Below are 51,826 nucleotides of genomic sequence, written 5' to 3' on the forward strand. Positions count from 1 at the left end.
CAGTACCGCTAGTAATAACAACAGCCTGTGGCTAAATTCGATATAAAGTGGACTAAACAACAGCAAGGCTGAAGCTAATAAGTTCAGCCATAACAGCGGTAAACGGGCGTTGCTGAGCATGGCGTGGGTGGCCAGGCTTAAAAATGCCAGACAAGCACCTACCGCCAGATAAAAAATGGCCTGATTTACTTCCGGATATTCCGGCCACAATAACGCAAAACCTGCGCCATTTAACACAGCGATGACCAGGCTGAAAAATACAAAAAAGCCAGCGAAGTAACCATAAAGCAAAGTTTTAATGTTCAGATATAACAACAGGTTATAGGCAGCCATTAACAGCAGCAGCCCCAGCATTAAACCATCAAACAGGTTGGAGGTGAGTTGCAGTTGATAATAACGATCCGGTTGCCACAACTGAAAATCAGCACGGATCAAAGTGCCGTCCTGTACTTTGATCAGAATATCCAGTTCCTGTTCGGCTTTAAATAACAAAGGCACGGCAAAGGTACGGCTTTTGATTTGTCGTTCGCTAAAAGGCAGGCTGGTGCCGGCGCGGTTGAGTTTTTTCAGTTCATGGTTTTGCCGGTCAAAACTATAAAATTCCACCAGATTGGCTGACGGGAAGTTGTAATCAAGAATAAGTTGCTGCTGACGTTGCCCCAGGTATTGCAGCCGGGTGAAAAACCACACCACTTTATTTTGTGCTTTAAAACTGAAATCGGCTGAAGGTACAGGGCTGAATGCATGGTGATGCTCGGGTTCAAAGACGATGTCTTCGATGGTGACGTTTGCTTCTGTCACCTGATAATGTAAATGCGGATGCAGCGGCAGTCTTTTTAACTGTTCGTCCAGTTTGAGTATGTCAGCGGGAAAAGCCAATACCAGAGTGGGGAACCACAGGATCAGAAGCAGCCACCACCTTGTCACCACGTGCATTCCTCCATTGAGTTTGTTCTAAGCCTCTGATTATGCTTAAGAGCTTCTGAGCAGGCTTGCCAAGTCTGACAGTAGCACAGCCGCTGTTGCGTTGTCAGCATCTACCCAGCAACTATCACTATAGTGTTCATAATGCAGCGCAAAAGCGGCATTGTGGAAATAAAAACGAATGTGCAACCAGTCCAGCCCTTGTTCGGCCTGAAGTTGGCTCAGCTGTGAGAATGATTTGAGCCAGCCGCTGAAAAACGGCAATAACAACTCTGGTGTCGGCAACTGTTGTTGTGGTTGTAATAACAAGAGTTCTGCCGATTCTTCTATGAAAAACTGCATCAGCTATCCAGATATTCTGCAATTAAATCAAGGAAATCATCACCATAACGGCTTAATTTGGTTTGACCAACACCGCTGATGGCTAAAAACTCAGTCTGGCTTTGTGGCATTTGTTGTGACATTTCAATCAGGGTGGCGTCGCTGAATACCACAAAAGGCGCCACATCATCACGCTCGGCAATTTGTTTACGCAAAGCTCTGAGTTTGCTGAATAAAACGCGGTCATAATCTTGTTTTTGCTGCACTTTACCGGCTTTGCTGCTGCTTTTGGCTGGTGCAAGGCGCGGCACCGCCAACGCCAGACTGCTTTCGCCCCTGAGCACAGGGCGGGCGGCAGGCAACAGTTTGAGTACTGAATGTTGGGTGATGTCCTGTTGCAACAAACCATAATGGATCAACTGGCGGAATACCGACAACCAATAGTCGTGGCTTTGCTCTTTGCCAATGCCAAAAGTAGAAAGTTTATCCTGACCCAGCTCCAGAATACGTTGATTCTGACTGCCTCTGAGCACATCAATCACATGGTGCATACCAAAACTCTGGCCGACCCGGTACACACAAGAAAGTGCTTTTTGTGCCAGCACAGTGCCGTCGAATTTTTTTGGTGGGTCGAGACAAATATCACAGTTGCCACACGCTGTTTGATTGGCTTCACCAAAATAATTCAGCAATACCAGCCGGCGACAGGTTTGTGCTTCGGCAAAAGCGGCCATAGCGTTAAAACGCTGCATAGTCACTTCGGCTCTGGCCTGATTTTCTTCAGCCATGATCCAGCTACGCATCCGGCTGATATCTGCAGGGTCTACCAGCATCACGGCTTCAGCGGCAACACCATCGCGGCCGGCCCGGCCGGTTTCCTGATAATAAGCTTCAATAGTACGGGGTAAATCGTAATGCACCACAAAACGGATATTGGGTTTATTCACCCCCATGCCAAAAGCCACAGTGGCCACTATCAGCTGCAAATGGTCACGTTTAAATTCGTCCTGCACTCTCATGCGTTGTTCGTTGCTTAAACCGGCATGATAAGCACCCACCGCAAAACCTTTGTTTTTCAGCTGCTCATACAGTTCATCTACTTTTTTGCGTGACGAACAATAGATAATACCGCTTTGATTTTCCTGCGTTTTTAACAGTGCAACCAATTGCTCAAAAGGGCGGAATTTTTCCTGCACCGTATAACGGATATTGGGTCTGTCAAAGCTGCTGATGCTGGTATACGGCTGCACTAATTTCAGCTGAGTACGGATATCCTGCTGCGTGGCAGGGTCGGCCGTTGCGGTCAGCGCCATTAAAGGCACCTGCGGAAAATGTTGTTTCAGCTGAGATAACGCTATGTAGTCGGGGCGAAAATCGTGGCCCCACTGCGACACACAATGGGCTTCGTCTATGGCAAATAAACTCACACCCACTTGCGACAGCCGCTGCAAAAACTGCGGTTGTAATAAACGTTCAGGTGCCACATACAACAGTTTTAACTGCTGAAAATGCAACTTCTGCAGTACATCGTCAGCCTGCTCGCGGCTTAAACTGCTGTTGATAAAATCGGCCGCTATGCCCATGGCCTGCAGACTATCGACCTGATCTTTCATCAAAGACATCAAAGGCGACACCACCACAGTGACACAAGGCAACAGCAAAGCCGGCAGCTGGTAACACATTGATTTACCGCCACCTGTTGGCATCAGCACAAAACTGTCCTGACCGGACAAAGCAGCACCAATAACCTCGGTCTGGCCAGGGCGGAATTCACTGTAGCCAAAATATTGTTTTAAGGTGTTGTGCAGTAAGTCGGTCAAGAAGCTATCCAAAGCGGAAAATGAAGCGGGCATTGTAATCAAAAGCGGCCTGACTGTCTGCTGTTGATGCAGCTTTGTCGCTGTCCTTTACATCTGGTCAGTCGCGTTTTATCTTGACTGCTCTTACCAGTTTCTTGCCAATATTTGGAGTTGTGCCATGTCGGCTGACGCTTTGTTGCCTTTTATCGCCGAAGTTTTTGACCAAATGCCTTTTAACCGTTTGTTGGGTTTAAAAGTCACGGGTTTTTCTGCAGATTTCGCCGAGGTACGTTTTGCTTTTAAACCTGAACTGGTGGGGAATCCGGTGCAACAAATTTTGCATGGTGGTGTGATTGCTTCGGTGCTCGACACTGTTGGCGGCATTATGGCTATTTCCAGCGCACTCAAACGCCTCGGACAAGTGGAACACGAAGTGTTGGTGGCAAAAATGGGCAAAATGAGCACCATTGATATGCGCAGTGATTATTTAAGACCGGGCCGCGGTCTGGAGTTTATTGCCACTGCTCAGGTGATCCGTTCTGGTAATAAAGTTTGTGTTTGCCGCATGGAGCTGCATAACGAACAAGGGGTGCATATTGCCCTTGGCACCGGCACTTATCTTGTAGGTTAAGATGCTATACACTGACGCCCTTTTCCAGCACCGGCACCTTGCCGGGTTCAGCGCCGGGGGCGCTTGTTATGCAGTTAAACCGCGAACAGAAAATTGGTGGCATTTTTGCTGCCAGTGCTTACACCTTGTGGGGCATAGCGCCACTTTATTTTAAAAACATCGATTTTGTTCCCGCGCTGGAAATTCTGCTGCACCGTATTGTCTGGTCGTTTTTATTGCTCGCCGTTATTTTAACTGTGATGAAACAATGGTCTTCGGTACAGGCGGTGTTTCAAAAACCAAAACTACTTGCCGCTATGCTGGGCACAGCTTTATTGCTGGCCGGTAACTGGGGTTTGTTTATCTGGGCGGTTAATAACGAACATATGCTGGAAGCCAGCCTGGGTTATTACATCAATCCGTTATTAAATATTCTGCTGGGCATGCTGTTTTTAGGCGAAAGGTTACGCAAATTACAATGGGCAGCAGTAGCGCTGGCGCTGACCGGCGTGCTTATTCAGCTGGCTTATTTTGGCTCTTTGCCCTGGGTGGCTTTGGTACTGGCCAGCAGTTTTGCACTTTATGGTTTATTCCGTAAAAAGCTGGCGGTAGAAGCGCTGAGTGGTTTATTTGTGGAGTCGTTATTATTAATGCCGCTGGCGCTGCTGTACTGGTGGCAGTTTGCCGATTCAACTTCTGCCAATATGCTGCAAAACAGTTTTAGCCTGAACTTATGGCTGGTGGCTGCCGGTGTGGTTACTACTGTGCCGCTTTTATGTTTTATTGCCGCCGCAAGGCGCTTACAACTGTCCACTATGGGCTTTTTCCAATATATAGGCCCAAGTTTTATGTTTGTGTTTGGTGTGTTTTTATATAACGAACCGCTGGACCCAAGCAAACTGGTGACTTTTGCCTTTATCTGGACCGCACTTTTAGTGTATTCCATGGACGCCGCCTGGCATATCAATAAAGGCCGCAAAGCGACTGTATAAGACAGTCGGCCCGTGTTGCGGATGTTGTCGGGAACAGTTGGGCCTTTGCATGCAGCTGTTTTTATAGTCGGAGAGCTCAGATGAAGTTATATATTGCCCTTGATATTTCAGACGATGATGTTGGCCTGAGCGAAGTGGCTGAACAATGTGGTTTTGATATACGTCATAGCGCTGTGCTGGACTTAACAGCACCAGTGGTGGCGCATTATCATGAAATCTATTGCCTGATGTTTGAACTGACGCTGAAAGAACCAGTTGTTGATGCTGGCATTTTGCTGGCTGAGCTGGAGCTGGTGTTGTCGCATCCTTCGGTGTCGACGGTGCGTAAACTGGGGCTGGAAATCTAAGTCAGTCTCAGGCTGTCAGACTCACAGCCAAAACCTAAAACCGTCCTTTATGCTTGTGGTTACAGTTGATAACTGAGCCAAACGTTGATCAGTGCGCCTGGCGTTTTTTAGCTGAACTCCGGGTTTAAGCCTGTGCATAAATATCTCTATAACCCAGCCAGCGGCGAATAAGCCCTTCAGCCGCCGTTTTGTCCAGTTGCCATAAACGTTGCGCCGCCTGCTGTGCCGCCGGGATCAGCAGCGCGTCGCGGCTTAAATCGGCAATACGATAACTGGCAAGGCCGGTCTGGCGGGTACCGAGTAATTCACCAGGGCCACGGATTTCCAAATCACGTTGCGCTATGACAAAACCGTCGTTACTTTCCCGAAGCACTGCTAATCTCGCTTGTGCTGTACCCGATAAAGGGGCGTGGTACAACAACAGGCAATGTGAAGCCACAGAACCACGGCCCACCCGGCCACGCAGCTGATGCAATTGCGCCAGGCCAAGCCGCTCCGGGTTTTCAATAATCATCAGACTGGCGTTGGGCACATCAACTCCCACTTCAATCACAGTAGTGGCCACCAATAAATGAATGTCACCTGCGGCAAAAGCCTGCATCACAGCTTGTTTTTCGCTGCTTTTTAACCGGCCATGCACTAAACCAATGCGTAAGTCCGGTAAAGCTGCTGCCAGTTCAGCCGCGGTATTTTCAGCTGCCTGGCACTGCAATACATCAGATTCATCAATCAGGGTGCAGACCCAATAAGCCTGCCGGCCTTGTTGTTTCACCACTTGTTCAACACGGCTGACCACTTCAGCACGGCGGCTGTCGGGCAATACCACAGTGGTGACAGGAGTACGGCCTGGCGGTAATTCGTCGATGACTGAAGTGTCTAAATCGGCATAAGCTGTCATGGCCAAAGTGCGTGGAATAGGGGTGGCTGTCATCACCAGCTGATGTGGATACAAACCACTCTGGCTGCCTTTTTCTCTGAGCTCCAGCCGCTGATGTACCCCAAATCTGTGTTGTTCATCGATGATCACCAGCGCCAGCCTGGCAAACTGCACCTGCTGCTGAAACAGCGCATGAGTGCCTATCACCAGCTGTGCTGTGCCATTCGCCATAGCGGCAAGTTCGGCATCACGGGCTTTGCCTTTGGTTTTGCCTCCCAGCCAGGCCACCTGAATACCTAAAGGTTCAAACCAACGGCGAAAAGTACCGGCATGTTGTTCGGCCAATAACTCAGTGGGCGCCATTAACGCCACCTGGGCACCGGCGGCAATCACAGGTAAAGCGGCTAAGGCCGCCACCAGAGTTTTGCCTGAGCCTACATCCCCTTGCACCAGCCGCAGCATAGGTTCGTTTTTGCCAAGGTCGTGCAGAATATCCGCTACTACTCTTTGCTGCGCCGCTGTTGGGTGAAAAGCCAAAGTGGCTAAAAAAGCCGGTGTTATTTTTGTATCAGCTGCAAAAGCAAGGGCTTGTTGGCTGCGGCACTGACTGCGTAGCTGCAACATACTCAGCTGCTGTGCCACCAGCTCTTCAAAAATCAGCCGTTGTTGCGCCGGATGTTGGCCTGCTTCTAACAGCTGCAACGAAGCGTCCGGTGGCGGCCGGTGTAAATAGGAAAGGGCCTGGGTTAAAGACCAGGCCTGAGGCGGCAATACCGGTGCTAAAAACTCTTCCGGGTGGCAACGCCTGAGCTCAATCAATGCCTGATCGGTCAGGTTACGCCAGCTGGCCTGTTTTAAACCTTCAGTGGTGGGGTAAACCGGGGTCAGGGTTTCCGCTACTTCCAGCGGGCCTTGGTCTTTGACCACTTTATATTCGGGGTGCAGCATTTCTACACCACGCATACCTCTTTTGACTTCACCAAAACAACGCAGCCTGACACCTGGTGTGACAGCATTTTTTTGCGCCGCGCTAAAGTGAAAAAACCGCAAAGTGATACTGCCAGTGCCATCTTGCAACACCACCACCCAACTGCGTCTTTTGCCAAAAGTGATGTCGCTGCTGACGACTTCACCTTGCACTGACACTTGTTGTGCCGGCCATAAATCTTTGATGGCACAAATACGGGTGCGGTCTTCATAACGCAGCGGCAGATGGAATAATAAATCCTGCACCGAAACTATACCCAGTTTGGCCAGCAGCTCTGCTGTTTTGGCGCCGACACCTTTGACTTCGGCGATGGCCAGATTTGCCAGTAAAGTTCGTTGCAAAATCAATGTCCTGACAGGAAGATACCAAAACGCATCATACCGAATTGTGTTTAAAAGCGCATTGCTTCGCTGTGTTAGCTTTTTGTCCGGATGTTACAACAGGTTTTTTTGTTTGTGTCTGACTTACAGTCACACTGTGTTAGTCCGGATAAAAGTGCGTTTGTTTTTGCGCTACCATCAGCTGTAATTGCTGGCTGATTTGATGATGCAAAACAAAATGAGGACTGGTGCGCGACAATGCCAGATGGTTATGTTGGCTTTTATCTTTGGGTAATTGCCAGTTATTCAGGCCGAGTTTGTGTTGTAACCGTGGGTTGTTTTTTAGTGCATTTAAGGTGATTTGTTGTGGCCCTGCGACCAGATCCACATCGCCATAATGCAGTAACGCCAGAGCCTGCTCCAGATCTGCGGCTTTTTTTATTTTGGCTTGTTGCTGCGCAACAATAGTTAAAAAATGCCTGCTGTAATGTCTTGTGGTATCAATAGCAATGGTTAAGCCTGCTAAGTCACTGTTTTTTCTTATTTTATTGGCATCTGCTTTGCGGCTGAATAAAGTTTCGGCGCGGGCTTCGTCAAAGGGCAATAACAACATAAAAGGTTCACGGGATTCAGACCACAACAAACCTGTCATTAAGTCTGTTTTGCCTTGTTGCATCAGTTTCAGACAACGGGCAACCGGGGTTGGCGGGCTGAATTTCAGGGTAAAACCACTTTGTCTGGCCAGTTGTTGCATCATGTCCACAACCGGACCTGTAGGTTGTTGGTGTGGTAAATAATTCTGGCGCGGCGGCAGATGGTCAAGGCACCATTCAAGTTCAGGTTGTTGGGCCAACAACAAGGCTGGCCACCACAACAATAAACTGCAAAGCAGCATGTTTAACAGGCCAGGGGAAAAAGGGTAAAGCATATTTCAGCTCCTGTTGGCTGAGCCAGCACAGTTCTGATACTAAGGGCTTTGCAGCGGTTCGCGGCCACTCACCAGATATTGTTGTTCAGTATTACCGTCCGGCAATTGATAAAGCCGGTCAACGGTGCCGTCCTCTTTCATTAATGCCACTGCCTGCTCTATCTGGTCTTTTAAATACAAGTGCTTACTTTTTCTGGATAAGCCAATGTTGATATATCTGGGCTGGCCAAACTTGAAAGTTAAGGCCGCTTTTCGAAACTGGAAATGCAAAGATGGGGTATTGCGGATCACTTCAAGTGAACTTTGGGTTGGCACTATCAGGCCATCTACCCGGCCTTTACGTAATAATTCAAACCCTGCTTCAATGCTATCTACTTCAATATGCTGTTCTTTTTGGTTTTTAATCAGCGCCATTAAGGTAGGGTTGTAAATATAGTTACGTACTGTCACCAGGATCAGCGGGCTGAGTTGGCTGATTTGATCAATTAAACGCAAATCGTTTTTGCGCAAATATAAAGATTCGGGAATGGTTTCGTTATAAGGAAACAAATACATCAGTCTGGCACGTTCTTCAGTGAAGTTCAGATTGATCATTAAATCGGCTTCACCTGTGCCCATCTGGCGGAAACAACGTGCTATCGGCGTTTCCGGGCTGTAGCTGAGTTCAAAACCTACTCTGCGGGCCAGTTCCTGCATCACAACAACAGAAGGACCTGTTGGTAAACCCCGTCCTTTAAACTCATGAAACCGTGGGAAATGATCAAGGCACCAGTGCAACACCGGTTTTTTAACCACAGGCTCAGCCACAGCGCTTTGCAGCAACTGTGATATGAGCAAAAACAAAACCAACGTAGTTTTTTGCATCAAATTCTGTCCTGCCGGCACTGCCTCTGCGCAGTGCCTGTGTTGTCAGTGTTGCAGCGAACCAGCAGCAAGGCAGACTAGCTTTAGTTGGTCGATGGCACTTCCATAACACCATCAATTTCAATTTGGGCACCACGGGGTAAAGCACTAACCTGCACTGCAGCACGTGCTGGGTAAGGTGCAGTAAAATGCCGGGCCATAATTTCATTCACTGTGGCAAATTTGCTTAAGTCAGTCAGGAAAATATTTACTTTAACCATATCGTTCATACTGCCACCGGCAGCCTGACAAACGGCACTCAGGTTCTGAAACACTTGCTCTGCCTGCTCGGCAAAATCTTCCGATACCATTTGCATCACGCCAGGCACCAGCGGAATTTGGCCGGATAAATACACTGTGGTACCAATTTTGACGGCCTGGCTGTAAGTGCCAATGGCTGCAGGGGCTTTATCGGTACTGATGATCACTTTTGACATAAGAGTTATTTCCTTCGATAAACTTTCAGCACATCCGGAGTCACCCGGATTTTGCGCATTACATTGGCCAGATGCACCCGGTCGCGGACCGACAAGGTGATTTTAATCACATAGTCACCGGTGTCGCGATCGTCAGTGGATAAGTCCTGAATATTAGAGTCCAGGCTGGCGATAACAGTGGTTAGTTTGGCCAGCATGCCTTGTTTGTTCACGATAAAGACGCGGATATCACAGAGAAATTGTTTGTCACCGGTTTTATCCCAGCGTACCGGAAAATATTTGCCCGGCTCTTTTTCCCAACCACGGATATTACGACACTCTGAGCGGTGCACGTTTAAACCTTTACCCGGCGATGCACTGGCTGCTATTGGGTCACCCGGAATGGGTCTGCAACATTTGGCAAAAGTGGTCAACATACCTTCAGAGCCAACAATAAAGGCTTTGGGCTTGGCAGGCAGCACTTCATCCACATTATTGCTTTCGTCAAATTCACCGAGCAACCTGCGGGCAACAGCGATAGGCAGCTGATTACCAAGGCCTATATCGATAAAAAGTTCATCCAGTGTTTTTTGTTTGCTGTTTTGCAGCACCTGTTCAATACGGTCTGCGGCAATAGATTCCAGCGGCACTTCACCCAAAGCTGAAGTCAGCAGCCTTTTACCCAGCGCAATGGCTTCGCTTTGTTCTTGTTTTTTAAGGAAATTGCGGATGCCCATAATGGCGCGGCTGGTGACAACATAGTTCAGCCAGTTGGCATTGGGTTTACCACCTGTGCTGGTGATAATTTCCACCGTCTGGCCGGTTTCCAGCGCTTTGGTCAGTGGGTAAGGTTTGCGATCAACCCGCACCCCAACACATTTATTGCCGATATCTGTATGGACGGCATAAGCAAAATCAACGGCATTGGCACCAATAGGCAACTCGACAATTTTGCCTTTGGGCGTAAACACATAAAGCTCGTCCGGATACAGTTCAGATTTAACGTTTTCGACAAACTCGTAGGTATTGCCAGCACTTTGCTGAATTTCCAGCAAACTTTGCATCCATCGTCTGGCACGGATTTGCGCTGTGGTATCCCCTTGTTCACCGGATTTTTTGTACATCCAGTGCGCGGCAATACCGTTGTCGGCCATTTCATCCATTTCGCGGGTGCGCATCTGGATTTCCACCGGAATACCATGAGGGCCAACCAAAGAGGTATGCAGCGACTGGTAACCGTTTTGTTTAGGGATGGCAATGTAATCTTTAAAACGGATTTCAATAGGTTTATACAGGTTATGCACCACACCCAGCACGCGGTAACAGGAGTCGACACTGTCGACCAAAACGCGAAACCCATAAATATCCATCACATCGTTAAACATCAGCTCTTTGCTTTTCATCTTGCGATAGATGCTGTACAGGTGTTTTTCACGGCCTGACACTTCGGCAGTGATGCCGGCGTTACGGATGCGGGATTCAATTTCAGTCTGAATTTTTTCAATCACTTCTCTTCTGTTACCGCGGGCTTGTTTCACCGCAGTTTCCAGCGCCCGGTAACGCATTGGGTATAAAGCACGAAAACCCCAGTTTTCCAGCTCATTTTTAATGTTGTGAATACCCAGGCGATTGGCGATAGGAGCGTATAGTTCAAGAGTTTCTTTGGCGATGCGGCGGCGTTTTTCTGGTTTTAACGCGCCTATGGTGCGCATGTTATGCGTGCGATCTGCAAGTTTAATCAGAATAACGCGGATGTCCTGCGTCATGGCCATAAACATTTTTTGCAGGTTGGTAACTTCAAACTCTTTGATATCTTTAAATTTAACTTTATCGAGTTTGGAAACGCCCTGTACCAGCTCGGCCACTGTTTCGCCAAAACGGGCGGCTAAATCTTCTCTGCTGTATTCAGTGTCTTCGATCACATCATGCAGCAAGGCCGCCATCAGGGTTTCGTGATCCATGCGCATATCGGCCAGAATACTGGTGACTGCAACAGGATGGGTAATATAAGGTTCACCACTGGAGCGGGTTTGTGGGGCATGTGCGTCCCGCGCCAGTACATAAGCCTGTTGCACCAGGGCAACCTGCTCAGCGGGCAAATACGCACTGATCTGTTGTTTCAGACCTTCAAATAAATACACTGCAATCAGCTCCATATCGGGAAATCACTTTGATTCCCGCTATCTGCATAAAATATACGTGGATTTTTCGGGCTTGCCAACGGGAGAACAGGGTTACAGGAAAAGAACGATGGGGGCGCTGACAAAACAACACCCCGGCATCATTGCCGCCGGGGCTGAACCTTCTGCCTGATGCAGAAGGTTTGGAGATATTACTGCTCGGTGCCGATGATAGCGGCAACAGCAGCCATTTCTGAAGCTTCTTGTTGCAGCTGGTCACGACGCTCTTGCTGATCAAGGATGGCGGCAGTGATAAAACCTTTTTCGATTTCTCTTAATGCAACAACTGTTGATTTATCGTTCTCGATATCAACCATTGCTTCTTTGCCTTCAACTGATAATTGGCGGGCGCGACGCGCTGCAACCAGGATCAGATCAAAACGGTTACCAATTTTATTTACTGCATCTTCAACTGTTACGCGAGCCATTTACCACTCCGGTATTCAAATTCTGACAAGACCGCATAGTCTACGCTATTTCGGTTAATTCGCCAACAGGTCCGTCAGCAAAGCCTGCTGCCGCTGTTGTTGTTTCTGCAAAGTTAAGCGGTGACTCAGAACCACATGCTGTAACTCGGCCAGGCATTGCTGGAAGTCGGCGTTCACCAGCACATAGTCGTATTCCACCACATGGCTGATTTCACTTTTTGCTTGTTGCATGCGTTTTTGGATCACTTCCTGAGCATCCTGACCGCGCTGATTCAGTCGTCGTTCCAGCTCAGCGACACTGGGTGGCAGAATAAAAATGCTGCGTACCGACGGCACCTGCTGTTTAATTTGCCTCGCACCTTGCCAATCAATATCCAGAAATACGTCACGGCCTTTTGCCAGCACTTGTTCAATAGCACGCCGGGACGTGCCGTAATAATTACCAAAAACTTCGGCCCATTCCAGAAATTCACCTTGTTCGATTAATGTTTTGAATTCATCAACTGAAATAAAATGGTAATGCACACCGTCACTTTCGCCGGGTCTGGGCGCACGGGTTGTGTGAGAAACACTTAATTGCATATCGTCGTGTTGACCCAATAACGCATGAATTAAACTGGATTTGCCAGCGCCGCTTGGGGCCGACAAAATAAACAGGTTGCCTGGTAGATGCTGCATAACGAAGCCTGAACTAAAGAGAAAGTTTGAATTTTACGTCTGTGCTGCCGATGCTGCAAACTTTTAACAACATAGGTTGGTGTTGTCAGTATCACGGCAGCTTGAGGCTGCTGCCAAGATTTTCGGACTGTTGAACCAGGGCTGATGTTGTCCTGAAAAATGCAACCTGACTGGTGACGGCTTTTTGCTTAAACACAACCACTGTTGCACCGGCAGTGGCGGTGATGTCGGAAGAAACAACACCGCCGGGAATAAGCAGGTTTAGCGGTTTTTGACGGTTGCTTTGATAGATAAGGTGAGTTTAAACCTGGCCATATGTTCATCACCATGCAATGAGGGGCAGGTGACATTGACACTGACAGTTTTGTTAACGCGTTGGCCGCTTTGTAGAGACTCATCAATCATAGTGTCGATCAAAGCACCATCATCACTGGTAAACCAAACTTCAGCTTCCGGGCGTTTTAAAAACTCGCCCTGTACGTCCTTAAAAGCAAAATTTGCATTCACGCCCCGGGCTTTGGCTTTACTGAACACTAAAAACGCACCCGCCAGATCGGCGCCAATGGCCAACGCACCAAAATAAATACTGCCCAGATGGTTTTTAGTGCGCCAGCCGTGAGGGATGCTGACAGTCAGGCTATGTTCACTGATATGACGGATTTTGGGCGAGCAAAAACCAATCAATGGTATATAACGCCAGCCGAACCACCAAAGTTCGCGGTTTGCCTGTTTTAAGTTGATTGCCATTCGCTTGCTTGTCTCCGCTCATGATGTTGCTCCGTTGCAACTGGTCGGAGCTTATCATTGCGTTCGCTGGTCAGACAAGATCTGACTGCGCAGTTGTTGCCACTGCTTTTCAAAGCGACGTTGTGCTTTTTGTCTGTTGTTCACACATTCAACAATTTGCGACGTTTGTTGTACACCATAACAGGATCTGGGTTCCTGATAATATTTCAGCCATTCCGCCAGTTGCCGGCCTTGATAAGGAGCTCTGACTTCAACGGCTGACGCAAAAAACTGGCGTGCCGACATTGGCGCGTCCGCAGCTATGTTGCTGACGTATTCATAAGGTCGTCTTTTAACAGGAAAAATGCGATTTTTGGTGCCCGGGGCAGGGCTGGTAATAGGTTTGACACAATGGTGATAAATCTGTTGTGACAGGCTTTGTTCAGCGGCTTTTAGTGCATCGGCATTTTTTAAACTAAAACCACGCCTTTGCGTGTCTCTGTTGCCATCCAGTTCTTTTTGCATCTGGTAACACTGTTTTTCACTGAACTGCTCTACTGCCGGTAAATTGGCAACAAACAACATAATTAACACCAATAAACCTGCTTGTCCTGCAATAAGTACTGCGGTTGATGTGTTCATCACAGCTCCTTGTGACTTTTTGGTGAAGAATGAGTAATAAAAATAGCTCATGCAGCTGTGTGTCTATACAGTTTTTATGCTGATGTGGTCGTGAAAACGCCTCATCATGAATAACAATCTGAACGTTAAAGAAAAATTCTGAGGTTTGCTGATGAGAAACTTTATTTGTCAGAAAAATATCAACTGCAGTTGCCGTTATTGGCTGATTCATTGGCCTTCTTGAAGGTAAATTCAGATGAAAACCGGCGGAACTAAACAGCTAAAATGACTGCTGCAGCAGTTCAATAAGGGGCTGCTTCTCTCAAGCAGGCAAAGCGCGACAGAGCTGTTGTAGCTGAGCCGCAAATGTTATTGAAGAAGTATGATAAAAAACAGGAATTAACTGCAAAGTTGCAGCAATTCCTGTAATTCGTATTCCAGATAGTCGGCCAGTGCCAGCCAATCCTGGCGTTGTTGGCAATCTAAACACTGACCCAGGATCTGTTGCAGCAGCTTGATATGTTGTGGTTGTGAAGATGGGAAAATAACGATCAGCGTATTGACCATTGTGGCCATATCCAAAGCCGCCTGGGTGTTTTTACCAAGACGAAATTGCAGCGCAAGCTGTCTGGCCTGGTTGCTGCAGTCTGTTAAGGTGTTCATCATCAGCTCAACCCCGGGTAATCAGTGGTGCCGTCAATAAAAGCACCAGCTTTGGATGTATTGTAAAAAGTTACAGCAGGATGCCGCCTGATATAACGTTCTAAACCAATCAGGTAAGTCATAAAGTTAGGCAGTGTGGGTACTTTTTCACCATAAAAATTCATCACCCACTCTGTTGCCTGTTGGTATGGAATGCCAATTTCACCGTCCTGCCAGCTGGCATGGGTTTTGTTGTGACTAAAAGCAAAATCAGCGCCAAAAAACACCACTTCAGTTGCGCCCATTTGTACAGCCAAATCTGTGGCCGGGTGGATCACACTGCCGTGCATAAACAACCTGGCTGCAGTGAGTTGGTTGCGAATGGTGGCAAACATCTGGCTTTCATTCATGGCGACATAACGTTTGCCCGGGAAACCAGTAAGAATTTCCGTGCTTGTCATCGGGAAATACACCAGTTTGCATTCAGATGGTAGTTGCGCTGTCGGCAAATGGCGATTATTGACCAGATAATCCACTGTCACCACTATATCCGGTACTATCTGTTTTGATAACAAAGCCTTAACTGCAGTATCTACACTTATAATCACCGGTGGAGTTGGTCGCTTGCGGCAGTTTTGCAGGAATTGATAATGTTGCTCCAGTGATGGGCCTGCTGCAATCACAAAGGCCTGTTGCCCGGTTTGCAGGCTCTGAAAGAGTTGTTGCACTTGGTTATCTTGTTGCCAATAGCGCCGGTTGTGTTGCAGGCGTGGTAGCAGAGGTTCAATAGTTGTAGCCAGTCGCCCGGAAACATTATTTATTTCAAGTTCGCTGCTCAAACGATGGCGGATTTTGCGGTTGTAATCACTGACCAACACCAGTTCGGATGGCAAAACCACATAAGGAGGCTGTAGTTCTTTATCATCGCCGGCCATGGCTAAATGCACCCTTGGGTCCTCTAACCAGCCTGTTTGATCCACGAGTTGCAGCACCAGTGAAAATACTGCTTCGTTCATTATTCTGATTTGTAACCCCATCAGGGATGGTTGGCGCAACAGTACCTGTTGCAGATCCCCAAGCCCTGTACCGTACAGTGTTACATATTGTTGCCCTTGAACCTGCGTCGCTTGTTGTTGTGCTTCCTGCTGACGATCGTGCCTGCTGGTAAGCTGAATACCATCAACAACTAAGGTTGAATCTTTACCTTCTGCCAGCGCGACCTCAAGTTGGCAAGGGTTGCTTGTCAGCTCATCGAGCCGCGAAGCCAATAATGGCCAGCGCTCTCTGATCACTTTTATGTTGTGTTGATAGCAGTCGTTCATCAGCTTTTTTCTCTTTGATCATGCCCGGTTGTCAGCCCGCATTTTGTCCGAGTGTATCAGTTTCTGCCCTTATTGCAGTGCGTAACAAGAACGCTTTTCAGCTAAAAAGTTTGCCGCGGCATTGGTTGCCTGCTGTTATTTTTTGCGAAACTGGCTGCATTATTTTTATTCATTTGAATAAATATCGGTTTAACTTATTGAATTTATGATGTTTTTAAGTGTGCTAAGTCTGTTTTAAGACAATTTCTAAAAAAAACTAAAAATTAATTTCAGTTTCTAAGCTGCGGCGTCGCTCTAAGTTTATGAGCATCATTTCAGGAGAACTCACAATGGCTTTATCAATTCAATCAAACGCAGCAGCAACCGTTATCCGCAATCAGTTAAATCGTACTAATGAAGGTTTAGGTGTTGCTTTAGAACGTTTAGGTTCAGGTTTTCGTATTAACTCAGCAAAAGATGATGCTGCAGGTTTACAAATCGCTACGCGTTTGAACGCTCAGCTTGTGGGTCAGGAAACTGCCATGAGCAACGCCGCCAACGCGAACTCGATGTTAAAAACCGCGGAAGGTGCTTTTGATGAAATGACCAATATTGGTTTCCGGATGAAAGAACTGGCAACCCAGGCCGCAAACGGTACCAACTCTACCAGTGAATACACTGCATTAAGCAATGAGTTTATTGCATTACAAGACGAATTAACCAACATCATGGCAAACACTGCTTATGGTGCAGGTACAAATCTGTTTGCTGCCGGTGGTAAATTTACTGCTGCAGTGACTTTCCAGATTGGTGCTTCAACTGCTGAAACCCTGGCTGTGGATATCAGCGCCGATATTACTGCTGTTGACGCCTCTGTAGCTGCATTTGCTGCTATTACTGACTTTGCAACAGCACAAACTGCAATGACGGCTGTAGACACCCTGTTAACAGATGTGGGTGCTGCCCGTGCTTCTCTCGGTTCTTATATGAACCGTTTGGACCACACTATCAATAACCTGAGCAACATGGCGGAAAACACTGATGCTGCAAAAGGTATGCTGATGGATGCCGACTTCGCGAAAGAAACATCTAATATGACTAAACAACAACTGCTGATGAACTCTGGTATTTCTGTATTAACTACAGCCAATACCACAACTCAAATGGTTGCTCAGCTGTTACGTTAATCATAAATCCGGGAGCCGGACCTTGGTTCGGCTCTTTGTTTTTTGCAGGAATACATTATGGCATTTTCCAGTATTGACCCCGCGTACCTCGCTCAGCAGTACACTCAAATTGAGCGGGCTGGCAAAGATGGTGTGTTAAAAGCACAACAAAACAGGTTTACAACCCTGCTGGCGTCTTATAAAAAACTGGAAACTTCGCTAGGCAGCATGAGAGATCTGCTGACAGGTTTTACCACTAATAACGAATTACTCAGCAATACCGCCACAACAAGTGTTGATACGGTATTGGGCGTAACGGCTGGCAGCACAGCTGTTGCCGGAAATTATGAAATTTTTGTACAACAGCTGGCACAGAACCATCAGCTGTCTCTGGCCTTTAACAGCGCCGACTTGTTACCGACAGATGGTCAGTTTGAACTCACTGTGGCAGGCGATTCTTTTGCGGTTGATTTATCAACTCTGGATGCCGGTTCTGATATCTCAGATTTGGCAACGGCTATCAATAATGCAGCTGACAACAGTGGTGTGCAGGCGACTGTGATGCGAAGCGGCGCCCAGTCTTATTTGTTGTTAACCAGCAAAGATTCCGGTGCGGCCAATACTATCAGCCTCAATTTTGTGCCTGGTGTTGATAATTCCGGTGCTGATATCACTGCTGCAGTTGCCGGGGCAACTGAGTTAAAAACCGCACAAGACGCCATTATTAAAGTCGGTGCGCAAAACCCAATTACAGTCACATCTGCATCCAATTCGCTGACCGATGTCATTGATGGTGTTACTCTTGATTTAAAACAAGCGCAGGCATTGGCTGACCAGCCAGTCAAAATTAGTATCCAGCAAGACCCCAAAGCTGTTGAAGAAAAACTGAAAAAATTTGTTGATAACTACAATGCTTTGGTGAAACAAATCAGTAGTGATGACGGTTTAAATACCGACAGTATGGCGCGCAGTATCAGCAATCAAATGCGGCAGTCATTCCAGCAATTGTATGATGGCACTCCGTTAACCTCTATTGGCATTAAGTTTGACAAGAATGGTGTGTTATCTATTGATTCTGCCAAAATGCAACAAGCCTTAGCAGATGACCCAGCCAAAATCGAAAAAATGTTGGTATCCGATACCGGCTTTTTCAGTGGCATGCAAGATCGGCTTGAACCCTATACTCAGCGTTTTGGTTTGATGACAGACAAACAAAAAACCTTGCAAGCCAGTCTGGATCTGGTCACAAAAAATCAAAAACGCCATGATTATTCGATGGATCTGGTCTACAAAAGGTATTTAGCGCAGTTTACACAAATGCAGGTCACGATAGCGCAGCTGGAAAGCTCGATGTCGAACTTCGGATAACAGAGGTTTTTTTATGTTGGATTTTGCACAAGGTTATCAGGCCTACCAGAACACCAGTGTGAATGTAAAAGCATCAGGCGCTGATATTCACAGTTTGGTTTTGATGTTGTTTGATGGTTTTCTCGATGAACTGGCCAGAGTTGAAGGCCATATCGAAGCTAAACGTTATGATAAAAAAGCTCAGGGTATTGAAAAACTGCTGAAAATTCTGGGCGGGTTAGACGCGTCGCTGGATCAGGAGAAAGGTGGTGAAGTTGCAGTGAATATGCACCTTTTGTATGAGTTCTGCGGTCAGGAAATTTTAAAAGCCAGCTTAAAAAACAGCGTTGAAATGTTAGCACCGGTGCGTGCAGTGATGACGGATTTGCAACAGGGCTGGCAAGGACTGTTAGCCCGGAGTTAGTTCAGCGTCAATTTTTCTCTTTGTATCAAATAGCCGGGCCTGCTGCCCGGCTTTTTTGTGTCTTTTTACCGGTCACACTTTTGCAAAATATCTCTGCTTTTGTTGGTGACAACAAACGACAACAAACGACAACAAACGACATCAGACTGCAGGACTGACAGCATTTGTTGGGGCAAGAGGACGCAGCATTGTGAACTTCTGTTGTGTTTGGGCTGTGATGAGGGGAAGCAACAGTCAGGGTTCCGCTATTGCGGAAGTTTTCCTTCCTCCTTTAAGCATTTTGTTCATTTAAATTTGTTTTATTTCATATGGTTATGTTGTGGAACGTTTATTGCTTCATCGGTAGATTCAATCCCATCAGGTGTACTCATGCCGCAACAGTCAAGCCGCTTAAATGGTCAAATCCAGCAGTTGCAGCAGTTGCTTGTACAAATGCAACAAGCAGTAGACGCTGCAAAATGGTTGCAGGTACAGGCATTTGACCGGCAAATAACTGCGCTGGTGCAGCAACTCAGTCAGCATGGGTCAGATGTGCGGATTAAAACAGAACTTGAGGCATTAAAACTGAATTATCAGCACATGATTCAGCAAGCTAAACAGCAACAACTGGAGCTGGAGCAAAAGATGAAAGAATTTAATGATAACAAGGCTGGTGTGTTGGCATATCAGCAAACGACACAGAGTCGAAGCTGATGTTGCCGCTTAGTGTGAACACTAAAGCTCCGTTGCCTGGCACAGCTACCAGTGCAAACCTTGTGTTGCCGGGGCAAGCTGAGCCAGTTGATGATCAGGCTGATCAATCAGGTCAGCAGTCATCGGCTTATGGTATGGATTTGACGCTGTTATTGCAGCAGCCTTATCCTGCTGATATTGCTGACCCATTACAGACACCGCTATTACCACAGAGTGCTGCGCCGGACCCGACAGATACTGAAGTATCCCAAATTGTTGAAAGTACAGGCCTTGCAGAGCTTGTTGCAACCGCCTTACCAGTCAGCCAATCAAAAGTTTCGCCCTTTGCTTACAGCCAGAGTCAGTCACTGCATATCAATAGTTTTGTGACTAATATGGCGGGCGCCAGCTTGTCGCCGCCGCCATCTTTAGCGGAAATTACCGAAAGTGACCTGGTAAAACCGCAGATTTCACCGCAGTTGCAGGCTTTTTTGGTGAATAGCACTAAGGCTGGCGGCGATGTTGCAAATTCTAATCCCGGTCTTTTGGCGACACAGTTGCAAAACGTTGCTCCATTGCCAGTGCAGGTAACAGCAACGGCTATCCCTGCACAACAAGGTCTGCTATCGCCATTGCCTGGTCCATCCCCAACGACTGAGCAGAGAGATCAGACACTGTTGGCAGCTGCGACCCGGTTGCAGCAACCAAAAGTTATGCCTGAAGTTTTCACTGCAACATCAGCTGGCAAAATCAGTTCCCCTTTGGCAGCTGCAGTGTTTTCGCAGCAACAGCCTATCGCATTTAATAGTCCTCAGTCAGCACCTGGTCTGGCGTTGCCTTTTTCCACTTTCCCGTCCGGTATTGAAGCAAATCCGGTAGTTGCACAGCAGTCCGTTGTATTGAGTCATAGCGGGCAAAATACCCAGCATCAATGGCAATCTGAACCTATGCCGGCCGATCCGGTCCGTTTTGGCCAAAGGTTGCTTTCTTTGCTGAGTGACAAGGTGGATGTGCAGCTTGGGCTGGGAGTCAACCGTGCGGTGATCAGATTAGATCCACCCGCTTTGGGCAGTATTGATCTGAGTATTCAGCTCGAAGGCGAGAAGTTAACAGTGCAGCTCAACAGTAGTAACGGTCAGCTAAAAGAAGCAATGCAGCAAGGGTTGGAGTTATTGCGCAGTAATCTGCAGCACAAACTGGGTGCGGATACCCAGATAGAACTCAGAATGGGGCCAGATAATCAGTCTCAGCAGCAGCGTGAACGTCAGCCGCAGTCGGGTGATGAAATTGCAGCTAATATTGCCGGTGTAGAGCAAGCAGAAAACCCGGATATTGCTTTGTCTGCAACAACGGGTTTAGTCAATCAACTGGTTTAATGCCTTAAGGCGTAAAGGAAAATACAGATGCAAAAATTGGTGTGGCTGCTTTTAACTTTGTTGGTTGGTGGTGCAGGTGGTGCCTATTATTGGTTTCAAACAAATTTTAATCAGCAAAAAGAAGAAGTGCTGAGTGTGCAGCCGTTATTTCATCCGATGGAAAAATTTGTCATGAGTGTGGCAAGCGACCCCAATTCCAGATATCTGGTGCTGGAATTGACTTTGGTCAGCCACAAAGCCAGTACCATTGAAGCTTTAAAAGAAGCAACGCCCTTGTTGCGTAACGTGCTGGTGGAACATTTTGCGACCACCAGTCATATGGAAGTGAAGGTTGCCATGCAGCAGGTGGCACAGGTGCAGCAAGAAATACTGGTGAAATTTAATAAAGCGCTGGAAGAAAACAAGTACGAACACCAATTAGATAAGGTGCTGATCACTAATATGTTTATTCAGTAAGGTGAAGCATGTTGGCAGAGCATCAATGGTCAGACGCAGAGCAACAATGTAGCGGCACTCAGGCGGTCAGCAATGAAAATGAGCTGCTGCAGAAGTACAGCATTCTGGTCAAGCGTGCTGCGGCGCATCTGCGCAGCTTATCGGGTCCTATGGTTGATAGCGACGACCTGCTGCAGGTTGGCTTATTAGGTTTGTTGTCTGCCATTCGTCGTTATGGGCGTGAACCTGATGAGTTTTTTGAAGCTTATGCTTTTAAAAGAGTGCGCGGTGCCATGCTTGATGAGTTCAGGCGCACCGACTGGCGGGCCAGGCAACAACGGCAGCAGGCTCATCAGTTTCGTGATGCCAGCCGGGAGTTAATGCGGCAGCTCGGCAGGGCGCCGACTCATGAAGAACTGAGTCTGCATCTGGGTATTGATAATGTCAGGCTGCATGAATTGATGTATCTGGATCAGGCCGAATCGATGGAGAGTCTGGATACGCTGCTGGAGCAACAACAGCACGCCGAATTGGGGGAAACCTCCTTGTCCGGGCTTGAACTGAAAATGTCACTTAAAAAAGCGATGGCTGACTTGCCGGAGCGCAACAAGTTGCTGTTGCACCTCTATTACAGCCATGAATTGAACATGAAAGAAATCGCGCTGGTGCTGGAGCTGACCGAGTCCAGAGTGTGTCAACTGCACAAGCAGTCCATCGAGATGCTGAACAAAAAACTGTCACAGTGGTAACAGAGTAGGGCTAAGGCAATGCAAAGAATAGTTGGATTGATAGTGGTGCTGGCTGCGGTGATCGGAGGTTTTATGATCGCCGGTGGTAACCCGGCAATGTTATGGCAACCCGCTGAATTTGTTGTTATTTTTGGTGCAGCTGTTGGAGCTTTAATTATTGGCAACAGCAAATATGTGCTCAAAGATATGCTGCAGCAGATTAAGGCACAGTTTGTGGCACAACCCGATCAGGCACAGTTATACAAAGAATTATTGTTGCTGATGTACCAGTTACTGGAAACCATTCGCAGCAAAGGTTTTCGTGAACTGGAAGATCATGTCGAAAACCCGGAAACCAGCTCTATTTTTATTTCTTACCCTGCAGTGCTGGCAAATCCGGATTTATTGATGTTTGTCTGCGACAACCTGCGTTTAATCAGTATGACAAAAAGTGCGCCACACGATTTAGATGCCACCCTGGAGCAGGAAATTATTCATATTGAAGATCAGCATCTTAAGCCGAGTCACTCTTTACATACCATTGCTGAGGCTATGCCTGGTTTTGGTATTTTGGCGGCGGTAGGTGGCATTATCATCACTATGCAACATCTGGACGGCCCGCTGACCAGCATTGGTTACCATGTGGCCGCAGCACTGGTGGGGACTTTTATTGGTATTTTCGGTTGTTATTGTTTGTTTGAACCATTAAGCACCGCTATGGAATCTCATGTGAAAAAGAAAGTTGCCGTACTGGAATGTGTAAGGGCCATGCTGGTGGCACACATGAAAGGTCATGTGGCTGTGATTGCGACTGATTGTGGTCGTAAATTGATCAATGAAGAAATTAAACCTTCTTTCACTGAAATGGAAAACTGGATTAATAACAAGGCGGCCTGATGAACGAAACAGCACCAGTCATTATCCGCCGTTCGGCGCGACGGGGGAACGGAGAAAAAAGCAGCGGTGCCTGGAAAGTCGCGTTTGCCGATTTTACCTTGGCCATGATGGCTTTTTTTATGGTGTTGTGGATCCTTGAAGTTTCTACCGTCAAAGAGCGGGTCAAAGTTGCGACTTTTATGCGGACCCAGTCGATTCTCGGTGGACACACCGACCCATTTGATACTGTGAACAGCCCTTATCCGGTCGACCTTGGCGGCACCCCGTCGCCGGTGCAGATGGAAGTATCCAACCATGAACCGCAGCAAACTTATGTTGCTGGCATGTCGGCTCACCTCGAAGTGCCGGAAGGTAAAAGGGAACCTGCAGCAGGTCAGGGAGATAAACTCAGTTCGCTGATTAGCGGGCAATATGATACGCCACCAGATTTAAGCATTCTGGCCCAGGCGTTTCGTGAATTTGCTGAAACAAACAAAGCAGACGCCAATCTGATGGTGGAGCAGATCCCTGCCGGCTTAAGAGTCATTATCCGCGACAGTGAAAACAGACAGATGTTTATGCGGGGTCAGGTGGAGATGACACCTTATTTTGAAGATCTGCTACTGAAGTTGGGCCCTGTATTTAGCAAAATTCAGAATAAGTTGTTGTTATCCGGCCATACCGATGGCACCAGCTTTAACAGCAGTCAGTACAGCAACTGGGAGCTTTCAGGTGACAGGGCGTTACAAGCCCGGCAGGTGCTGGCGGCTGGTGGTATGCCACCGGAGCGTATCGCTCAGGTCAGTGCTTTTGCTGAAACTATGTTACTGAATAAAACTGCGCCGGGAGCCAGCGAAAATCGTCGTATTGAATTATTGATCCTGACCAAAAAAGCAGAACAACAGTTGTTGGATATGTTCTCTTCCGAAAAAGAAAACAACGCACTGGATGAGGCGGCTGAAGCTGCCCGCAAAAACGAGCCTGTGCTCAGAACTAAATCTTAGGAATTTTATGCCGTATTTACGCCAGCAGGGTGGTCGTCAGTTTTATCGTTGGTATTTTTACGATCCGGCGCAGTCGCTGGAGCGCCAGACAAAAGGCATTTCGGTGCGTTTATTACGTGATTCTTTGTTTGGCGGCGAGATAGGTTTTGCCGTGGTCAAAGATATGAGTATTGGTGGTTGTGGTTTGTTGGTGCCGACTCTTGATAAGGTGCCAGATAAGTTTTGGGTGATGTATGACAATGATATTAAAGTAAAAGCTATGGTGAGATATCGCAAAAAGGTCAATGACAAGCTAGAGTTTCTTGGATTGCAATGGCTTGGCAAGGATTACGCCGTCAGGCTGCGATTATTGCGAAAATTACGTCGTATGGCTTTTATGCAGAAACATGATCATTTCCGTTTGGTGGCCAGTGCTTCCCAATAGCCTTGATACGCATACAGGTATGTAGAATCTGATGAGTAGTAACAAACCACAAGTTAATAAACTGCTGAAAGGTGAACAGGCGGCAGTGTTACAGCCTTATGCACTGACAGCACAACAACGGCATTTTGAAATGGCCAGTCAGGTTGCCCGCAGCAAACTGACCGATTATGGCAATGCGCTGCAGGTTGAACTGGGTCGGATGCTCAGAGACGTTGAGTTCAGTCTGGACGTGAATTTATGCAGCAGTGTTGGTCTGGAGCAGTGGCTGGCCGAACCCGGCGTGCTGCTGCTCGATTCAACCTTACCGCTGGAAAAAGATTTGGTCTGTTATATGTCGATCGATTTTCAGGCGGTACACAATATGGCCGACCTGTGCTTAGGCGGTCAGCTCGGTGAAGCACAATCTTTGATAGAAAAAGTTGAACTCAGCAGTTCCGAACTGCGCATCAGTTGCCGGTTGTTACAAAAGCAAACACAGGTGCTGATGCAATCTTTATTTAATCAACATCTGCCGATTTCAGCTTACGTCTATAAACAACAATTGCAGTTTGAGCCTTATGCGTACATGCCGTTTAAAGTACGTTTTATCCTCGACAATACAGTCGTCAGTTGGTTTATCTGGCTGCCTGTGGAGTTGTTTCTGGCCGACAGCGCCGGAGTCCCTCAATACGAACCACCATTACCACAAGGATCGTTGTTAACAGATTGGGAACGGGTGCCGGTGCAAGCTCATATTGAAATGGCACGTAAACAAGTCACTGTGCAGCAGCTGGAAGGATGGCTACAGGGCGCTGTGTTGCCACTGGAATTGTTTAGCGACATGCCGTTCAGGCTTGGCAAACAAACTTTGTTTTATGGTGTTGTCGCCGAAGAAGGCAACCAATTAATGTTCCAAATCAGCACTATTGCAGAGAGTAAATAATGAGCGAAACGCAAAACAACAACGCTAATCCGCTGGCCGATCTGGACATGCTGGAAATGGATGATCTGTTTGGAGAAAGCAAAGCGGCCAAATCTGTGTCTGGCGGCAATGGCATGTCCCGTTTTATGGATGTGCCGCTGACCGTCACATTGGAAGTGTCCAGTGCCGAGGTAACACTGGGAGAATTGTCCAAAGCCCAGGCCGGTGACGTACTGGCGCTGGAAAAAACCGTGGGTGAACCACTGGATGTAAAAGTAAACGGGGTGTTGTTTGCCAAAGCCGAAGTGGTGATGGTAAATGGCAAATATGGTCTGAAGTTTGTCAGCAGCAATAAAGAGCCCGTCGATAATGGCTAAAACAGTGGTTGCCGTTTTTACACTGCTACTGTTGTTGTTGCCTTTTGGTCTTTCTGCCGAAGATTTGACCTTGTTGTCGGTGAAAGACAGCGAAACCGGGCAAGATTACAGCGTGAAGCTGCAAATTGTATTGCTGATGACGGTGCTGAGCCTGTTGCCCGGTATTGTGCTGATGATGACCTCATTTACCCGCATTATTATTGTGCTTGCTATTTTGCGTCAGGCTCTTGGACTGGCACAAAGCCCGCCAAACCGTATTCTGATTAGCATAGCGCTGATGTTGAGTTTATTAATTATGCGTCCGGTTTGGCAGGATGTGTACCAGAATGCGGTCAAACCTTATCAGGCTGACGCCATGACGCTGGAACAGGCCATTGCCAGAGCAGAAATTCCGGTGCGGCAGTTTATGTTGGCTCAGGTACGGGAAAATGAACTGCATCAGGTGCTGAAAATTGCCAAAGAGCCAACCACCATGGCGGCAGCAGATGTGCCTTTTGATGTGTTGTTACCTGCTTTTGTGCTCAGTGAACTTACCACTGCCTTTCAGATTGGGTTTATGTTGTTTATCCCTTTTTTAATCATCGATCTGGTGGTTGCCAGCGTGCTGATGTCGATGGGGATGATGATGTTGTCGCCATTAATTATCAGCTTGCCGTTTAAGTTGATGATTTTTGTGTTGGCGGATGGCTGGTCTATGGTGGCAGGGACCTTGTCGGCCACTTTTGGGGCCGCACCATGAATACCGGGATGGCCATAGAGCTGGTGAGTAACGCCATTTTTATGATCATTGAAATATTGCTGGTGTTGATAGTGCCGGGTTTGTTGTTGGGTATAGTGGTCGCTATTTTTCAGGCGGCAACGTCGATTCAGGAACAAACTTTGACCTTCTTGCCGCGCATGTTGCTGACATTGCTGATGGTGGTTTTTGCCGGCCATTGGATGATTCAAAAGTTGCTGGATTATTTTGCCGCGCTTAGCCTGATGATCCCGGGAGCCATTGGGTGAATGCACTACTGAATCTGACCAGCGATCAGCTGATGGTCTGGTTTGGTACTGTCTGGTGGCCTTTTATCCGGCTGGCTGCTTTTTTCTGGGCGTTGCCTGTCTATGACAATCCGGCAGTTGCCCCCAGAGCCAGAGTGATTACGGCGCTGTTTCTGAGTTTTTTATTGTCGTCTTATGTTGAGGTGATACCGGTTGACCCTTTTTCGGTTGAAGGCGCTATTGTCACAGGCGAACAAATTATTTTTGCGCTGGTGATGGCTGCGGCAGTGCGGATGTTGTTTGATGTGTTGGCACTGGTTGGGCTGACTATTTCGATGCAAATGGGGTTATCTATGGCCATGATGATGGATCCCGGCAGTGGTGATCAGGTGTCAGTACTCAGCCAGCTGTTCTGGGTGATGACAGTGTTGTTGTTTTTTGCCTTTGACGGCCATTTAATTTCGTTGCAGCTGATGGTAGACAGTTTTAGTTTGTGGCCTGTGGGCAGCAGTTTGTACCAGGTTGATTTGGCGGCGCTTATTGCGCTGTTTGGCTGGATGCTTGGGGCGACATTAACTGTGGCTCTGCCTGCCATTATTGCCATGTTACTGGTGAATTTAACCTTTGGTGTTGCCAGTCGTTCTGCTCCCAGCATGAACCTGTTTTCGCTTGGTTTTCCGATGGCGCTGTTACTTGGTTTTGTCTGTGTTTATCTGACTTTGTATCAGATGGGAAGCCACTTCTTCAGCCTGGCTGAATATGTATTTATGCTGATGCGTCAGGCGATGGGTTAAGCATGTCAGAAAACACCGGTCAGACCAAATCGGAACAACCCACCGAACAACGGAAACGAAAATCCAGAAGGGAAGGCCAGGTTGCCCGCTCGAAAGAGCTTAATACAGCCCTGGTGATCCTGATGGGTAGTTCAGCCATGTTGTGGTTTGCCGATATGTTTATGGACTTATTCCTGCGTTTGGTAGAAAGCAGCTGGCAGCTGAATAAAGATTCGTTAAAACAGGATGATTTGATGACCGGTGCTTTAGCCAATGCAATATTGCAGATGCTGGCGGCCGGTTTACCATTTTTCTTTACCCTTTTTGTTGCCAGCTGGATAGGCGGCATTTTTCCGGGGGGCATGAATTTCTCCAGAAAATTATTGGGTCCAAAGTTCAGCAATATGAACCCCATTGCTGGTTTAGGCAGGATGTTTGGGTCTGAAAGTCTGGTTGAACTGGCCAAGTCGATAGTCAAAGTGCTGTTATTGGGTGGTTGTTTATGGGGTCTGATGAGCCATCTGGCGCAAAGGCTGATGTTTTTGCAACGGATGGACTTAACCATAGCAGCCAGAGAAGGGCTGGAGTTGGTGTCTTTCAGCCTGATGGTGATGGCAGTAGTGTTAATTCTGGTGGCTGTGATTGACGTTCCTTATCAGCAACATAAAGTCAGCAGCAAACTGAAAATGACCAAACAGGAAGTGAAAGACGAAAGAAAATCCACTGAAGGTAATCCGGAAATTAAAGGCCGGATCCGACAAATCCAATATCAGATAGCCAGCCGTCGGATTGATGACAAGGTGCCAACTGCAGATGTGATTATCACCAACCCTACTCATTATGCGGTGGCATTAAAATATTCAGAAAAAAAAGCCAAGGCACCTTATGTGGTCGCTAAAGGTGTTGATCAGATAGCCCTTCGGATCCGCGACGTTGCCAAGCAACATCAGCTGGAAATTCTCGAACTGCCGCCGCTGGCCAGAGCCATTTATTTTTCAACCAAAGTGGATCAGGAAGTGCCGCGTGGGTTGTATACCGCTGTTGCTTATGTGCTGACTTATGTGATGCAGCTTAAAGCGTATAAACAAGGCCGTGGCTACAAGCCGGCACCACTGCCTGAAATAACTATACCGGCCAGCCTGCTGAAGCAGGCCAATGAACGAGGAAATGCATTGTGAACTGGCGTACTTTGTCCCAACCTTATACCGCTATCCCTGTGTTGTTGCTGGCTGTGCTGGCCATGGTGGTATTGCCGTTACCAGGCTGGTTACTGGACATTCTGTTTACCTTTAACATTGTGTTATCCATCATTGTCTTGCTGGTGGCCGTCTCGGCGAAAAAACCTTTGGATTTTTCCGTATTTCCAACAGTGTTGCTGGTTGCAACCCTGATGCGGCTGACATTAAACGTAGCTTCCACCCGGGTGGTATTACTCAACGGCCATGAAGGCACTGATGTGGCGGGTCGGGTGATCCAGGCTTTTGGTGAAGTGGTGATAGGCGGCAACTATGTGGTGGGTATTGTCGTGTTTGTCATTCTGATGGTGGTGAATTTTGTTGTTATTACCAAAGGTGGCGAACGTATTTCCGAGGTATCTGCCCGTTTTACACTGGATGCGATGCCAGGTAAACAAATGGCGATTGACGCCGATCTGAACTCAGGACTGATTGGGCCTGAACAGGCGAAAGAGCGCAGGGAAGTGATTGCAAAAGAAGCGGACTTTTATGGTTCGATGGACGGTGCTTCCAAATTTGTTCGTGGTGATGCCATCGCCGGTCTGGTTATCCTGATTATCAACCTGTTGGGTGGTGTGGCTATAGGTGTGTTTATGCACAGCTTAAGCCTGAGTGAAGCCTTCCAGCTGTACGCGTTGCTGACGATAGGTGATGGTTTGGTTGCCCAGATCCCATCACTGCTGATGTCGGTTGCTGCTGCCATTATCGTCACAAGGATGAATGACGAAGGCGAAATGTCGGACGAAGTGGGCCGGCAGTTACTGGCTGCGCCTAGAGTGCTGCTAACCGCTGGTGCTGTGATGACGGTGTTGGGCCTGGTTCCCGGTATGCCTACGGCCGCATTTTTGAGTTTTGCTGCACCCTTGGTTTTTGCGGCCTGGCGCATGCAACAAAAAGTTGACCGCGCAAGTTATACAGAAGTTGAGGCCCTGACAGAAAAAATCAGCCAGGCGCCGGTACCGCTTGGTTGGGATGATATCCCTTATACTGACAGGCTATCGGTCGAACTTGGCTTCAGGCTGGTGTATCTGGCTGACAAAAACCAGGGAGAAACGCTGTTACAAACATTACGCGGGGTACGTAAAACCTTGTCGGAAGGGGCTGGTTTTCTGTTGCCTGAAGTCAGAGTGCGTGACAGCCTGAAACTGAATCCACAGGAATATCAGATTAAACTTGCTGGCATAGCTATTGGTGGCGGCCGGTTAAAACCGCAAAAACTACTGGCGCTGAACACTGGTGAAACTTACGGTCAGATGGACGGAGAAGTAGCGCGGGACCCAGCTTACGGCCTGGATGCGGTTTGGATAGAACCTGAAGAAAAAGCCAAGGCACTTAATCTGGGTTATTCGGTGGTTGATACTGCAACAGTCATCGCCACCCATGTTGGCAAAGTGGTGAAAGAAAATCTGTCCGAGTTATTTATGTTTGAAGATATCAAACAACTGAATAAAAGGCTGGCACAGGTGGCGCCAACACTGGCCGAAAATCTGGATAAAGTGCTCAGCGCCAATCTGCAGTTAAAAGTGTTCAGATTGTTGCTCAAAGAGCAGGTGACGCTCGCAGATGTGGTGACTATCGCCACTGCATTGGTGGACAGTGCCGAAATGACCAAAGATCCTATTTTGTTGGTGTCAGACGTACGTTGTGCTCTGCAAAGGGCGTTAGTACAACAAGTGTTGGGTGAACATGAAGAGCTGGCCGCTTTTAGTCTGGATGAAAAACTCGAACAAACCTTACAAAGTGCACTGAATCAGGCCATGCAGTCAGGTAAAGTTGCACTGGATAGTTTTCCGGTGGCACCTAACCTGCTCAGCCAGTTTCAACAGGCAATGCCTCAGGTGAAAGACAAGATGCAAAGGCTGGGTTATCAGCCTGTTCTGGTGGTGTTACCCCAGCTTCGGCCATTATTGGCCAGATACGCCAGAACTTTTACTCAGGGCACATTGGTGGTGTTATCTTATAATGAAATCCCGGAGACAGTACGGGTGAATATATTAGGGACTTTGGGCTGATGCGACCAAAATCAGGAAAACTTTAATTATTTACCTGTCATTTGTCGCTAAAAGTTGTAGATTCGACGCATTATTTAAAATAAATCCCTAGAGCATTACAAAAGGATCGTGTTATATTGCCAGCGTACTTCATCTAATTCTAATGATAAAAAGTTATTGAATTAGGGACAAATAAGTGCAAAATCTGGTGGCTTTAACCTCAATTGGTGACAAACAATAAGTTTTAACTAATTGAAATTTATGGTTAAAGAACAACCAGATTTTTTTAGCGATAATTTTTGCGGTTAAGCGCAGATTCAGATTCTACTGAATTTCAGGCGTTTTAATCAGGCTTAAAAATTAAAAGGCAAACTGTGCCGAAAGGTCAGGACGCAAAGCCACCGGTCTAAGGGATCTGCTAGGATCCTATCGATAGCGGGGTTGCATTAGTAAGCAGCATCTTTGAGGTTAACTGTCGGTTTTGTTATAAACCTGCTGTTGTACCTATCAAAGTGAGTTTGGTATCCATGATGTATGTTCTGGTACCGCTACTTGCTCCTGCGCGTTGCTTTTAATTTGTTATTGGTTTGTGTCCGGCATTCATTGCCCGTTGCAAGTGATAGTAATTTAAAGGACGGCAATATTGTGATTGAACTTCTGATGAGCCTTTGGCTCACGCCAGCCTTATCAAATGCTGACCAGCAGTATGTGCCTGCCGTGGACCAATCTCATTGGCAAATCAGTGGCGATCAGTTTTTATGCCGCATGTCACAACCACTCGGCTTGATGGCGACTTTGGCTTTTGCCAAAGAACCAGGCCGTCATATTGAAATGCAGCTGCAGCTCGACGCCACTCATCTGGAGTTGCAGGATGTACAGGGACAAGTGGTGACTGCAGGTTGGCAACCGGAACAACTTGCGCCTGCGGTGCGGTTTTCTCCCTCTTTCACGTCCACCAAACTCGCCCGTTTTACTGAACAAATTCCACTTATTATGCAACAGTTGCAACAGGGCTACTGGCTGAAACTGAGTCTCGATCTGCCGGATCAGGTGATTGATCTGACAGTGCCAAATCTGAAGTTTGAGCAGGCTTTGCAACAATTTCAGACTTGCATCGCCGGTTTATTGCCATTGCGCTGGGAACAGGCGCGGGAATATCAGCTGATTTATCCAAAAGGCGAAAGACTGGCTGATGCCGACAATATTGCTCACCTCCGTGTATTAGCCAGCTATATCCAACAAGACAAAAAAGTTCGGAAAGTTCTGATTGATGGTCACAGTGACGACGCAGCGACCAGTCTTGCCAACAGAGTTTTGTCTGAAGAACGAGCCGACGAAGTCGCGTCCCGCCTGATTGAATTTGGTGTGAATAAACAAAAAATAGAAATTCGTGCGCACGGTAACAGATATCCCCAGGCCGTTGGCTATGGTGGGCCTAAACACAACAGACGGGTGATGATCCGCCTGATCCGTACTCCAGCTTAAGGACAGACAGCACATGAACATGAAACAGTTATTGTGGATTGAACAATGCAAGCCGGTCGCGGAAGTGCAGCAATGTATCAAGACTGAAGGTTACCTGCTGCAATACGCTGCAGATTTAACCGGCTTGCTGAACTGCTGCAGCCATCAGCAGCCCGATATAGTGGCTCTGGCGACTGAACTGTCTGAAATTAGTATGCCGGATTTAGTGTTGTTACTGAAAAAGCGTTACCCGTCCTGTCAGATCATTGTGCTGGTGGATAAAACCCAGCATCAGTTGGCAGCACAAAGTCTGAATAACGGCGCCATAGATTATCTGTTAAAGCCTTTTAATACCAAACAGTTACAGAATATTTTACGCAATGTGGCTTCAATGAGTCTGGGTTTAAAAGAGCTGGTTGCTGTTTCTGCAGGTAGTCGTCAGGTGCTGCAGCTGGCTAATCGTGCCGCACAAACTGACGCAACAGTACTGCTGCACGGTGAGTCCGGCACCGGCAAAGAACGGCTGGCACGTTATATCCACAATGTATCACCGCGTCGTGACAAACCTTATGTAGCCGTCAACTGTGCCGCCATCCCTGAGCATATGCTCGAAGCCATGTTGTTCGGTTATAACAAAGGCGCTTTTACCGGTGCAGTCAGTCAGCAGATTGGTAAATTTGAAAGTGCCAATGGCGGCACTCTGGTGCTGGATGAAATTTCTGAGTTGCCGTTAGCACTGCAAGCCAAATTGCTGCGGGTGTTGCAGGAGCGGGAGCTGGAAAGGCTTGGCAGCAATCAGAAGATTAAGCTGGATCTTCGTATTATTACTGCCAGCAACAAAGACTTACGTTTATTGGTCGAACAAGGTTTATTCCGCCAGGACTTGTTTTACCGTCTCGATGTTCTGCCCCTCAGCTGGCCGGCTTTACGTGAACGTAGAGACGATATTATTCCGCTGGCTGAGTTTTTTATTCAAAAGTATGCCGATGGGAAATACCTGCTGAGCAAAGAAGCCAGACAGTTGCTGCTGCAATACAACTGGCCCGGCAATGTGCGTGAACTGGAAAATGTGGTGCAACGAGCCCTGGTGATGGCCCGTGGTATCGAAGTTCAGGCCATGGATCTGAATTTACCGGTGCAGTCAAAAGTGGCTGAGGTTGCGCCTTGCAATAATTTAAAACGCAGTAAAAAGAATGCCGAATTTGATTACATTCTTGGTGTACTGACCCAATGCAAAGGACATCGCGCCAAGGCAGCACAGGCGCTTGGTGTCAGCACCAGAGCCTTAAGATATAAGTTGGCTGCTATGCGTGAGCATGGTGTTGATATTGATGCAGTGGCCTGAGACTGAAAAGGACATCCTATGATTACTCCAATTGATACCCAACAGAGTTTACTCACTCAGTTTGCCGATCTGAAACAGATCGCCAGCAATGAAGTGATGGCACCGACAGCCGTCAATGACAGTGGTTTTGCCAGCGATTTTACCCAGGTGATCCGCGGCATTAATGCCGAACAAAATGCAGCTTCTGAGTTGATGGCGGCAGTGGATGCCGGTCGCAGCGATGATTTGGTCGGAGCTATGGTTGCCAGTCAGAAAGCTTCACTCAGTTTTGAGATGTTGTTGCAGATGCGCAACAAAGTGATGAACGGTGTTGATGACATTATGCGTATGTCGTTATAAGGCAGTAAACGATGAAAACTGAACTTGCAAAAGCACCTCCGGCAGCGACCGATAGCAGGATCCGCGAGCGTGTAATTAATATGTCTAATAAGATCAATTGGTTGCCTCAAGGTGATAAAAGCCTTGCTTCCATTGCATTATTGGCGACTCTGGTGGCAGCCACCATAGTGGTCATTCTCTGGACTTCTGCAAAAAACTATGTGCCTTTGTACGGCAGTCAGGAGCATTACGACAAAGCAGGTATCGTTGAAATCCTTGATAAAGAACAGTTTCCGTTTCGTATTGATACCGACAGCGGCAATATTATGGTGCCTCAGGACAGACTGGCCGACGCTCGTATCACTTTAGCGGCCCGTGGCATCAAAGCCGCTTTGCCGGAAGGCTTGTCGGCAATGAACGGCAAAGTGACAATGGGCACCAGCCAGTTTATGGAGTCGATGCAATATCAGCACGCTTTAGAAGGTGAGCTGGCCAGAACCATTATCACCATGGACGGCGTCCGTAATGCAAGGGTGCATCTGGCTATTCCAAAACGCAATTTGTTTGTTGGCCGGCAGGAAGAGAAATCCGCTGCTTCTGTGATGGTTGATCTGGCACCTGGCTATAACCTGAAACCTGAACAGGTGGAAGCTATTGTCAGTCTGGTTGCAGGCAGTATTCCGGGTCTGGACAGTCGTCAGGTGTCGGTGGTTGATCAACGCGGCAAGTTGGTTAGCGGTGACCTATTTGACAGCACCCCTGTTGGCAAAGAAACCGATAAAAAACTCGCTTTTATTGAAAAAGTGGAACGCAATATTGAAGAAAGAGCGTCCATTATGCTGCTGCCTATTGTCGGTGAAGGCAACTACCGTATTCAGGTATCGGCAGACGTGGATTTTAACGTGGTGGAAGAAACCCGCGAATCTCTGGACAAAGACACTGTATTGACGTCCGAAATGCAAAAAACTGACTCTATGCAGGATCAGCTCGCCATGGGTATTCCCGGTTCTCTGGCAAATCAGCCGCCGGTGCCCAATCCACAAGACCCAAATGCACAACCTGCCGACCCCAATGAGCGCACTTCACAACGTAATGAACTGAACAAAAAATATGACACTGGCAAAGCTGTGACTCACACCCGTTATGAGATTGGCCGTATTCGTAGTCAGAGTGTGTCTGTACTGGTGAATGATACGGCAGTAGCAGGTGCAGAAGCAAAAAGCTGGACACCGGAACAATTGGCGCAACTGGGCGAAATGGTCAAAACAGCCACTGGTTTTAATGCACAGCGGGGTGACCAGTTCCATATCAGCAGTTTCGGTTTTGTGAAATACGATCCTGCCGCTGAACTTGAAGCTATGGCCTGGTGGCAACTTCCTGAAGTCAAAGAGTATTCCCGTTATGTCGTCGGTGCGTTACTGGGACTGGCGCTGATTGTTTTTGGTGTACGTCCTTTGGTCAATCATTTGGTTAGCCGTAAAAACCGCGAGTTGACTCCGGCAAATGCTTATGGACCTGCACTGGCCGGTGCAGCAATGAGCGGTGCGCAAGCTGGTGCCACTGAACCTGCAGTGCTGGAAAACCCTGTTGCTGCGACAGGCCATGCCAGTTCTCATACTGCGCCAGGGCATGCACACCCAATTGATTTACCTCAGGTAGGTTCCGAATTTGCTGAACAAATCAGTCATTTACACTTGCTTGCCAACCGGGAATCAGATCGGGTTACGGCTGTTATTAAGTATTGGATAGAACGAGGAGTGGCCATTGAATCCGTCAAGAGCTGAACCAGCCAAGCAGATTTCTGACTTAGACAGGGCCGCCATTTTACTGCTGAGCATGGGCGAAGAAAACGCGGCCGGTATTATTAAAAAACTCAGTCGTAATGAAGTGCGGGCTTTGTCAGAACGTATGGCAAAAATTTCAAATTTCACTCAGGACCATGTCGCCCAGATCCTGATTGATTTTTTTGATTGTTACCGCAATGAAAGTGGTGTCAGCGGAGCCTCCAGAGTGTATCTGGAACGGGCTTTGGACAAAGCCGTTGGCCGCAAGCTGGCGCGTGGCATGCTGGACGATATATACGGTGGTGCTCTGGCGGACGATATCCGCAGGCTCGAGTGGGTGCCCGCTGATCTGCTTGTTCGTTTTATGGAGCAGGAACATATTCAGATGCAGGCGCTGATCCTGGCCTTTTTACCGGCAGAGCAGGCCAGTGCGGTGTTAAGTTTGTACCCATCACAAAAGCACGACGATATTTTGTACCGTATTGCCAATATGCGGGAAGTCAGCGAACACGTGATTGAAGACTTACGTTATACGCTGGAGCGTTGTATTGAATATGTGGGCGAACAAGTAGGCGCCAGAGTTAATGGTGTACAAAAAGTGGCGGATATTATGAACCGCTACAGCGGCAACAAAACCGAAGTGATGGCATTGCTGAAACAACATGACACCGCGATGGCTGAAGCTATTGAAGATAAAATGTACGATTTCTTCAGCTTAAGCCGCCAGACCGAAGATGTGATCAGCACCTTGTTAACCGATATTCCGGACGAATTGTGGGTCACTGCACTTAAAGGTGCAGATCAAGCGTTAACCGACAGTATTTTGTCAGTGTTGCCAAAACGACTGGCGGCAGTGTACCGGCAACAGATTGAAACGATGAAACCGCAACCGCTGCGTAAAGTGGAAGCTGCCCGGGCAGAAATTATGGCCATAGTAAAACAACGTATTGCTGCTGGCTGGACCGAATACAGGTTGTACCCTGAAGAAACGGTGGGTTAATTATGCAAAGCACGGCACAGGATCTTGAATTTCGTTTTCCGTCGTTGCAACGCCATGACGGTATTGTCGAATTTAAACACCCCAATGAACATTATTATCAACAGGGTTATGTGGCAGGTATTGCCGCCGCACAACAGCAAGCTTATGAAAGGGGTTTGTTGCAGGGGCAGCAAAATGCCACTGCCGCGCTGGATGCTGAACTAAAAGCCGTCCGGACTGACGCGGCAAAAGCACAACAAGCTGCTCTGGATCTGTTAAGCCAGCAGTTTCAGCAACAACTACGGCTAAACGACGCGCAACTGGCGCAGGAAATTCTGTTGTTAGTGCAAAGCCTGGCGTCGCTGGTGATTGAGGCAGAACTCAAATTGCAACCCGCTTTATTACATCAGGCGATAGACAGCTTGCTGCCTGAATTAGGCAAAACGGATGTGATTGATTCAATTCAGATTTCTCCACAGGATGCCGCATTATTTGACGGTATCAATCAAATTCAGGATATCCCGTTACAACAAGAACCGCAGCTGGGCGCCGGCGAAGTGTTTTTTAATGGCCGCTCGCAGCTACATCAGCTTGATTACCAGCACAGGTTACAGCAGGCGCTGCAACCGGTGCGGGACAGTCTGATACATGAAGCAGGCTAATCACTACAGCCAGTGTTTGGCCAAGGCCAGAACACAACTGACACCACCCGAAGCGGTGCAGAGTTTTGGTCGTTTGCTCAGACTAAATGGCATGATGCTGAGTGCATCAGGTGGTGATTTTGCTATGGGACAACGTTATCAGGTTGAAAGTCAGAATGGCTGCTGGTACGACGTTGAGGTGGTAGGTTTTGAACCTGATCATGCGTTTTTGATGCCGCTGAGCACCATTGAAGGGCTGCAGGCTGGTGCCAGAGTGCGGGCTGCCCCCAAAGCCAATCAATTATTGGTATCGACTGCTTTATTGGGCCGGGTGGTTGACGGCTTGATGCAGCCGCTGGATGGTCAGGCTCCACTGCGCCAGGGGGATACCATCAGCGCCAGTCTGGCGGCAGTGAATCCATTGCAGAAAAAAGGCGTGGTGCAGCCACTGGATGTGGGCATTCGCGCTATTAATGCGTTATTTACCGTAGGACAAGGGCAGCGGCTTGGTCTTTTTGCCGGCTCAGGGGTGGGTAAAAGTAAGCTGCTTGGCATGATGACGCGTTACACCCAGGCCGATATTGTGATTGTCGGTTTGATTGGTGAACGTGGTTGGGAAGTGAAAGATTTCATTGAACATAGTCTGGGCCCTGAAGGCTTAAAAAAAGCCATAGTGGTGGCAGCACCTGCTGATCAATCGCCGTTATTGCGCTTGCGTGCTGCTGAACTCAGTCACCGGCTGGCAGCCTATTTCCGGGATCTGGGTTTTCATGTGTTGCTGCTGGTTGATTCGTTAACCCGTTATGCTCAGGCGCAACGAGAAATTGGTTTATCTGTTGGTGAGCCGCCCGCCACTAAAGGTTATCCACCTTCTGTCTTTAGCAAACTGACACAACTTGTTGAAAAAGCAGGAAACAGTGCAGACAGTGGTGGCACTATGACCGCGATTTATACTGTGCTGGCCGAAGGTGATGATCAACAGGACCCGATAGCAGATGCCTGCCGTGCCATTCTGGATGGTCATATAGTGTTAACCCGCGAGCTGGCCGAGCAGGGCCATTATCCGGCTATCGATATTGGCGCTTCTATCAGCAGAGTGATGCCACAAATAGTGCCGGAAACCCAGCTGAAAAATGCTTATCTGCTCAAACGCCTGTACGCCCGTTATCAGCAGGTGCGGGAGCTGATTCCGCTCGGAGCCTATCAAAGGGGTAAAGATCCGGAGCTGGATGTGGCAGTAGATATGTATCCGGCAATGGAGAAATTTTTATGTCAGGGTTTGGCTGATGCCCATGGTTTTTTGCAATCCCAAACTGAGCTGGCTCAACTGTTGAGGCCAAAACATGCTTAAAAAATATGCGGAAATGCAACGTGATAAATTAAGAGCCATGAATGAAAGGGTGCGCGATTTATCGCGGTTGCAGCAGCAGGAACTGCAACGGTTAGCACAACTGGAACAACACAGTGCCTTGATCCATACCCCACAAAGTGTCAGCTCAGTGTTGTTTTATCAAAACGCTGTTGCGATGAAAGCTTCAGTTGAACAAGTAAAAGAAGTGCAACAACAAAGGGTGATAAATACCAGCAACGATTTACATCTGCAGCAGGATGCTGCATGTAAACAACGGGCTTATTATCTGGCACTGCTCACCCTGGTGGAAAAACGCAAACCGGCAAAATATCAGGAAGAATAAATCTATCCCTGACACTGCTCACAACGTTGTCCGTTCAGACAGCGTCAGCGCACTCAGCTATAAGCCTTGCGCCCTGGAGCAGCATCTCTGCACTCTTGTCTGTCATGCCAAAAGTCATTTTATGATGTTGTCGTGGTGGTCGCGTCAAACTTACTGCTCAGGACTATTTGTTGTTGTTGTGCTGATTGTTCCAGATCCTGCTGCAGAATGTCATCCAGAGCGGCAAGGTCCACTATATTGTCTACACAGACCCAACAGTTGCGTTGTTTTTTCTTGCCAAGGTACAAAGCTGCATCTGCCAGTTGTACCAAATGGTGCCAGTCCAGCTGTACCACGTCATGCCCTGCCTCCGGATAAACCACAGCGCCTATGGTGCATGAAACCGGAATTGTATTTTGGTTTGCAATATCAAAGGGTTGCTGGTTAACAACACGACGGATACGCTCGGCAATATGATGATGATCGGTTTTTTGTTCCAATCGCGCCACTAACAAAAATTCTTCACCGCCCCAGCGGATCAGCATATCGGTTTCCCTTATTGCCAGTTTGATACGCCTGGCAAATTCAACCAGCACCTCGTCACCGGCATCATGACCATAAGAGTCATTGATTTTTTTAAAAAAATCGATATCAAGCAAATAAAACGCAATAGTGTGGCCAGTGCCGTCTTGTTGTGAACGTCTGACAAAATTCAGTTCTCTCTGAATATTTTGTTCAAAAAAACGCCTGTTATGCAAGCCAGTCAGGCCATCCAGCACACTCAGTGATTCAAACTGTTTTGCCAGTTTGCGGTTTTGTCTGAGCTGTATAGTGATCACCAACAGCACCAGCAGTAAGATGGCAAGCACGGCGGCAGTCAGCATCATTTGGCTCTGATGTTGTTCCTGTTCGGCTTTTTTTAATGATTGTTCTTTTTCCAACAGTTGTGTTTTAAGCTCAGACTCCAGCTGCAACCTGCTTAGTTCGGCGTGCGAGGCGGATTGGGTTGCACTTTGTTTTAGCTGGGGCTCAAGTTTGACGATAAATAACTGATGGAGTTTTTCCAGACCGTGAAGGCGCCACTCTGCTGTTTCCAGCAAAGCCATACGCTTGTACAGATCCAGACTGACTTCCAGTGGTGTTTGTGTGTTCAGCAGCTGACAGGGCTGAAGCTCGGCTACACCCTGCAGTTTCAGCTGCACTAACTGTTGATAACAATCCAGGTAATCTGTGTTGACTTCGGTACTTTTGGGCGCTTGCAGGGAAGCCGTCAGCAAGTTGTTTGCCTGCTCCTTTTGTTGTAATTCTGCCGCAGATAAAGCGGAAAAAACCAAAGAAGAGCGTCGTAGTTCTTTATTGTTTGGTGTAATCAGCCCAAACCAATGCAGCGCTTGCTGATAGTCGTGCAGATGCAGTGCATAAGCCACCCCAATGTTGTGGTAGGTTAACGCAAGAATTTCGTTGGCGTAATCTGCAGATTCAGGTGTGTCCCGTTTTAACGCTTCCAGACGGCTGATGGTTGCCTGTTGTAATTGCACGCCTTTTTGCACATAGGCTTTATCACCATGCATCACATAAAGCGCTGCTGTATTTAACATCACATCATTCAGCGCTTCAGGACTGGCTTGTTTTGCCAGTGACATTGCCAACTCGTAACTGCGAAAAGCGCTGGCGATATCGCCGTTACTGGATTGTTTCCAGGCAACACCGGATAAAATTTGTGTTGCTAAATCGATGTTTTTTGCATTAATCGCATCATCGTACAGTTGCATAAGCTGGCGAATACTGTCGTCGTAGCTGTTGTTGTCACTGACGGCACAGATATAACGGTACTGCAGGTCGAATTTTTCGGGTTTTGTTTGTTGGCATACCAGCTGCAATTTGTCATTGGCGTAATTGGCAAAATGCTCAAAGCCCATTTCGCTGCTTAGTTGGTAAATGCGGGCGGCGGAATCTGCAGTTTTCAGCTGTTGCTTCAGCCAGTCCAGCCGTTGTGGGTATGACAGCTTTTGATATTCAGCCGGAAAGGCCGGCTGTTGTTTTAGCTCGTCCGCACTGACGGTCGTTTCGGAGGCGGCAGTAGCAGGCTGTATCAGCAGGTTGAACAGGGCTGAAACCACACTCAGCAATACAGTTATCTTTCGCAGATTTTTTATAATCAACATCTGGCCTTTTTGTGTCAAAAGTTTCAGAAATTGTGGCAAAACCAATGCCAGTTGTGCCGGCATCACATGAATTTACCAACGGTTTTGCCAGAGTAGCGGCTACTGTGAAAGCCTGTTATTTTTTGCCTGCACTGAGCACGGTTTTACTGCTGATCCTGCCGGACGGGACAATAATCATGTTGTAACACAATCAGTTATAGCTGCTTATCAGAGCGGGAGCCAGTGTTTTTGAAGAGGATACAGGGACAAAATCAAACTAAAGTGGTTAACGCTGATTCATCTGCAGCTGTGGGTACTGAGTTTTATCATCCAGGCCCAGCAGTTTTTGCATCAGGCCGCGCTGATAGGCCAGCAATTCACCATTTTTCTGATTCAGCTGCTGGCAAATTTGGGTGTGTTGCTGAACTTTATCAAAGAGTTGCTGACTGGCGTCCCGTATTTTTTCCGGCAACATGGCCAATAATGTCTGGATCCCTTGTTCAGACAATGGCAACTGTAACTGCAGCATCGCTTCCTGCCGCTCTGCTGCATTCTGTTGCAACTGTGCCAGCAATTGATGTGCCTGTTGATTAAGCTGCTGCAGTTGTTCGCTCTGGCGCAGACTCATCAGAATATACTGTTGTTGTAATACTGTACCCAGTTGTGCCAGCAATTCAGTATCCTGCTGCAAACCGGCGATGACAATTTTCAGCGCTTGTTGGTTCATTTCCTGTGAAAATCCAAAATAGCTTGTGCCAGGTTGTCTTCATCAAGTGACAACTGACCGTTGGCCAATGCTACTTTAACCTGGGCTACTTTATCGAAGTCAATTTCGCCATGCTGTGCCAGCGTATTAAAAGCCTGCTGCACTGCCTGCGTTGTGCTGCTGATTTCGCTTTGCTGCACATAAGCTGTGGGCTGTGACGTTTTTTGCGCCACTTGTTGAATTTGCTGCTCGGTTTTCTGAACCGGCTGAATATGCTTGGATTGGTCTATCTTTATCATCGTTTGTACCCGGCGGTAAAAGCTAAAATTGCTGCTAACAGTAAACAGCGACCAACAGTCGCTGAAACTTTAATTTGATTTAAAAATAGTTTGTACCCTGGCTTCTGCCACTACTTCCGCTTCCACTATCACCCCGGACGAGATGTTTTGCACTTTAATCCGCTGTCCGAGCTGACCGTCTTCCATTGCTATACCTTTGGTGCTGGCAGCAAAACCACCACTTTGCACCGTGATCAGCACATGACTGCCTTTTTCCACCAGCAACTGCGCTGTTAAATGTTGCCGGCTAAGCACTTGTCCTGCCGGAATTCGGCGTTTGGCCTGCAAACCAAGCAGGGCAGCGGGGTTGAGTTCAACGCCCAGTTTACTTTGCTCCAGTTCAGTCAGTCTGGTGCTCAGCATGTCAGCACTCAGCACTTCGTCCCGCTGGATTTGGCGACTGGCGACCACTACGGGCAACCAGACCCGCACTCTGGCGGTGGCGCGGCTTTGCCAGCTTTTTTTGTCCCGACACTCCAGACTATAGCTGGTTCGGCCCCACGGCGCCTGCTGCGGATTGCTGCGGCTGATGACGAGTTGGTTGCAGGCCGGTTTTTTCTGCAGTGCCGCAGGTAAGGATAATTCGATCTGCTGTTTCACCGGCGTTTTGGCACCAAGCTGTAAGGCAAAACGTTGCACTTCTGTGCTGATGTGATTTTTGATGTGTTGTTCTGTACTGGCAGCTGCATAGGGCGGCACCGTCAGCAGGAGGAAAAATAACCACTTCCATGGCGGAAGCAATACTTCCGTTCTGCTGATTTGCTTTGCGAACTCATTAAGGTAACTCATTCAATCATAGGGCCTTTTGATAATGGCACAAAGCTTGTAATTCAGCCTTAGCTGCTGCGTTTTTTACAAGGTACAAAGATGGACATTTTTCACAAAGCTTTGGGCGTACATCCATTTTCGCTGCAATTACGTCTGGATAGAGCAGAGATTATCTCAGGCAATCTGGCTAATGTCGACACACCTGGTTTTATGGCCCGCGATCTCGATTACAGCAGCATTTTGCAGCAGGTTGAAAGCAATCTGAAGTTTGGTGAAGGTCCGGTGCTGACAGGTGCCGATGTGCGTGCTGAACAAAAATACCGTATTCCATTTCAGCCTTCTGCTGATGGCAATACCTCAGAGTTGAGTGTTGAGCAGGCTAATTTTGCCGCCAACACTATGGATTTCCAGACCAGTCTGACCTTTCTGAATATGAAAATCAGCGGCTTGCATAAAGCGATTAAAGGAGAATAACGATGTCGTTCAGCACTATTTATGACATTGGTGGCAGTGCAATGCGGGCGCAGGTGATGCGTTTGGACACTGTGGCGTCAAATCTGGCTAATGCTGATACCGCAGCTTCCAGTGCAGCGGAAGCTTACAAAGCGATTAAGCCGGTTTTTTCCGCTTTATACAGCCAGGACTTTGATAACCGCAGCATGTCCGCTCAGGTGCAAACTTTGGGTGTTGTGCAGTCTGACCGCACTGTTGAGAGCCGTTACGAACCTAACAGCCCTTTGGCCGACGCCGAAGGTTATGTGTTTTATTCCAATGTAAATCCGGTGGCAGAGATGGCAGACATGATGTCAGCGTCCCGTGCTTTTCAAACTTCAGTAGAAGTGATGGGGCGCGTCTCCAGCATGCAACAAAGCTTGCTGAAACTGGGCCAATAAGGAGTTTGTGATGTCTGCAATTGACAATAATTTTTCCGCCGGGGCTGTTAATACAACCAATACCATTGCCAGCAATGGCAAGCCCGATGCAGCGGCGTTATCCAGCATGTTTCTGGAGTTGCTGGTGGCGCAAATCAGCCATCAGAACCCATTGAACCCAATGGATGGTACTCAGTATGTCAGCCAGTTGGCCGAATTTAGCAGTGTGGAAAGTCTGGAAAAACTGAATCTGCAGTCCCAGCAGCAGGTTGGTTATATGAAAAGTCTGCAGGCGCTGGAAGCAACGGCTTTGGTGGGGCAAAAAGTGGATGTTAAAGCCGACACTGTTTCATTAGAACAAGCCGACAACATTGCCGGTGCCATCAATCTGGGCGCCAGAGTTGACAGTGTCACTGTGCGACTGTACGACGCCGGGGGCAAGCTGGTTGATGAAATTAAACTGCAGAACCCAACGATAGGAACCTTGCGTTTTGAGTTCCCGGAGCAGGCCGCCGGTGCTTATCAGGTGCAGGCCGAAGTTGCAGTAAACAACAGTAAACAGCAAGTCCCCACTTATCTGACTAATGAAGTAGAGCGGGTGTCGGTTGGGGCAGGCCCTGACGACATTATTCTGCAGGTGAATGGTTTAGGTAATCATTACCTCTTTGATATCAATCAGTTGTCGAAGGCAACAAAAAGTTAAAAGGATCAATTATGTCTATGTTTAACATTGGCCTCAGTGGTCTGTCTTCGACCCAGAAGGCGCTGGAAGTCACCAGTAATAACATTGCCAACGCCAGCACTGCCGGTTATAAAACGGCCAGCACTGAGTTTTCGGCGTTGTATAACGGCGGTCAGCGCAGTGGTGTCAAAGTGGCTGCAACCAACGAAAACTTTGAGAAAACCGGCGGTCTGGTCAGTACAGGTCAGAGCCTGGATTTGGCCATTACCGGCAAAGGTTTTTTTGTGGTGAACGAAAATGGCCGTTTGGCTTTTACCCAGGCAGGGCAGTTTGGGTTGGATGAGAATCGCCAGATTGTTAATAACAACGGCAGCAAGCTGCAGGGTTTTGGTATTGATGAAAACGGTAATCTCATTACAGGTATTCTGACCGATTTAAAAGTAGAAGCGGCCAATATCCCAGCCAAAGCCACGGAGAATATCGCTTTTTCCCTGAACCTGAATTCGGCAAGTGACGTTATCCCTTATCCGGTTGCACCTGCAGTGTTTGACCCGGCTGACGGCACTTCTTTTAATTATTCACAGTCAACAGAAGTGTTTGATTCTTTGGGTAATAGCCACACTCTGACGCAGTATTTTAACCACACAGGTGTAAATACCTGGGCCGTGGTGTATTACATGGATGGCAAACCATTGCCCGCAGCCGATTTAAATCCTCCGGCTGGTGCTGTAGTGGGCAGTGTGGATGCCACTGATGATACCGGTGTTGTCACTACAGCCGCCACTTTGACCATCACCTTTGATACCGACGGCCAATTAAGCCCTATGGGCACCCTGCCGGCACCACCGCTGGTACCAGCAGATAACAACGTCACCGACCCTTACAACGTACGTGAATTGACGCTGGATTTTGCTCCTGCGGGCGCCTCTGTGATGGCTATTAAACTGGATATGGTGAAATCGTCGCAGTTTGGCAGCGCTTTTGGTTTATATGAAAACAATTCAGATGGCTACACCTCGGGTGAGTTCACCGGTGTTGCCGTTGCGGAAGATGGCAAGGTGCTGGCCACTTTCTCCAATGGAGAATCCAAATTGCAGGGCCAAATCGCTTTGGCCAATTTTGCCAATCCACAAGGTCTGGAATCGGGTAACAACACAGTGTGGTATGCCAGTGAACAATCCGGTGCCGCTATTATCGGCACTCCGTCTGAAGGCAGTTTTGGTGCCATTCTGGCCGGTTCTTTTATGGGTTCGAATGTAGATATCAGCGCTCAGCTGGTTGATTTGATGTCATTTCAGCAAAGTTATCAGGCCAACGCCAAAACTATCAGTACCGCTGATGAAATGATGCAAGTGCTGTTTAACGCAGTATAAGGACTAAAGCATGGAACGTCTGATCCATACCGCAGTATCTGGCGCCGATCTGGCACAGACTGCACTGCGCATTACCGCCAATAACCTGGCCAACATCAATACCGTTGGTTTTAAAGCGGACATGGAACAAGCCAGGGCAATGCAAATTACCGGTGAAGGTTTTCGTACCAGGTTTCAGGCGCAGTTGATGCCTGTATCCACCGACTTAACCGCCGGTGCTGTAATGGAAACGGGCCGTGATTTAGATATTACCGTCAGTGAACAAGGTTTTATTGCGGTACAGGATGCTGATGGTAATGAAGCTTACACCAGGGCAGGTGAACTGCAGGTTGCCGCTGATGGCAGCCTTGCTGTGCATGGCTTCAGAGTACAAGGTGGTGGTGGTGCCATAGTGTTGCCGGAGTTTGGTGATATCGATATCAGTGCTGACGGCACTATTAATTTGTTACCCGTTGGTGGTGGTGTGATTGAGCAGGATGAACGCATCAAACTGGTCAGTGCTAATAATGTGGTGATGGTCAAAGGTGATGATGGTTTGTTCCGGGCCGAAGATGGCAATCCGCTGGAAGCTGATCCTGCCGTGACAGTGCGTAGTGGTGCGCTGGAAGGTTCTAATGTCAATGCCGTTGAGCAGATGGTGAATACCATGAATATCAGCCGGCAGTTTGAACTGAACATCCAGATGATGAAAGCAGCCGATGAACTGGCCGTGTCCGGCAACAAACTGATCAGCGCTTAAGCAACAGGAATTAATAGTATGAATTCAGCATTATGGGTAAGCAAAACAGGTTTGGCGGCGCAGGATATGCGCATGACCACCATTTCCAACAACCTGGCCAACGTGAATACCGTCGGTTTTAAAAAAGACCGGGTGGTGTTTGAAGATTTGTTTTATCAGGTGCAACGTCAACCCGGCACTCAGGCTGATGAAGTGAATCAGGTACCGGCCGGCATTCAGCTGGGTACTGGTGTCAGAGTGAACGGCACACAAAAAGTCTTTACCGAAGGCAGTTTTGAAACGACCAATAATCAGCTTGATGTGGCTATTGCCGGTCAGGGTTTTTTTCAGGTGGAAAGTCCGGATGGTGAACTGTTGTATTCCCGCAACGGCCAGTTTCATGTGAATGCAGATGGTTTAATTACCAATGCCAATGGTTTGCCGTTGGCACAGAACATTACCATTCCGCCTGAAGCCACCAAGGTCACTATTGGCAGTGACGGTACTGTTTCTGCTCAGGTTGCAGGTCAGGATCAACTGCTGGAACTGGGTCAGATTCTGACGGTGAGTTTTGTTAATCCGGCAGGGTTAGAAGCTTTGGGTGGCAATTTATACCGTGCTACTGCCGGTTCAGGCGAAGCGCTGGAAGGGGTTCCTGGTGAAGACGCTTTTGGCCAGCTGCAACAATACACAGTGGAAGGTTCAAACGTCAGTGTGGTTGATGAAATGGTGAATATGATAGCCGTTCAGCGTGCTTATGAAATGAATGCCAAGGTGGTTTCGGCCGCCGATGAAATGCTGAACTTTGTCACTCAAAGTATGTAACTGAGGGTTTTGTGATGAAACAGGCTGCATCTTTTTTGTTGCTGTTGTTGCTTTGTGCCTGCAGCAGCAAACCGGACAGTCCGCTGGCGGATGACGATGACTGGGAGCGCACAGCAACACCGCTGGTGACGCAGGAGGCTGTGCCTGCCAGCGCCGGCAGTCTGTACACTGAATCTTATATGTTTACCCTTTTTGCCGACAAAAGAGCCTATAGGGTAGGTGACATTCTGACAGTGCAGTTGGATGAACGTACTCAGTCCAGTAAAAGCGCCGACACTGCGCTTGATCGCAACACTAACGTTAACCTTGGTGTGCCACTGGCCGGTAACGCCAATGTGTCTGATTTATCATTACGCATCAATAATGGCCAAAACTTTGAAGGTGAAAGCAGCGCCAGTCAGCAAAACTTTTTGCGTGGTGCAATTACAGTGCGTGTGATGGACGTTGCCTCTAACGGCGCTTTAACCATTCGTGGTGAAAAATGGATCAAACTGAATCATGGTGATGAATATATCCGCTTGCAGGGTGTAGTGCGGCCTGAAGATATTGATGTTACCAACCGTATTTCGTCACAGCGTATTGCCGATGCCCGCATCAGTTACGCTGGCAAAGGCACGCTGGCTGATGCCGCCGAGGAAGGCTGGCTCAGCAAGCTGTTTTCCACTTACCTTAACCTGTTTTAGCGAGCTGCCCCATGCGTATTTTATCGCTGTTGATCATCAGTTGTTGGCTCTGCACTGCTGCCCATGCCGGTAGCAGACCCTTGTTGGATATTGTTGATATTCAGGGGGTACGTGATAACCAGCTGGTGGGTTATGGTCTGGTGGTAGGTTTACCCGGCTCTGGTGATAAAGCCCAGATCAAATTTGCCGCCCAGTCGCTGAACAATATGCTGAAACAATTTGGTGTGCAGTTGGACGAAGCGACTTTACCAAAGTCAAAAAATGTGGCTGCTGTTGCGGTACAAGCCACTTTGCCACCAATGTCCAGCCCGGGTCAGGCGATTGATGTCACTATTATGTCGCTTGGCGATGCGAAAAGTCTGCATGGTGGTAGTTTAATGCTAACGCCACTGCGTGGTGTTGATGGCAAAGTGTATGCGCTGGCACAAGGCAATCTGGTTGTCGGTGGTATTAATGCCGAAGGTAAAAACGGTTCTTCTGTGACTGTGAATGTGCCCACTGCAGGTATTATTCCTGGTGGCGCCATTATTGAGCGCAGTGTGGAAAGTCTGGATCAGGGCGGTGATTTGGTACTGAATCTGAAAAAGCCCAACTATAAAACGGCCCGCAACGTAGTGACGGCCATCAATGGTACTTTTGGACCTCAGGTCGCCAGAGCCGAAAACTGGTCTAAGCTGGTGATTAGTGCCCCCCGTGATGCCGACAGCCGCAATACCTTTATGGCGATGCTGCAGGATTTAGTGGTGGAAGAAGGGGCGCAGCGGCCAAGAGTAGTATTTAACAGCCGCAGCGGTACTGTGGTGATCAGTGATGAAGTGCGGGTAAAAAGAGCAGCTGTCAGTCACGGCAATTTGACTATTACTATCAGTGAGCAGGAAGGTGCTATTCAGCCGTTGCCCTTTAGTCAGGGACGAACAGTACCAACCCAAAGCAGTGGTGTTGATGTCAGCCAGCAAACCGCCAATATGATGGTCTGGCCTGAAGGCACTTCTCTTGACACTATAGTGCAGGCAGTCAACAGCATGGGGGCGACCCCGGCTGAGCTGATGTCAATTTTACTGGCGCTGGATAAAGCCGGCGCCCTTGATGCTGATGTGGTGGTGATCTGATGCAACGAATCGACAACTCACAACAAATAGCTATTGATCCGCAACAAAGTACCCAGGTTCATAAAAACCTGAGTGAAGATCAGTCGTTACAGCAGGTTGCGGAACAGTTCGAAACTTTGTTTTTGCAAATGGTGCTGAAAAATATGCGTTCGGCCAGCGATGCTATTGCAGGTGACGATGGCATGTTCAGCAGTCATGAACAGCAGATGTTCCGAGATATGCATGACAGTCAGATGGCGCAGCAGATGGCCGCCAACAGCCAGACCGGTCTTGCAGTGCAGATTGTCAGACAGTTTTCTGGGCAGCAGAGCACTGCCCCGGCTGATGCTGCTGAAAATTTTTCACCAGCAACATTAAAGTTACCGCCGGAAACGGTCGCTGAACAACAGTATCAGGACTTTGGTTCTACGGTCGGCACTATGGCGCTGAGTCAGCCTTTACAAAGGCCAGTGGTCTTTAAAGAGAATAACGAATGAGCATGTTATATAACGGTGTGTCCGGCTTAAATGCATCCAGCGCTGGTTTACAGATTGTCAGCCAGAACGTCGCTAATGCTAAAGTTGCGGGTTATAGCCGTCAAACCGTTATATTACAAACCAACGATGGCCCGCTGAACGGGGTCAAAATCACCAAAATTGAACGTATAGTAGATGGTTTTCTGAATGACGATATCTGGCGCACTAAATCAGATTTGAGTTATTACGAAAGTTATCAGGATTATCTGGGTTACCTCGAAGAAGTACTAGGCACTGACTCGCTGAATCTGAATGACGCCGTTGCCAAGCTGAATTCTGCTTTTAATGCTGCATTGTCATCGCCTGAGTCGCCCGCCTACCGGCAGCAGGTGATTTCATCAGCCAGTGCTATGGTGCAAAACTTACAACAACTCAATGGCGCTTTAACAGGCCAGGTTGAAAAGCTCGGTTTTGAATTAACTGCGCTCACTGGCAACACTAATACTGTGCTGGCCGACATCGCCGAATTAAATGCAAAAATCAGCGAAGCCACAGCATTGGGGCACGACACCTCAGTGTTAATGGATAATCGTGAGCAGGCAATTATTGAGTTGTCCGGTTATATTCAGGTGGATGTGACCACACAGGCCGATGGCAGTCTGCATATCACAACTTTAAATGGCTCTCCTTTGGTGATGGCTGGCAAAGCCGCAACTCTGAGTGTGGCAGGCACTGACGTTACATTAAAATTTAACAACCAGACTTTTTCAGTACCCACAGGCGTAGGTGGCAGTCTTGGTGGATTGTTAAAAGTGAATGCCGATGTATTAGAACCAAGCCGGCTGGAGTTAAGCACTCTGGTGGCAGGTATTGCCGATGCGGTGAACCTTTCATTGTCAGAGGGTTTTGATTTAAATGGTAATGCTGGTGTGCCACTTTTTGTTTATAACCTGGCCGACCCTTTAGGTTCTATTGAAGTGAACAGCGCCATGACAATAGAGCAGCTGGCATTTCGTGGTCGGATACCTGATGGTATGGGCGGTTGGTTGCCAGCTGGTGGCAAGGGTGACAACAGTAACCTTATCAATGTGATAGATTCGATGAAAGGTGTTGCAGCTGGTTACGACACACTGATTGGCAAGTTGGCGATTCAGAGTAAACAAGTGCAGTCGAGCATTAAAACTTCTGTGGTGCTGAATGACAAAGCAGTGGCAGCCCGTGCCAGCGTCAGTGGGGTTAATCTGGATGAAGAAGCGGCTAACCTGACTTACTACCGGCAACTTTATGAAGCAAACGCTAAAGTAATCAGTACGGCAGATCAAATGTTTATGACTTTAATGGCGATGTTCTGAGGATAAAACAATGCGGATCAGCAGCAGCCAGTTTCATGACAGCACCATCCGGAATATTCAGGACAGCAGCTCCAAATATAGCCAGTTGTCGGTGCAAATGGCGACCAATAAGCGTATTACCAGACCTTCTGACGACCCGCTTGGCAGTGTGCTGGTATTAAGGTTGAATTCCGAGCTGACTTCACTTGCACAATATGGTCAGAATATGGAGTTGGTCACTTACACCTTAAGGCAACAGGAAACTCAGCTAAGCAGTATTAATAACCTGTTGTTTTCAATGCAGGAGTTGACGACAGCTGCAGCAGATGGTTCTTTTGGTACTGCAGAGTTGCAAGCCATGGGTAATGAAATGGCGGTATTAATGCCGGGTATTGTTGATTTGCTGAATGCAAAAGACGGTAGTGGTAATTTTCTGTTTTCCGGCAGCGAAATTGACAAACAGCCTTTTGTCACTGATCTCGCAGGCACTTATTCTTATCAGGGTGACGCGCTGGTACGCAAAGTATCTGTGGCTGAGAATACACTGGTTGATGCGAATATTGTTGGCAGCGAGCTGGTACCTGGTGCCACCTTTTTAAACGATTTAAAAGATTATGTTGCTTTGCTGCAGGCGCCACCGGCTGCAGGTGTTGGCACTGAATCACGCGATATGATGGTAAAACTGAGTACAGTGCTTTCAGACACCACCAGTGCTATTACCAAAATTGGTGGTATTGTCAGTTCTTTAGAATCGTTAGAATACACCAACAGTGACATTTCGCTGTTTACCGAAAATTTGCGTGACGATTTATCCGTGGTGCATTACCCGTCAGCTTATATTGAGATGAACAATGCGCTGGCGGCTTATGAGTCAACGCTGAAAGTCTATAGTTCAGTGTCGCAG

57 protein-coding genes and 1 riboswitch (1 of these 58 running past the window's edge) are annotated in these 51,826 nt (G+C 47.9%); of the genes, 39 read left to right on the forward strand and 18 right to left on the reverse strand.

Features of this window, described 5'->3' with window-relative positions; all coding sequences use genetic code 11:
* The 3 genes in view from RCH83_RS05935 to recQ are tightly spaced (at most 36 nt apart) and all read right to left on the reverse strand, a layout consistent with a single transcriptional unit that may run on beyond the window.
* Positions 1 to 936: the 5' portion of an EAL domain-containing protein gene (locus RCH83_RS05935; RefSeq protein WP_306520013.1), read on the reverse strand. It extends 1,929 nt beyond the left edge of the window; only the first 936 of its 2,865 coding nucleotides appear in the window; the start codon lies at positions 934 to 936; its stop codon lies beyond the left edge, outside the window.
* A gap of 36 nt (positions 937 to 972) precedes the next feature.
* Positions 973 to 1,266 carry a DUF3630 family protein gene (locus RCH83_RS05940; RefSeq protein WP_306520015.1) on the reverse strand — a complete coding sequence of 98 codons (294 nt, stop codon included), beginning with the start codon at positions 1,264 to 1,266 and terminating at the stop codon, positions 973 to 975.
* Positions 1,266 to 3,065 (reverse strand): DNA helicase RecQ, encoded by a 1,800-nt coding sequence (gene recQ, locus RCH83_RS05945; RefSeq protein WP_306520017.1) that lies wholly within the window; start codon positions 3,063 to 3,065, stop codon positions 1,266 to 1,268. Before recQ ends, RCH83_RS05940 begins: the two co-directional genes overlap by 1 nt.
* Positions 3,066 to 3,222: 157 nt before the next feature.
* On the opposite strand from recQ, the gene RCH83_RS05950 reads away from it, so the two are divergent.
* The 3 genes from RCH83_RS05950 (at position 3,223) to RCH83_RS05960 (ending at position 4,993) form a co-directional block, all read left to right on the forward strand.
* A complete protein-coding gene (locus RCH83_RS05950; RefSeq protein ID WP_306520019.1) occupies positions 3,223 to 3,675 on the forward strand; it encodes a thioesterase family protein in 453 nt (150 codons plus the stop codon).
* A 68-nt stretch (positions 3,676 to 3,743) separates the two neighbouring features.
* Positions 3,744 to 4,646 carry an EamA family transporter RarD gene (gene rarD / locus RCH83_RS05955; protein ID WP_306520021.1) on the forward strand — a complete coding sequence of 301 codons (903 nt, stop codon included), beginning with the start codon at positions 3,744 to 3,746 and terminating at the stop codon, positions 4,644 to 4,646.
* Between the two features lie 80 nt (positions 4,647 to 4,726).
* Positions 4,727 to 4,993 (forward strand): hypothetical protein, encoded by a 267-nt coding sequence (locus RCH83_RS05960; protein ID WP_306520023.1) that lies wholly within the window; start codon positions 4,727 to 4,729, stop codon positions 4,991 to 4,993.
* A gap of 124 nt (positions 4,994 to 5,117) precedes the next feature.
* Here RCH83_RS05960 and recG read toward each other — a convergent pair whose 3' ends face one another.
* The 11 genes from recG to RCH83_RS06015 all read right to left on the reverse strand — a co-directional run bounded on the left by recG (position 5,118) and on the right by RCH83_RS06015 (position 16,022).
* Positions 5,118 to 7,199 (reverse strand): ATP-dependent DNA helicase RecG, encoded by a 2,082-nt coding sequence (gene recG, locus RCH83_RS05965; RefSeq protein ID WP_306520025.1) that lies wholly within the window; start codon positions 7,197 to 7,199, stop codon positions 5,118 to 5,120.
* 139 nt (positions 7,200 to 7,338) lie between these two features.
* Entirely contained in the window at positions 7,339 to 8,106 is a 768-nt protein-coding gene (locus RCH83_RS05970; RefSeq protein WP_306520027.1) for an ABC transporter substrate-binding protein, read from the reverse strand.
* A 39-nt stretch (positions 8,107 to 8,145) separates the two neighbouring features.
* A complete protein-coding gene (locus RCH83_RS05975; RefSeq protein WP_306520029.1) occupies positions 8,146 to 8,970 on the reverse strand; it encodes an ABC transporter substrate-binding protein in 825 nt (274 codons plus the stop codon).
* Positions 8,971 to 9,053: 83 nt separating this feature from the next.
* The gene (locus tag RCH83_RS05980; protein WP_306520031.1) at positions 9,054 to 9,446 is read right to left on the reverse strand and encodes a RidA family protein; all 393 of its coding nucleotides are present in this window, start codon (positions 9,444 to 9,446) and stop codon (positions 9,054 to 9,056) included.
* Between the two features lie 5 nt (positions 9,447 to 9,451).
* Positions 9,452 to 11,581 (reverse strand): bifunctional GTP diphosphokinase/guanosine-3',5'-bis pyrophosphate 3'-pyrophosphohydrolase, encoded by a 2,130-nt coding sequence (gene spoT, locus RCH83_RS05985; RefSeq protein WP_306520033.1) that lies wholly within the window; start codon positions 11,579 to 11,581, stop codon positions 9,452 to 9,454.
* A gap of 176 nt (positions 11,582 to 11,757) precedes the next feature.
* Positions 11,758 to 12,033, reverse strand: a complete 276-nt coding sequence (rpoZ, locus tag RCH83_RS05990) for a DNA-directed RNA polymerase subunit omega (protein ID WP_306520034.1) — start codon at positions 12,031 to 12,033, stop codon at positions 11,758 to 11,760.
* 54 nt (positions 12,034 to 12,087) lie between these two features.
* On the reverse strand, positions 12,088 to 12,711 hold the full coding sequence (gene gmk, locus RCH83_RS05995; protein WP_306520036.1) for a guanylate kinase: 624 nt from the start codon (positions 12,709 to 12,711) through the stop codon (positions 12,088 to 12,090).
* 261 nt (positions 12,712 to 12,972) lie between these two features.
* The gene (locus RCH83_RS06000) at positions 12,973 to 13,458 is read right to left on the reverse strand and encodes a DUF4442 domain-containing protein (protein ID WP_306520038.1); all 486 of its coding nucleotides are present in this window, start codon (positions 13,456 to 13,458) and stop codon (positions 12,973 to 12,975) included.
* A 54-nt stretch (positions 13,459 to 13,512) separates the two neighbouring features.
* Positions 13,513 to 14,079, reverse strand: coding sequence for a hypothetical protein (locus RCH83_RS06005; protein WP_306520040.1), 567 nt, complete (start codon positions 14,077 to 14,079; stop codon positions 13,513 to 13,515).
* A 378-nt stretch (positions 14,080 to 14,457) separates the two neighbouring features.
* Entirely contained in the window at positions 14,458 to 14,724 is a 267-nt protein-coding gene (locus RCH83_RS06010; protein WP_306520041.1) for a hypothetical protein, read from the reverse strand.
* Positions 14,724 to 16,022, reverse strand: a complete 1,299-nt coding sequence (locus RCH83_RS06015; protein ID WP_306520043.1) for a motility associated factor glycosyltransferase family protein — start codon at positions 16,020 to 16,022, stop codon at positions 14,724 to 14,726. Before RCH83_RS06015 ends, RCH83_RS06010 begins: the two co-directional genes overlap by 1 nt.
* A 329-nt stretch (positions 16,023 to 16,351) precedes the next feature.
* Between RCH83_RS06015 and RCH83_RS06020 the strand changes: the two genes are divergently transcribed.
* The 25 genes from RCH83_RS06020 (at position 16,352) to RCH83_RS06140 (ending at position 38,939) form a co-directional block, all read left to right on the forward strand.
* Positions 16,352 to 17,188, forward strand: coding sequence for a flagellin (locus tag RCH83_RS06020; RefSeq protein WP_306520045.1), 837 nt, complete (start codon positions 16,352 to 16,354; stop codon positions 17,186 to 17,188).
* Positions 17,189 to 17,245: 57 nt separating this feature from the next.
* Positions 17,246 to 18,535 carry a flagellar filament capping protein FliD gene (gene fliD, locus RCH83_RS06025; protein ID WP_306520047.1) on the forward strand — a complete coding sequence of 430 codons (1,290 nt, stop codon included), beginning with the start codon at positions 17,246 to 17,248 and terminating at the stop codon, positions 18,533 to 18,535.
* A 13-nt stretch (positions 18,536 to 18,548) separates the two neighbouring features.
* Positions 18,549 to 18,938 carry a flagellar export chaperone FliS gene (gene fliS, locus RCH83_RS06030; protein WP_306520049.1) on the forward strand — a complete coding sequence of 130 codons (390 nt, stop codon included), beginning with the start codon at positions 18,549 to 18,551 and terminating at the stop codon, positions 18,936 to 18,938.
* Between the two features lie 369 nt (positions 18,939 to 19,307).
* Complete coding sequence (locus RCH83_RS06035) at positions 19,308 to 19,631, forward strand: hypothetical protein (protein ID WP_306520051.1); 324 nt, start codon at positions 19,308 to 19,310, stop codon at positions 19,629 to 19,631.
* Entirely contained in the window at positions 19,631 to 20,986 is a 1,356-nt protein-coding gene (locus RCH83_RS06040; protein ID WP_306520053.1) for a flagellar hook-length control protein FliK, read from the forward strand. Before RCH83_RS06035 ends, RCH83_RS06040 begins: the two co-directional genes overlap by 1 nt.
* 27 nt (positions 20,987 to 21,013) lie before the next feature.
* Entirely contained in the window at positions 21,014 to 21,442 is a 429-nt protein-coding gene (gene fliL, locus RCH83_RS06045; RefSeq protein ID WP_306520055.1) for a flagellar basal body-associated protein FliL, read from the forward strand.
* An 8-nt stretch (positions 21,443 to 21,450) separates the two neighbouring features.
* Complete coding sequence (locus RCH83_RS06050) at positions 21,451 to 22,170, forward strand: FliA/WhiG family RNA polymerase sigma factor (protein ID WP_306520057.1); 720 nt, start codon at positions 21,451 to 21,453, stop codon at positions 22,168 to 22,170.
* A gap of 18 nt (positions 22,171 to 22,188) precedes the next feature.
* Entirely contained in the window at positions 22,189 to 23,046 is an 858-nt protein-coding gene (motA, locus tag RCH83_RS06055) for a flagellar motor stator protein MotA (RefSeq protein ID WP_306520059.1), read from the forward strand.
* The gene (locus tag RCH83_RS06060; RefSeq protein WP_306520060.1) at positions 23,046 to 24,029 is read left to right on the forward strand and encodes a flagellar motor protein MotB; all 984 of its coding nucleotides are present in this window, start codon (positions 23,046 to 23,048) and stop codon (positions 24,027 to 24,029) included. Before motA ends, RCH83_RS06060 begins: the two co-directional genes overlap by 1 nt.
* Positions 24,030 to 24,036: 7 nt before the next feature.
* A complete protein-coding gene (locus RCH83_RS06065; RefSeq protein ID WP_306520062.1) occupies positions 24,037 to 24,453 on the forward strand; it encodes a PilZ domain-containing protein in 417 nt (138 codons plus the stop codon).
* Positions 24,454 to 24,484: 31 nt separating this feature from the next.
* Positions 24,485 to 25,375: a FliM/FliN family flagellar motor switch protein gene (locus tag RCH83_RS06070; RefSeq protein WP_306520064.1), complete on the forward strand. Its 891-nt coding sequence runs from the start codon at positions 24,485 to 24,487 to the stop codon at positions 25,373 to 25,375.
* Entirely contained in the window at positions 25,375 to 25,731 is a 357-nt protein-coding gene (locus RCH83_RS06075; protein ID WP_306520066.1) for a FliM/FliN family flagellar motor switch protein, read from the forward strand. Before RCH83_RS06070 ends, RCH83_RS06075 begins: the two co-directional genes overlap by 1 nt.
* Complete coding sequence (fliP, locus tag RCH83_RS06080) at positions 25,724 to 26,470, forward strand: flagellar type III secretion system pore protein FliP (protein WP_306520068.1); 747 nt, start codon at positions 25,724 to 25,726, stop codon at positions 26,468 to 26,470. Before RCH83_RS06075 ends, fliP begins: the two co-directional genes overlap by 8 nt.
* A complete protein-coding gene (locus RCH83_RS06085) occupies positions 26,467 to 26,736 on the forward strand; it encodes a flagellar biosynthetic protein FliQ (protein WP_306520070.1) in 270 nt (89 codons plus the stop codon). The genes fliP and RCH83_RS06085 overlap by 4 nt, the downstream gene beginning before the upstream one ends.
* On the forward strand, positions 26,733 to 27,509 hold the full coding sequence (fliR, locus tag RCH83_RS06090; RefSeq protein ID WP_306520072.1) for a flagellar biosynthetic protein FliR: 777 nt from the start codon (positions 26,733 to 26,735) through the stop codon (positions 27,507 to 27,509). Before RCH83_RS06085 ends, fliR begins: the two co-directional genes overlap by 4 nt.
* A gap of 2 nt (positions 27,510 to 27,511) precedes the next feature.
* Positions 27,512 to 28,666, forward strand: coding sequence for a flagellar biosynthesis protein FlhB (flhB, locus tag RCH83_RS06095; RefSeq protein WP_306520074.1), 1,155 nt, complete (start codon positions 27,512 to 27,514; stop codon positions 28,664 to 28,666).
* Positions 28,663 to 30,735 (forward strand): flagellar biosynthesis protein FlhA, encoded by a 2,073-nt coding sequence (gene flhA / locus RCH83_RS06100; RefSeq protein ID WP_306520076.1) that lies wholly within the window; start codon positions 28,663 to 28,665, stop codon positions 30,733 to 30,735. The genes flhB and flhA overlap by 4 nt, the downstream gene beginning before the upstream one ends.
* 335 nt (positions 30,736 to 31,070) lie before the next feature.
* Positions 31,071 to 31,163: riboswitch (cyclic di-GMP riboswitch) on the forward strand.
* Between the two features lie 196 nt (positions 31,164 to 31,359).
* Positions 31,360 to 32,199 (forward strand): OmpA family protein, encoded by an 840-nt coding sequence (locus tag RCH83_RS06105; RefSeq protein ID WP_306520078.1) that lies wholly within the window; start codon positions 31,360 to 31,362, stop codon positions 32,197 to 32,199.
* Between the two features lie 13 nt (positions 32,200 to 32,212).
* Positions 32,213 to 33,523 (forward strand): sigma-54 dependent transcriptional regulator, encoded by a 1,311-nt coding sequence (locus RCH83_RS06110; RefSeq protein ID WP_306520080.1) that lies wholly within the window; start codon positions 32,213 to 32,215, stop codon positions 33,521 to 33,523.
* 18 nt (positions 33,524 to 33,541) lie between these two features.
* Positions 33,542 to 33,862, forward strand: coding sequence for a flagellar hook-basal body complex protein FliE (locus tag RCH83_RS06115; RefSeq protein WP_306520082.1), 321 nt, complete (start codon positions 33,542 to 33,544; stop codon positions 33,860 to 33,862).
* Positions 33,863 to 33,873: 11 nt separating this feature from the next.
* On the forward strand, positions 33,874 to 35,625 hold the full coding sequence (fliF, locus tag RCH83_RS06120; RefSeq protein ID WP_306520084.1) for a flagellar basal-body MS-ring/collar protein FliF: 1,752 nt from the start codon (positions 33,874 to 33,876) through the stop codon (positions 35,623 to 35,625).
* Positions 35,606 to 36,625, forward strand: a complete 1,020-nt coding sequence (locus RCH83_RS06125; RefSeq protein WP_306520086.1) for a FliG C-terminal domain-containing protein — start codon at positions 35,606 to 35,608, stop codon at positions 36,623 to 36,625. The genes fliF and RCH83_RS06125 overlap by 20 nt, the downstream gene beginning before the upstream one ends.
* 2 nt (positions 36,626 to 36,627) lie before the next feature.
* Complete coding sequence (locus tag RCH83_RS06130) at positions 36,628 to 37,266, forward strand: FliH/SctL family protein (protein WP_306520088.1); 639 nt, start codon at positions 36,628 to 36,630, stop codon at positions 37,264 to 37,266.
* Positions 37,253 to 38,596 (forward strand): FliI/YscN family ATPase, encoded by a 1,344-nt coding sequence (locus tag RCH83_RS06135; RefSeq protein ID WP_306520089.1) that lies wholly within the window; start codon positions 37,253 to 37,255, stop codon positions 38,594 to 38,596. The genes RCH83_RS06130 and RCH83_RS06135 overlap by 14 nt, the downstream gene beginning before the upstream one ends.
* Positions 38,589 to 38,939, forward strand: a complete 351-nt coding sequence (locus tag RCH83_RS06140) for a hypothetical protein (protein WP_306520091.1) — start codon at positions 38,589 to 38,591, stop codon at positions 38,937 to 38,939. Before RCH83_RS06135 ends, RCH83_RS06140 begins: the two co-directional genes overlap by 8 nt.
* 119 nt (positions 38,940 to 39,058) lie before the next feature.
* Here the strand turns inward: RCH83_RS06140 and RCH83_RS06145 are convergent, their stop codons facing one another.
* The 4 genes from RCH83_RS06145 to flgA form a co-directional block, all read right to left on the reverse strand.
* On the reverse strand, positions 39,059 to 41,083 hold the full coding sequence (locus RCH83_RS06145; RefSeq protein WP_306520093.1) for a diguanylate cyclase: 2,025 nt from the start codon (positions 41,081 to 41,083) through the stop codon (positions 39,059 to 39,061).
* Positions 41,084 to 41,348: 265 nt separating this feature from the next.
* Entirely contained in the window at positions 41,349 to 41,789 is a 441-nt protein-coding gene (gene flgN / locus RCH83_RS06150; RefSeq protein ID WP_306520095.1) for a flagellar export chaperone FlgN, read from the reverse strand.
* A complete protein-coding gene (flgM, locus tag RCH83_RS06155) occupies positions 41,786 to 42,067 on the reverse strand; it encodes a flagellar biosynthesis anti-sigma factor FlgM (protein WP_306520097.1) in 282 nt (93 codons plus the stop codon). Before flgM ends, flgN begins: the two co-directional genes overlap by 4 nt.
* 69 nt (positions 42,068 to 42,136) lie before the next feature.
* On the reverse strand, positions 42,137 to 42,895 hold the full coding sequence (gene flgA, locus RCH83_RS06160) for a flagellar basal body P-ring formation chaperone FlgA (RefSeq protein ID WP_306520099.1): 759 nt from the start codon (positions 42,893 to 42,895) through the stop codon (positions 42,137 to 42,139).
* Positions 42,896 to 42,973: 78 nt separating this feature from the next.
* On the opposite strand from flgA, the gene flgB reads away from it, so the two are divergent.
* The 11 genes from flgB to flgL form a co-directional block, all read left to right on the forward strand.
* The gene (gene flgB / locus RCH83_RS06165) at positions 42,974 to 43,348 is read left to right on the forward strand and encodes a flagellar basal body rod protein FlgB (RefSeq protein ID WP_306520101.1); all 375 of its coding nucleotides are present in this window, start codon (positions 42,974 to 42,976) and stop codon (positions 43,346 to 43,348) included.
* A 2-nt stretch (positions 43,349 to 43,350) separates the two neighbouring features.
* Positions 43,351 to 43,767 carry a flagellar basal body rod protein FlgC gene (gene flgC / locus RCH83_RS06170; RefSeq protein ID WP_306520103.1) on the forward strand — a complete coding sequence of 139 codons (417 nt, stop codon included), beginning with the start codon at positions 43,351 to 43,353 and terminating at the stop codon, positions 43,765 to 43,767.
* A gap of 10 nt (positions 43,768 to 43,777) precedes the next feature.
* Positions 43,778 to 44,449, forward strand: coding sequence for a flagellar hook assembly protein FlgD (locus tag RCH83_RS06175; protein WP_306520105.1), 672 nt, complete (start codon positions 43,778 to 43,780; stop codon positions 44,447 to 44,449).
* Positions 44,450 to 44,460: 11 nt separating this feature from the next.
* A complete protein-coding gene (locus tag RCH83_RS06180; RefSeq protein WP_306520107.1) occupies positions 44,461 to 45,801 on the forward strand; it encodes a flagellar hook-basal body complex protein in 1,341 nt (446 codons plus the stop codon).
* 10 nt (positions 45,802 to 45,811) lie between these two features.
* Positions 45,812 to 46,540 (forward strand): flagellar basal body rod protein FlgF, encoded by a 729-nt coding sequence (locus tag RCH83_RS06185; protein WP_306520109.1) that lies wholly within the window; start codon positions 45,812 to 45,814, stop codon positions 46,538 to 46,540.
* An 18-nt stretch (positions 46,541 to 46,558) separates the two neighbouring features.
* Positions 46,559 to 47,344: a flagellar basal-body rod protein FlgG gene (flgG, locus tag RCH83_RS06190; protein WP_306520111.1), complete on the forward strand. Its 786-nt coding sequence runs from the start codon at positions 46,559 to 46,561 to the stop codon at positions 47,342 to 47,344.
* A 14-nt stretch (positions 47,345 to 47,358) separates the two neighbouring features.
* Entirely contained in the window at positions 47,359 to 48,027 is a 669-nt protein-coding gene (locus tag RCH83_RS06195; RefSeq protein ID WP_306520113.1) for a flagellar basal body L-ring protein FlgH, read from the forward strand.
* 11 nt (positions 48,028 to 48,038) lie between these two features.
* The gene (locus tag RCH83_RS06200; protein WP_306520115.1) at positions 48,039 to 49,136 is read left to right on the forward strand and encodes a flagellar basal body P-ring protein FlgI; all 1,098 of its coding nucleotides are present in this window, start codon (positions 48,039 to 48,041) and stop codon (positions 49,134 to 49,136) included.
* The gene (locus RCH83_RS06205; protein ID WP_306520117.1) at positions 49,136 to 49,612 is read left to right on the forward strand and encodes a rod-binding protein; all 477 of its coding nucleotides are present in this window, start codon (positions 49,136 to 49,138) and stop codon (positions 49,610 to 49,612) included. The genes RCH83_RS06200 and RCH83_RS06205 overlap by 1 nt, the downstream gene beginning before the upstream one ends.
* Positions 49,609 to 50,943, forward strand: a complete 1,335-nt coding sequence (gene flgK, locus RCH83_RS06210) for a flagellar hook-associated protein FlgK (RefSeq protein WP_306520119.1) — start codon at positions 49,609 to 49,611, stop codon at positions 50,941 to 50,943. The genes RCH83_RS06205 and flgK overlap by 4 nt, the downstream gene beginning before the upstream one ends.
* A gap of 10 nt (positions 50,944 to 50,953) precedes the next feature.
* The coding region (gene flgL, locus RCH83_RS06215) for a flagellar hook-associated protein FlgL (RefSeq protein WP_306520121.1) at positions 50,954 to 51,826 on the forward strand (873 nt) is incomplete at its 3' end.

Source organism: Rheinheimera sp. (assembly GCF_030824435.1).
Taxonomy (GTDB): domain Bacteria; phylum Pseudomonadota; class Gammaproteobacteria; order Enterobacterales; family Alteromonadaceae; genus Pararheinheimera.

Bases quoted from the DNA above. Each gene is read 5' to 3' on its own strand.
- RCH83_RS05940 (WP_306520015.1), bottom strand. From the start codon at position 1,266: ATGCAGTTTTTCATAGAAGAATCGGCAGAACTCTTGTTATTACAACCA.
- RCH83_RS05950 (WP_306520019.1), top strand. From the start codon at position 3,223: ATGTCGGCTGACGCTTTGTTGCCTTTTATCGCCGAAGTTTTTGACCAA.
- rarD (WP_306520021.1), top strand. From the start codon at position 3,744: ATGCAGTTAAACCGCGAACAGAAAATTGGTGGCATTTTTGCTGCCAGT.
- RCH83_RS05960 (WP_306520023.1), top strand. From the start codon at position 4,727: ATGAAGTTATATATTGCCCTTGATATTTCAGACGATGATGTTGGCCTG.
- RCH83_RS05970 (WP_306520027.1), bottom strand. From the start codon at position 8,106: ATGCTTTACCCTTTTTCCCCTGGCCTGTTAAACATGCTGCTTTGCAGT.
- RCH83_RS05975 (WP_306520029.1), bottom strand. From the start codon at position 8,970: ATGCAAAAAACTACGTTGGTTTTGTTTTTGCTCATATCACAGTTGCTG.
- RCH83_RS05980 (WP_306520031.1), bottom strand. From the start codon at position 9,446: ATGTCAAAAGTGATCATCAGTACCGATAAAGCCCCTGCAGCCATTGGC.
- spoT (WP_306520033.1), bottom strand. From the start codon at position 11,581: ATGGAGCTGATTGCAGTGTATTTATTTGAAGGTCTGAAACAACAGATC.
- rpoZ (WP_306520034.1), bottom strand. From the start codon at position 12,033: ATGGCTCGCGTAACAGTTGAAGATGCAGTAAATAAAATTGGTAACCGT.
- gmk (WP_306520036.1), bottom strand. From the start codon at position 12,711: ATGCAGCATCTACCAGGCAACCTGTTTATTTTGTCGGCCCCAAGCGGC.
- RCH83_RS06000 (WP_306520038.1), bottom strand. From the start codon at position 13,458: ATGGCAATCAACTTAAAACAGGCAAACCGCGAACTTTGGTGGTTCGGC.
- RCH83_RS06005 (WP_306520040.1), bottom strand. From the start codon at position 14,079: ATGAACACATCAACCGCAGTACTTATTGCAGGACAAGCAGGTTTATTG.
- RCH83_RS06010 (WP_306520041.1), bottom strand. From the start codon at position 14,724: ATGATGAACACCTTAACAGACTGCAGCAACCAGGCCAGACAGCTTGCG.
- RCH83_RS06015 (WP_306520043.1), bottom strand. From the start codon at position 16,022: ATGAACGACTGCTATCAACACAACATAAAAGTGATCAGAGAGCGCTGG.
- RCH83_RS06020 (WP_306520045.1), top strand. From the start codon at position 16,352: ATGGCTTTATCAATTCAATCAAACGCAGCAGCAACCGTTATCCGCAAT.
- fliD (WP_306520047.1), top strand. From the start codon at position 17,246: ATGGCATTTTCCAGTATTGACCCCGCGTACCTCGCTCAGCAGTACACT.
- fliS (WP_306520049.1), top strand. From the start codon at position 18,549: ATGTTGGATTTTGCACAAGGTTATCAGGCCTACCAGAACACCAGTGTG.
- RCH83_RS06035 (WP_306520051.1), top strand. From the start codon at position 19,308: ATGCCGCAACAGTCAAGCCGCTTAAATGGTCAAATCCAGCAGTTGCAG.
- RCH83_RS06040 (WP_306520053.1), top strand. From the start codon at position 19,631: ATGTTGCCGCTTAGTGTGAACACTAAAGCTCCGTTGCCTGGCACAGCT.
- fliL (WP_306520055.1), top strand. From the start codon at position 21,014: ATGCAAAAATTGGTGTGGCTGCTTTTAACTTTGTTGGTTGGTGGTGCA.
- RCH83_RS06050 (WP_306520057.1), top strand. From the start codon at position 21,451: ATGTTGGCAGAGCATCAATGGTCAGACGCAGAGCAACAATGTAGCGGC.
- motA (WP_306520059.1), top strand. From the start codon at position 22,189: ATGCAAAGAATAGTTGGATTGATAGTGGTGCTGGCTGCGGTGATCGGA.
- RCH83_RS06060 (WP_306520060.1), top strand. From the start codon at position 23,046: ATGAACGAAACAGCACCAGTCATTATCCGCCGTTCGGCGCGACGGGGG.
- RCH83_RS06065 (WP_306520062.1), top strand. From the start codon at position 24,037: ATGCCGTATTTACGCCAGCAGGGTGGTCGTCAGTTTTATCGTTGGTAT.
- RCH83_RS06070 (WP_306520064.1), top strand. From the start codon at position 24,485: ATGAGTAGTAACAAACCACAAGTTAATAAACTGCTGAAAGGTGAACAG.
- RCH83_RS06075 (WP_306520066.1), top strand. From the start codon at position 25,375: ATGAGCGAAACGCAAAACAACAACGCTAATCCGCTGGCCGATCTGGAC.
- fliP (WP_306520068.1), top strand. From the start codon at position 25,724: ATGGCTAAAACAGTGGTTGCCGTTTTTACACTGCTACTGTTGTTGTTG.
- RCH83_RS06085 (WP_306520070.1), top strand. From the start codon at position 26,467: ATGAATACCGGGATGGCCATAGAGCTGGTGAGTAACGCCATTTTTATG.
- flhB (WP_306520074.1), top strand. From the start codon at position 27,512: ATGTCAGAAAACACCGGTCAGACCAAATCGGAACAACCCACCGAACAA.
- RCH83_RS06110 (WP_306520080.1), top strand. From the start codon at position 32,213: ATGAACATGAAACAGTTATTGTGGATTGAACAATGCAAGCCGGTCGCG.
- RCH83_RS06115 (WP_306520082.1), top strand. From the start codon at position 33,542: ATGATTACTCCAATTGATACCCAACAGAGTTTACTCACTCAGTTTGCC.
- fliF (WP_306520084.1), top strand. From the start codon at position 33,874: ATGAAAACTGAACTTGCAAAAGCACCTCCGGCAGCGACCGATAGCAGG.
- RCH83_RS06130 (WP_306520088.1), top strand. From the start codon at position 36,628: ATGCAAAGCACGGCACAGGATCTTGAATTTCGTTTTCCGTCGTTGCAA.
- RCH83_RS06135 (WP_306520089.1), top strand. From the start codon at position 37,253: ATGAAGCAGGCTAATCACTACAGCCAGTGTTTGGCCAAGGCCAGAACA.
- RCH83_RS06140 (WP_306520091.1), top strand. From the start codon at position 38,589: ATGCTTAAAAAATATGCGGAAATGCAACGTGATAAATTAAGAGCCATG.
- RCH83_RS06145 (WP_306520093.1), bottom strand. From the start codon at position 41,083: ATGTTGATTATAAAAAATCTGCGAAAGATAACTGTATTGCTGAGTGTG.
- flgN (WP_306520095.1), bottom strand. From the start codon at position 41,789: ATGAACCAACAAGCGCTGAAAATTGTCATCGCCGGTTTGCAGCAGGAT.
- flgM (WP_306520097.1), bottom strand. From the start codon at position 42,067: ATGATAAAGATAGACCAATCCAAGCATATTCAGCCGGTTCAGAAAACC.
- flgA (WP_306520099.1), bottom strand. From the start codon at position 42,895: ATGAGTTACCTTAATGAGTTCGCAAAGCAAATCAGCAGAACGGAAGTA.
- flgB (WP_306520101.1), top strand. From the start codon at position 42,974: ATGGACATTTTTCACAAAGCTTTGGGCGTACATCCATTTTCGCTGCAA.
- flgC (WP_306520103.1), top strand. From the start codon at position 43,351: ATGTCGTTCAGCACTATTTATGACATTGGTGGCAGTGCAATGCGGGCG.
- RCH83_RS06175 (WP_306520105.1), top strand. From the start codon at position 43,778: ATGTCTGCAATTGACAATAATTTTTCCGCCGGGGCTGTTAATACAACC.
- RCH83_RS06180 (WP_306520107.1), top strand. From the start codon at position 44,461: ATGTCTATGTTTAACATTGGCCTCAGTGGTCTGTCTTCGACCCAGAAG.
- RCH83_RS06185 (WP_306520109.1), top strand. From the start codon at position 45,812: ATGGAACGTCTGATCCATACCGCAGTATCTGGCGCCGATCTGGCACAG.
- flgG (WP_306520111.1), top strand. From the start codon at position 46,559: ATGAATTCAGCATTATGGGTAAGCAAAACAGGTTTGGCGGCGCAGGAT.
- RCH83_RS06195 (WP_306520113.1), top strand. From the start codon at position 47,359: ATGAAACAGGCTGCATCTTTTTTGTTGCTGTTGTTGCTTTGTGCCTGC.
- RCH83_RS06200 (WP_306520115.1), top strand. From the start codon at position 48,039: ATGCGTATTTTATCGCTGTTGATCATCAGTTGTTGGCTCTGCACTGCT.
- RCH83_RS06205 (WP_306520117.1), top strand. From the start codon at position 49,136: ATGCAACGAATCGACAACTCACAACAAATAGCTATTGATCCGCAACAA.
- flgK (WP_306520119.1), top strand. From the start codon at position 49,609: ATGAGCATGTTATATAACGGTGTGTCCGGCTTAAATGCATCCAGCGCT.